At 44.9% G+C, this 57,671-nt stretch carries 42 protein-coding genes (2 of these 42 cut by a window edge); 30 read left to right on the top strand and 12 right to left on the bottom strand.

Annotated elements, in window-relative coordinates:
• Positions 1 to 917, top strand: partial view of a multidrug effflux MFS transporter gene (locus MHH93_RS02705; RefSeq protein WP_500052675.1) — the 3' portion only. It extends 313 nt beyond the left edge of the window; the window shows 917 of its 1,230 coding nt (coding positions 314-1,230); the start codon falls outside the window, past its left edge; the stop codon is at positions 915 to 917.
• A gap of 103 nt (positions 918 to 1,020) precedes the next feature.
• On the opposite strand, the gene MHH93_RS02700 is transcribed toward MHH93_RS02705, so the two are convergent.
• Complete coding sequence (locus MHH93_RS02700; RefSeq protein ID WP_500052674.1) at positions 1,021 to 1,995, bottom strand: helix-turn-helix transcriptional regulator; 975 nt, start codon at positions 1,993 to 1,995, stop codon at positions 1,021 to 1,023.
• A gap of 105 nt (positions 1,996 to 2,100) precedes the next feature.
• Between MHH93_RS02700 and MHH93_RS02695 the strand changes: the two genes are divergently transcribed.
• Complete coding sequence (locus tag MHH93_RS02695; RefSeq protein WP_500052673.1) at positions 2,101 to 2,580, top strand: GyrI-like domain-containing protein; 480 nt, start codon at positions 2,101 to 2,103, stop codon at positions 2,578 to 2,580.
• A 114-nt stretch (positions 2,581 to 2,694) separates the two neighbouring features.
• Here MHH93_RS02695 and MHH93_RS02690 read toward each other — a convergent pair whose 3' ends face one another.
• From MHH93_RS02690 to MHH93_RS02680, 3 genes are read right to left on the bottom strand one after another with little or no spacing between them, the layout of a single operon-like run.
• Entirely contained in the window at positions 2,695 to 3,816 is a 1,122-nt protein-coding gene (locus MHH93_RS02690) for a Ger(x)C family spore germination protein (protein ID WP_500052672.1), read from the bottom strand.
• The gene (locus MHH93_RS02685; RefSeq protein WP_500052671.1) at positions 3,813 to 4,901 is read right to left on the bottom strand and encodes a GerAB/ArcD/ProY family transporter; all 1,089 of its coding nucleotides are present in this window, start codon (positions 4,899 to 4,901) and stop codon (positions 3,813 to 3,815) included. The genes MHH93_RS02690 and MHH93_RS02685 overlap by 4 nt, the downstream gene beginning before the upstream one ends.
• Positions 4,894 to 6,357, bottom strand: a complete 1,464-nt coding sequence (locus MHH93_RS02680) for a spore germination protein (protein ID WP_500052670.1) — start codon at positions 6,355 to 6,357, stop codon at positions 4,894 to 4,896. The genes MHH93_RS02685 and MHH93_RS02680 overlap by 8 nt, the downstream gene beginning before the upstream one ends.
• A 235-nt stretch (positions 6,358 to 6,592) precedes the next feature.
• Here MHH93_RS02680 and MHH93_RS02675 point away from each other — a divergent pair, with 235 nt between their 5' ends.
• The 11 genes from MHH93_RS02675 to MHH93_RS02625 all read left to right on the top strand — a co-directional run bounded on the left by MHH93_RS02675 (position 6,593) and on the right by MHH93_RS02625 (position 27,157).
• Entirely contained in the window at positions 6,593 to 8,893 is a 2,301-nt protein-coding gene (locus MHH93_RS02675) for a copper amine oxidase N-terminal domain-containing protein (RefSeq protein ID WP_500052669.1), read from the top strand.
• A 250-nt stretch (positions 8,894 to 9,143) separates the two neighbouring features.
• On the top strand, positions 9,144 to 9,899 hold the full coding sequence (locus tag MHH93_RS02670; protein ID WP_500052668.1) for a class I SAM-dependent methyltransferase: 756 nt from the start codon (positions 9,144 to 9,146) through the stop codon (positions 9,897 to 9,899).
• 246 nt (positions 9,900 to 10,145) lie between these two features.
• Positions 10,146 to 11,093, top strand: coding sequence for an ABC transporter permease (locus MHH93_RS02665; protein ID WP_500052667.1), 948 nt, complete (start codon positions 10,146 to 10,148; stop codon positions 11,091 to 11,093).
• A gap of 13 nt (positions 11,094 to 11,106) precedes the next feature.
• A complete protein-coding gene (locus tag MHH93_RS02660; RefSeq protein ID WP_500052666.1) occupies positions 11,107 to 11,976 on the top strand; it encodes a carbohydrate ABC transporter permease in 870 nt (289 codons plus the stop codon).
• Between the two features lie 65 nt (positions 11,977 to 12,041).
• Positions 12,042 to 13,628, top strand: a complete 1,587-nt coding sequence (locus tag MHH93_RS02655) for an extracellular solute-binding protein (protein WP_500052665.1) — start codon at positions 12,042 to 12,044, stop codon at positions 13,626 to 13,628.
• 93 nt (positions 13,629 to 13,721) lie between these two features.
• Entirely contained in the window at positions 13,722 to 15,461 is a 1,740-nt protein-coding gene (locus tag MHH93_RS02650) for a sensor histidine kinase (protein WP_500052664.1), read from the top strand.
• A complete protein-coding gene (locus MHH93_RS02645; protein ID WP_500052663.1) occupies positions 15,461 to 17,071 on the top strand; it encodes a response regulator transcription factor in 1,611 nt (536 codons plus the stop codon). The genes MHH93_RS02650 and MHH93_RS02645 overlap by 1 nt, the downstream gene beginning before the upstream one ends.
• A gap of 111 nt (positions 17,072 to 17,182) precedes the next feature.
• Positions 17,183 to 19,399: an FAD-dependent oxidoreductase gene (locus MHH93_RS02640; protein ID WP_500052662.1), complete on the top strand. Its 2,217-nt coding sequence runs from the start codon at positions 17,183 to 17,185 to the stop codon at positions 19,397 to 19,399.
• Positions 19,400 to 19,416: 17 nt separating this feature from the next.
• On the top strand, positions 19,417 to 20,625 hold the full coding sequence (locus tag MHH93_RS02635) for an SGNH/GDSL hydrolase family protein (protein ID WP_500052661.1): 1,209 nt from the start codon (positions 19,417 to 19,419) through the stop codon (positions 20,623 to 20,625).
• Positions 20,626 to 20,868: 243 nt separating this feature from the next.
• Positions 20,869 to 25,941 (top strand): golvesin C-terminal-like domain-containing protein, encoded by a 5,073-nt coding sequence (locus tag MHH93_RS02630; protein ID WP_500052660.1) that lies wholly within the window; start codon positions 20,869 to 20,871, stop codon positions 25,939 to 25,941.
• 328 nt (positions 25,942 to 26,269) lie between these two features.
• Positions 26,270 to 27,157, top strand: a complete 888-nt coding sequence (locus MHH93_RS02625; protein ID WP_500052659.1) for a cation diffusion facilitator family transporter — start codon at positions 26,270 to 26,272, stop codon at positions 27,155 to 27,157.
• An 86-nt stretch (positions 27,158 to 27,243) separates the two neighbouring features.
• Here the strand turns inward: MHH93_RS02625 and MHH93_RS02620 are convergent, their stop codons facing one another.
• Both MHH93_RS02620 and MHH93_RS02615 read right to left on the bottom strand, forming a co-directional pair.
• Positions 27,244 to 27,714, bottom strand: a complete 471-nt coding sequence (locus tag MHH93_RS02620; RefSeq protein ID WP_500052658.1) for a ferritin family protein — start codon at positions 27,712 to 27,714, stop codon at positions 27,244 to 27,246.
• A gap of 107 nt (positions 27,715 to 27,821) precedes the next feature.
• Complete coding sequence (locus tag MHH93_RS02615; RefSeq protein WP_500052657.1) at positions 27,822 to 28,262, bottom strand: hypothetical protein; 441 nt, start codon at positions 28,260 to 28,262, stop codon at positions 27,822 to 27,824.
• A gap of 454 nt (positions 28,263 to 28,716) precedes the next feature.
• Here MHH93_RS02615 and MHH93_RS02610 point away from each other — a divergent pair, with 454 nt between their 5' ends.
• A complete protein-coding gene (locus tag MHH93_RS02610; protein ID WP_500052656.1) occupies positions 28,717 to 29,439 on the top strand; it encodes a DUF421 domain-containing protein in 723 nt (240 codons plus the stop codon).
• An 81-nt stretch (positions 29,440 to 29,520) separates the two neighbouring features.
• Here the strand turns inward: MHH93_RS02610 and MHH93_RS02605 are convergent, their stop codons facing one another.
• Entirely contained in the window at positions 29,521 to 30,813 is a 1,293-nt protein-coding gene (locus tag MHH93_RS02605; RefSeq protein ID WP_500053306.1) for an alkaline phosphatase, read from the bottom strand.
• A gap of 362 nt (positions 30,814 to 31,175) precedes the next feature.
• Between MHH93_RS02605 and MHH93_RS02600 the strand changes: the two genes are divergently transcribed.
• The 3 genes from MHH93_RS02600 to MHH93_RS02590 all read left to right on the top strand — a co-directional run bounded on the left by MHH93_RS02600 (position 31,176) and on the right by MHH93_RS02590 (position 36,002).
• Positions 31,176 to 32,990, top strand: a complete 1,815-nt coding sequence (locus tag MHH93_RS02600; protein WP_500052655.1) for a glycoside hydrolase family 43 protein — start codon at positions 31,176 to 31,178, stop codon at positions 32,988 to 32,990.
• A 232-nt stretch (positions 32,991 to 33,222) separates the two neighbouring features.
• Positions 33,223 to 33,537 (top strand): ArsR/SmtB family transcription factor, encoded by a 315-nt coding sequence (locus MHH93_RS02595; protein ID WP_500052654.1) that lies wholly within the window; start codon positions 33,223 to 33,225, stop codon positions 33,535 to 33,537.
• On the top strand, positions 33,534 to 36,002 hold the full coding sequence (locus tag MHH93_RS02590; protein ID WP_500052653.1) for an FAD-dependent oxidoreductase: 2,469 nt from the start codon (positions 33,534 to 33,536) through the stop codon (positions 36,000 to 36,002). The genes MHH93_RS02595 and MHH93_RS02590 overlap by 4 nt, the downstream gene beginning before the upstream one ends.
• Positions 36,003 to 36,164: 162 nt before the next feature.
• Here the strand turns inward: MHH93_RS02590 and MHH93_RS02585 are convergent, their stop codons facing one another.
• Positions 36,165 to 36,290 carry a hypothetical protein gene (locus tag MHH93_RS02585; protein WP_500052652.1) on the bottom strand — a complete coding sequence of 42 codons (126 nt, stop codon included), beginning with the start codon at positions 36,288 to 36,290 and terminating at the stop codon, positions 36,165 to 36,167.
• Between the two features lie 77 nt (positions 36,291 to 36,367).
• Between MHH93_RS02585 and MHH93_RS02580 the strand changes: the two genes are divergently transcribed.
• The 5 genes from MHH93_RS02580 (at position 36,368) to MHH93_RS02560 (ending at position 41,303) form a co-directional block, all read left to right on the top strand.
• On the top strand, positions 36,368 to 36,952 hold the full coding sequence (locus tag MHH93_RS02580) for a TetR/AcrR family transcriptional regulator (protein WP_500052651.1): 585 nt from the start codon (positions 36,368 to 36,370) through the stop codon (positions 36,950 to 36,952).
• A 157-nt stretch (positions 36,953 to 37,109) separates the two neighbouring features.
• On the top strand, positions 37,110 to 37,979 hold the full coding sequence (locus MHH93_RS02575; RefSeq protein WP_500052650.1) for an NAD(P)-dependent oxidoreductase: 870 nt from the start codon (positions 37,110 to 37,112) through the stop codon (positions 37,977 to 37,979).
• Positions 37,980 to 38,008: 29 nt separating this feature from the next.
• Positions 38,009 to 39,061: an LLM class flavin-dependent oxidoreductase gene (locus MHH93_RS02570; protein ID WP_500052649.1), complete on the top strand. Its 1,053-nt coding sequence runs from the start codon at positions 38,009 to 38,011 to the stop codon at positions 39,059 to 39,061.
• Positions 39,062 to 39,124: 63 nt separating this feature from the next.
• Positions 39,125 to 40,075 carry an alpha/beta hydrolase gene (locus MHH93_RS02565; RefSeq protein WP_500052648.1) on the top strand — a complete coding sequence of 317 codons (951 nt, stop codon included), beginning with the start codon at positions 39,125 to 39,127 and terminating at the stop codon, positions 40,073 to 40,075.
• Positions 40,076 to 40,334: 259 nt separating this feature from the next.
• Positions 40,335 to 41,303, top strand: a complete 969-nt coding sequence (locus tag MHH93_RS02560; RefSeq protein WP_500052647.1) for an ROK family protein — start codon at positions 40,335 to 40,337, stop codon at positions 41,301 to 41,303.
• Between the two features lie 174 nt (positions 41,304 to 41,477).
• Here MHH93_RS02560 and MHH93_RS02555 read toward each other — a convergent pair whose 3' ends face one another.
• Positions 41,478 to 42,272, bottom strand: coding sequence for a helix-turn-helix transcriptional regulator (locus MHH93_RS02555; protein ID WP_500052646.1), 795 nt, complete (start codon positions 42,270 to 42,272; stop codon positions 41,478 to 41,480).
• A 134-nt stretch (positions 42,273 to 42,406) separates the two neighbouring features.
• Here MHH93_RS02555 and MHH93_RS02550 point away from each other — a divergent pair, with 134 nt between their 5' ends.
• The gene (locus tag MHH93_RS02550) at positions 42,407 to 43,828 is read left to right on the top strand and encodes a family 43 glycosylhydrolase (protein ID WP_500052645.1); all 1,422 of its coding nucleotides are present in this window, start codon (positions 42,407 to 42,409) and stop codon (positions 43,826 to 43,828) included.
• A 133-nt stretch (positions 43,829 to 43,961) separates the two neighbouring features.
• On the opposite strand, the gene MHH93_RS02545 is transcribed toward MHH93_RS02550, so the two are convergent.
• Complete coding sequence (locus MHH93_RS02545) at positions 43,962 to 44,852, bottom strand: helix-turn-helix domain-containing protein (RefSeq protein ID WP_500052644.1); 891 nt, start codon at positions 44,850 to 44,852, stop codon at positions 43,962 to 43,964.
• Between the two features lie 175 nt (positions 44,853 to 45,027).
• On the opposite strand from MHH93_RS02545, the gene MHH93_RS02540 reads away from it, so the two are divergent.
• From MHH93_RS02540 to MHH93_RS02520, 5 genes are all read left to right on the top strand, one after another.
• Positions 45,028 to 45,903, top strand: coding sequence for a fumarylacetoacetate hydrolase family protein (locus MHH93_RS02540; protein ID WP_500052643.1), 876 nt, complete (start codon positions 45,028 to 45,030; stop codon positions 45,901 to 45,903).
• Between the two features lie 21 nt (positions 45,904 to 45,924).
• Positions 45,925 to 47,391, top strand: coding sequence for an alpha-ketoglutaric semialdehyde dehydrogenase GucD (gene gucD, locus MHH93_RS02535; protein WP_500052642.1), 1,467 nt, complete (start codon positions 45,925 to 45,927; stop codon positions 47,389 to 47,391).
• A 16-nt stretch (positions 47,392 to 47,407) separates the two neighbouring features.
• Positions 47,408 to 49,384, top strand: coding sequence for a YjhG/YagF family D-xylonate dehydratase (locus MHH93_RS02530; RefSeq protein WP_500052641.1), 1,977 nt, complete (start codon positions 47,408 to 47,410; stop codon positions 49,382 to 49,384).
• A 62-nt stretch (positions 49,385 to 49,446) separates the two neighbouring features.
• Positions 49,447 to 51,033, top strand: coding sequence for a glycoside hydrolase family 43 protein (locus MHH93_RS02525; protein WP_500052640.1), 1,587 nt, complete (start codon positions 49,447 to 49,449; stop codon positions 51,031 to 51,033).
• A gap of 143 nt (positions 51,034 to 51,176) precedes the next feature.
• A complete protein-coding gene (locus tag MHH93_RS02520) occupies positions 51,177 to 51,527 on the top strand; it encodes an SH3 domain-containing protein (RefSeq protein ID WP_500052639.1) in 351 nt (116 codons plus the stop codon).
• Positions 51,528 to 51,799: 272 nt separating this feature from the next.
• On the opposite strand, the gene MHH93_RS02515 is transcribed toward MHH93_RS02520, so the two are convergent.
• Positions 51,800 to 52,414: a TetR/AcrR family transcriptional regulator gene (locus tag MHH93_RS02515; protein ID WP_500052638.1), complete on the bottom strand. Its 615-nt coding sequence runs from the start codon at positions 52,412 to 52,414 to the stop codon at positions 51,800 to 51,802.
• A 177-nt stretch (positions 52,415 to 52,591) separates the two neighbouring features.
• On the opposite strand from MHH93_RS02515, the gene MHH93_RS02510 reads away from it, so the two are divergent.
• Positions 52,592 to 53,329: an SDR family NAD(P)-dependent oxidoreductase gene (locus tag MHH93_RS02510; RefSeq protein WP_500052637.1), complete on the top strand. Its 738-nt coding sequence runs from the start codon at positions 52,592 to 52,594 to the stop codon at positions 53,327 to 53,329.
• Positions 53,330 to 53,536: 207 nt separating this feature from the next.
• Here the strand turns inward: MHH93_RS02510 and MHH93_RS02505 are convergent, their stop codons facing one another.
• Positions 53,537 to 54,409 carry a helix-turn-helix transcriptional regulator gene (locus tag MHH93_RS02505; RefSeq protein ID WP_440389167.1) on the bottom strand — a complete coding sequence of 291 codons (873 nt, stop codon included), beginning with the start codon at positions 54,407 to 54,409 and terminating at the stop codon, positions 53,537 to 53,539.
• A gap of 208 nt (positions 54,410 to 54,617) precedes the next feature.
• Between MHH93_RS02505 and MHH93_RS02500 the strand changes: the two genes are divergently transcribed.
• Positions 54,618 to 57,671: the start of a rhamnogalacturonan lyase family protein gene (locus tag MHH93_RS02500; protein WP_500052636.1), read on the top strand. Its footprint extends 3,333 nt past the window's final position; 3,054 of the gene's 6,387 nt are visible here — the first part of the coding sequence; its start codon is at positions 54,618 to 54,620; the stop codon falls past the right edge of the window.

Below are 57,671 nucleotides of genomic sequence, written 5' to 3'. Positions count from 1 at the left end.
TTCGTTTCACGCAAGGATTTGCGGCATCAGCAGGAATTGTTATTTCCCGTGCGATAGCTAGAGATCTGTATAGTGGACATGAGCTCACTAAATTTTTCTCTTTGCTGTTGCTTGTAGGGAATTTGGGGCCTTTGGCAGCACCGATTGCGGGAAGTGGCATTCTTTCCTTCACAACTTGGATTGGCGTGTTTATCTCGCTCTCATTCCTGGGGATTTTCTTATTGATCATGACAAAGTGGAGCTTAAAAGAAACACATCCAGTCGAAAGACGTATCGTTCCCGACTTCAAACAGCAATTGGGCAATTACAGAATGCTTCTGCGTGACCGCACGTTTGTAGGCTACATGCTCGCACAGGGAATCATGACGGCAGGGGTGTTTGCTTATGTAGCAGGAACACCATTTATTTACCAAAATATATATGGCGTTACACCCACAGTATTTGCTATATTGTTTGCTTCGAACGGCATCAGCTTGATCATCGGATCTCAAATCGTGGGTCGTTTGGCCAAACGGATCCCTGAGCAGACGCTTCTATTATCGGGGCTATGGCTTGCTCTAATAGCAAGTGTTGCTGCCTTGGTGGTAACCCTTGTTCATGGTCCACTTTTCGCTTTGGTCATTCCATTGTTCTTCTTCGTTTGCTCAATCGGCATTACGTCCACTGCGGCATTCCCGCTGGCCATGGAGAGTCAAGCCAAGATGGCCGGAAGTGCAGCAGCACTGCTCGGCGTTGTTCCATTTCTTCTGGGTGCACTTGTTGCTCCTCTGGTCGGTATCGCAGGTGAGGACACTGCCGTCCCGTTAGGACTTACTTTATTAATGACCAGTGTCATTGCCATTGTTACTTATTTTCTACTTGTCAAAAAAATCTCGCAACCTACACCTAATCATGCTCAGTCTAATGCTGACTTTTAGTATAGAAGGAACACCCTGCCAAGCATTGGTGTGAGACAAAATAAATAGGATTCCATTATAAGTCGCTCAAATAGCGGCTTTTTTTGGTTTATTGTACTGATGCTCACTTCTTCATTTGGTATAAACTCAATCTCTCTTGAAGAGAAGTCAGCACTTCATCCGGAATTTGCTCAACCTTGATATCTTCACCCAGAAAAAGCAACCAATTGGTGATTTCGTTTACTTCATCTGAGTTATGGACATTCGTACATGCCTTTAGGAGGGCTGTCGTTTGGTACGGATTCGTATAGGCAATTGAAAATTTTATAGGATGGTACTTTTTGAATTGGGCAATTGCCTTTGGGCCAAGTTCCAGAACAAGGTTGATGACCTCTGCCTGCGTATTTCGTTTTAGTTGTTCTACAATCTTTTTCGTACTTGGTCTTTTTTTCGCCGGGTATGCTTCGACGTGGATGAGGTTGTCGACAGATATGATTCGTCTCTTTTCTTCCTCCAGGTCATAACCTTCAATGATCCAATGGCCCTTTTGATGGTGAAGGTGTAAGAGAACAATGGGATAGGACTTTGTTTTCGTCTCTTCCTGAACAGTAACTAACATATAACGTTCGATAAGAAGTATTTGGATGAGTTTTTCCAAGGTAGGGTGGGGCAGGTCTGACAGATCCAGCAAGTCCGGATTATGGGGATTGGTCCCCTCAAAAAGCAATATTTGATTCAGATGCACAAGGTCATCTTGCTGATTCTCTGAGATGAGGCCCAATAATTTTTCAGCCAAAGATTGACGACTCTTCAGATAAGGAAGTTGTTGATTTCTTGTCGCCATAAAGGCAATGAATAACGCTTTGAGTTCATTATCGGTAAAGCGGACCGTGGGCAGGAGGGAGTTGTTCATGACAAAATAACCGCCGTCCCGCCCCACTTCAGCGACAAGTGGCATTCCCATGGCTTCAATTTCTCTGATATCTCGAATGGCTGTCGAACGGGAAATGTTAAATTCTCGCATGATTTCAGAGATGGTAAAGTGGGCACGGTTATTGATATACCGCGTGATGACATTAATGCGTTCAACTTTTTTCATGAGGCCCCCTAAACAGTATCATATTCTGACATGATTTAAGGTTATTATAAACTCATCAAGTGAAAACACAAATTAATTGAAAATTGAAAGAGGATGGTGTACACAATGAGTAATTATCATTTTGAAGAAAAAGACAGCTTTATCGTATTAGGTATTGGAACGGAGCTTAAAAGCGACTACACAGACTATGCTGGCATCAGCAAGGAGAAGGCGGATTTTTGGTCCACTGTGAGGGAGGATGGAAGCCTGGACACATTAAAGTCTCTGGCTACTAATGACTATATTTTTGCAGTAAACGAAGCCGTGAATAACAAAATGATGCATTATGCTGGTGTCATGACAGAAGAAACTCTGCCAGAAGCAACGAGAGTGATCCAATTTCCCAAGGGAGAATACCTGATTGTGAAGGGCGAAGCAGAGACGGCAGATATGCTCAGTAATATGCTTACTGGCATTGCCTTTGGTCAAGCTCTCCCCGTGGAACAGGATTATGCCTACGTTGGCGGTCCGAATGCAACGGTTGAAATGGGACAGAAAAACGGTTTGGTATATGGTGAAATGTGGATTCCTGTTGTAAGGAAGTAATGAGAAGGTGATCAAAAGGTCCATACGATATCATTGTTGAGGAATGTATTCCGGTTGAGCGCTACTTCAAGTGCACCAATGAAGTTCCAGGAGGTGCACTTCAGAAGTAGGCCATTAGTTTAAAACACCTTTGCCGACTATTTTAACCTTTACTTCCGGATGAAACCGAACTTGGGCATACTGTTGATTCCAGTCTAGGCTTTTCCACAAGCTCGGGTAATGGGCTATTAAATGTCTGCCAATGCCAAAGGAATCACACCCGCTCTGCTGAAGTGTCTTGATAATATGTTCTGCGTCCTGAGTCATATCTTCGGATAACTTACGATTCAGAGAATCGATCGTGTCTTTTTCCTGAAGATGATTCATTGCATACTCCACAATGGTTACTGGAAGTTCGATACGCAGATTCACATCAATTTGGCTATCATTTGCCACCTTTACCGTGAGTTTGCGCTTAATTTGTTCAATATTCGCTTCGTAAGTGACATAGTTCCGGGGGTTGTTGGAAGGCCCGGGGTGAACCTTTTTGACAAAACGCGCAGCTTTATTCCATTTACCACTCATAATAATGTATAAGGGAGCCTGTTCGGTATTAAGACTTCCACTGAACCTTTGCCCATGAAACAGGGCGATTCCTCGAGCATCAATTTCCTTTCCATGCTTATATAGATAAGGCAACGTAAAATCCTGTCCCGGATCCAGCATGGGAGGGAGAAGTTTCTCTAATGTCATCTCAGGAAAGATACATAATTCCTCCAGACTCTTAATTTTTTTGGTAATAAACTCCCCAATCAGTATGCTGCCCACTTTTTCTTGGTGTAACAAATCTCCGGCATCGCCGTCTACAATTGCAATCTTGACATGTGAGGTCGGGTAATCAGGTTCCCGATATAAGACGTCCAGGTATGGGTAGATATCATTTTGTGCGAGTTTGTTTCCGTATAAGATCATCCCATATTTAAAGAATCTTATATCACCAGTCACTTTAGCGCGAATTCTATCCGTGCTTTGACGTACGGATCTTCCGTTGCCTGAATGGACTTCATTCACGCTGCTCCCTTGTTGACTTTCAAAATCATCGACAATTTCAAGCGTCTGTTTAATTTCACCTTCTGAGGTGATGTCGAAGGCCGAGGCATTAGCCAGTCTGGCATCTTTTAAACTATCCTGATCCCAGCACCCTGTCATTACCATGAGCAGGAACAGGAGGACAAGAATTTTTCCTTGTTTACTCATATCATCTTCTCTTTTCGTTTCATTATATAAGATAGAGCCAATAGCAATAGAGGCAAGATCATGAGAAAAAAGTAAGCTGATCTGTTGGCAATCGTACTAATCAATTCAAGTTTTTCTTGCTGTTGTGGCAGATAGGCAATTACGCAAGAAGCAAGAACAACATAAGGCACAGCTTTTTTATGGTGTTTTTGTTTGAAGAGGTAACTTATCCCATACGATGCTGTATAGTAGTAGCCACATATAGCCCCGAAAATTGAAATTAACCAGATGGGGAGGAACAGGAAATCGGCCCGGTCCATTGTCCCGAGTGGGATAGAACGGAGTAAATAAATGACGGGTTCAGGCATTAAGTCAAGTTGCTGGGGGCTGAAAGCCGTTGAACATATAAACACGGTAAATGCATATAACAGAACGACTACAGCACTTGCAGAGGCAACAGACTTGAGTTTGCCACCGCTGCTACCTTCAACCATGGGAAACACGACGAGAAAAAACTCAAATCCAAACATGGCCATTAATGTTTCGGTTGATCCACTGATGATATTCGGCCATCCTGCTTCGTACAAAGGCAAAAGATATAACAGATTGATTTCCTTGAGTCCGTAACTGATCAATACCATCATGGGCAAGACCAAAAAGGAGATGAGAACAAGTACCCGGGCGATGATTCGTAATTTTTGCCGGACCAAATAGATACTGCTGAACAAAAATAGGGCTAGTATAGCCCACCGAGGTGTATCCTGCAGCATCCAACGGTTAATCACACCGTAGGCGTTCACCAGAACAGAAGTACCCATTAATAGGAAATATCCAGCGTAGGCAATGATCAGCAATTTGCCAATCCATTTACCCATGATCAGCGTTACAATTTGATAAATGGACGAACTGGGGAATCTTCGCATCAAAAGCCAGCCCAACAGGATGACCAGTTGAATCAGGAATCCTCCAAGGAAAACAGAGATCCACCCTCCGCCCTTAGAGAGAAGGTGTATACGGTAAGGGAGGGACAAGATATCTACACCAATTTCAAATTTCATAATAAGTAAGAACAATTGTCCCTGAGTAATCGTAGTTTCCTTATTCACGTTTTTTCCAACTCCTAGAGAACTTCTGCTGATTCAGCCGCTGCGGACGAGCATCATGAGGACGCCCGCGAAGCGCCCAGATCGGAAATCGAATCCATACATCTTTCATGTCAGCTAATCGGAAAGGGGCCACTGGAGCAAAATAAGGCGATCCGAAGTTTTCCAGCTTACAGAGATGAATGGTTAGAATCACCAGACCAAATGCGATGCCGATATATCCAAAAAGTGCCGCTCCAATCATCATTGGAAAGCGAAGAATACGTACTGCCGAACTCATCTCATGCGAAGGTACCAAAAATGACGAGATAGCCGTTAGTGATACCACGATAATCATGGTGTAGGATACAAGCCCTGCACGAACGATAGCATCTCCGATAACCAAACCGCCAACAATGCCGATGGTCTGGCCCACTCGGCTCGGAAGTCGAACCCCGGCTTCTCTTAATACTTCAAAGATCAGTTCAAGCAACATTGCCTCAACAAGTGCAGGAAAGGGGATATTTTGCAATGATTTTTTGATTGTGTGTGCCAGTTCAATTGGTAAAATTGCGGAGTGAAAGGAGATGGTCGCAATATAAACAGCAGGTAATGTAAATGCAATGATAAAACTCATCATGCGAATCAATCTCAAAAAAGAACTCACAATCCACCGACCATGATAATCATCCGGACTTTGGTAAAATGCAAAAAAAGTCACAGGAGCGATAAGAGCTGAAGGACTGCCTTCGGCAAGTATCGCAACACGTCCTTCCATCAAGTTGGCAATAACCCGGTCTGGCCTTTCTGTACTGAGTTGCTGAGGGAAGAGAGAAAAGGGATTATCCTCGATAAACTCCTCTATAAATCCTGGAGCCAGCACCATATCTGAAGATATCGATGTGATCCGCTTTTTCACCTCTTCTACTAACTCGGGACTAGCCAAATCCTGAAGGTATACGACTGCAATCTTGGTGTGTGTCTTCTCACCAACGTTAAAATATCGAACGATTAAAGATGGACTAATAATTTGTCTACGAAGCAGATTCAAATTAACGGAAAGTTGCTCGATGAATCCATTGTGCGGCCCTCGAATAACACCTTCGTTTTCCGGTTCAGTTGTACTGCGGACATACATCTTCTCAGTAGAAAGAATGTAAAATTCCGAGTATCCATCAAGTATGTATAGACATTTACCTTGAATAATTGAATCTATTCCATGTTGCAGATCCGTATCTTTTCGACTTTCTAATGTGGTGAACGATGGGTAGATTTCCGAATGGGCTTGGTCATTTAGTGCTGTTAAGACATGTGTTTGAATGATCTCCTGATCTACAAGTGAATCGATATAGAGGAGCACGCTCTGTACACCATGGAGTAGAAGCAAATGTTGTTTCAAATCGTCGGTATTGTAAAGGGAATACTCTACATAAGAAATATTCATTTTTAATTCAGAGAATGCCTGATTGATTGGGGTCATATATCCACCTCTTTATGAAATGCGACATGGATTATTTTGTGCAAAATCAAGATGATTATTCAAAAGACGCTTTTTATTCAAAGAACTTATAACCAAACATTGAAAAAGAGTTGCACTATATTCCATAAGTTACAATTGAATTAGAAACTTTTTCCTAAATCTAGCGTCTAATACTATGAGTTTTTGAGGGGTTGTAAATAAATGACTAGAGAGTAGAAGGAGCCAAAGACAACGCATGAATATGAAGAAGAAATTATCCATTTTTACCGCTTTAGCCGTTTTTCAGGCATTTGCAGTTGGTTCTGTGAGTGCGCAATCAGCACCGCAAGGTGACACCGTGTCAGTAAACACGACCAATGTGGAATCAGTTGAGGTGTTAAAACAAGAGCAGCCGATTGCAGAGCGTGAAGTGAAGACGGAGAGCAATAACAAATCTATTAATACTCCGCCCACTGAAGCCAAGGACACTCAAACCTCGATCGGTACTGAGGCAACATCCAAAACAGATAGCGAGAAACCTGCAGTGGGTGGGGGAGACACCACTACTAACGAAACAGGCACGAAACCAGTGGTTCAAGAGGAATCCCCTGAGACGGTAGAAGCACCCGCTACGCCAGCTCAAATAGAGCAACCTTCCATTGATGGGATGTCTCCTGTAACAGCAGGTGGGAATCTGACGTTGTACATGAATAGCAACAAAATGGAGCAGGATGGTAAAACGTATCTTGCTGGCCAGCCCATGGCTGTCAAAAACGGTGTATCCTATGTTGCCATCCGTGCGCTGGTTGACCGTGTGGGATACGGCGTTAAATACGATAACAAAACCAAAGAAACGATCATCATTAGTGGTGAGGATGAACTTCGCTTCAAGACAAACAGCAAGGACTATACGGTAAATGGAGAAATAAGAACGATGAAAGGTCCTGCTTATCAGCAAAAAAGTACATTCATGGTGCCGTTAACTTCTATTACTCAAGCCCTGAACATCACCTATAAAGTGAATCAGTCAGCCAAGACGGTTGTGCTGAATCTGAATACGAAACCTGTTGCAAGCTTCACCATTACCCAAAAGGAGATCTTTGCGGGTGATCAAGTGGACTACGTGACTTCTAACAGTTCCCCCAATGGAATGGATATCGTTGACGAACGCTGGACAGGTCGCCAGGATTCATTTGATCAAGCAGGTACATATACGATTTCATATGAAGTACAGGATTCCAACGGCCAATGGAGCGATCCCTATTCAATCACCATTGAAGTATTGAGTCCTAATCTTCCTCCTGTAGCCATGTTCGCCACGGATAAAGAAGAATATAAAATGGGCGAAAAAATAACATACACAGACCAAAGCACAGATGATGAAAATAATATTGTCAAAGCCGTATGGGAGAACAATTCACTTGCTTTCTTTGAACCGGGTCCAAAAACGATAACACTTACAGTTACGGATAATCACGGCGCTACGAATACGTACTCCAAAGTCATTACCATAAACAATGAAACATTATATTCATTTACCGACTTCAATTTACTCTTCACGCCGGTAGGACAGAAGTTTACCTTTAACGGCGGCGAAGTGACTACGATGGAGAAAGTTCCTTATACGTACATGGATGAGCCAAGTTTGCTGATCCGTAGCAACAGTCCGGAAACCGTGAATACGGAAGGGATCGTGTATAAAGAATCATCTTCGGGACAGACCCGTTTCATGATTCACCACGTGAACAATACAGGCAAAAGAGTAAAAATGTATGTGATTGCAACCAATAACAACCCGAATCCGGCTGTATTCGAACAACAAAATATGGGCTTTGCTGGACCTACTCCGTATGCTACCGTAGCAGGGAAACTCTCTATTGATAAATGGTTCAAGTCCATTCAGACTGGAGCAAATCAAAAGAAAGAGTACCTACAACCTGGGGAAAGCAAATTGATTTTGACCGAACTTAATAAAACGCCGATGAAAGAAGGACAAGTCATCTCTCTCTATTCGGATGCATATAGTGATTATTCCTTAGACTATAACGTTATCCTGGTGGAAGAAAATAAAGATCCGTTCGAAGCGTTGCCATTGCTTCCCGTGCTTGATCGTGACGGAGTGCATAACCGGGGGACGTACCCGAACGCGACTCGCATCATAAAGTACGATGAGCACGTGGGACTCAAACCGGCCCGTCTGCCACTTGGTGACAATTCAAGCGATCCCAATCTGGTAGGAACAGATCCGATGGCTTACACAGATGCATCCAATGCCGGTAATTTTGGCGTATTGTACAAAATCACGCTGACCAATGTTGCACCGCGTACGCTAATCTCATTTAATCCTCGTGGAGGGAAGTACTCCGGAGTAGCGCTGGTGAACAACCAGTTGGTATCGATTGCCGAAGGTAACGTTGCGGTTGCCAATTCAAGTGAACAAAGCGTTCTTTACCGCACCGGATCAATTGGAGAAAGCGTAACGATTCTGTTCTCAGCCGCGCCAGGAAGCAACCTGCCGGTTAATCTGCTCTTTACACCGCTCCCATCGGAGAAGTAAGGTAGTTGTCTCTTATAATGAATGGTTTGAGCGGCGCGTTAATCATCGACAGAAAAGACTCCGTAAGGAGTCTTTTCTTTTCATAAGGCAATATGAGGATGTACGCTATGGTGCAATTAAAAAAGCCATATATGGCACCGCTATTTCTACTTAGGAGGAATCCATTCCGATGAATGTACTAGAACGTCAATACAGCCAAGATAAACGCAGCTCATGGACCAAAAAAATATTGATGGGAGCGTGACGATCGATGAACAGTGAAGAACGGTTTACGAGCCGGGTCGATTCGTATTTGAAATACCGCCCGAGCTATCCAATAGAGGCTATTGACCATTTGTACGACGTAGTCGGTTTAGATGTGAACAGTAATATAGCAGACATCGGTTCAGGTACTGGGATCATCTCAAAGCTACTACTGGAACGCGGAAGCTATGTAATAGCGGTCGAGCCAAATCAAGCTATGCGGGAAGCCGCCGAGGAAACGTTAAAAAGCAGTCCGCAATTCGTAAGTATAGCAGGTTCTGCAGAATCTACTGGGTTACCTGATCAGTCGGTTGATTTTATTGTCTGCGCTCAGGCATTTCACTGGTTCGATCGATCCGCAGCCCAAATCGAGTTTCGCAGAATTCTACGGCCAGGCGGGAGAGTAATACTCATCTGGAATTCACGTATTACACACGGTACTCCCTTTCGTGAAGAGTACAATCAACTGCTCCATACATATGGTACCGACTACCAAAAAGTTAATCATAAAAATATTTCTCAAACGATGCTGCTCTCTTTTTTCAAGGAAGGTTCAATGCATGAGATGCGATTCAGGATGAGTCAGGAGTTCGATTTTGAGGGATTGAAAGGCCGGTTGCTATCATCTTCCTACAGCCCTGCACCCGGGCATGCAAATTACGATCCTATGATGTCAGAACTGCGGAATTTATTTGATAAAAATAATCAAGAGGGGATTGTTGCATTCGACTATGAAACTGAGATTTTTTGGGGAGAAGTATAGATCACCAAAATAATATCCAGTTATATCAATAAGGGATAAGAATATAACCGCCAATGAAAGTCGCTATTTTAGCGGCTTTTTTTATATTTTATTAGAACAAGTTTTTGCCCAGCTTGCCTGGACTTACGTGTTGAAAGGATCCCTGGTACACATCCTTAAAATCTTATAAGAAATTCTAGAAATTTCAGAAATTTATCCGATAGGCGGGTGCTATTATACAAATACAAACAAAGACGAGGTGATGAAATGCAAGCGAAACTGGCAGCGGACGCCGTTCCCATCTCCACAAAGCGAAAGTCATGGATCAGGACAATACAAAAGCACAAAGTGATGTATGCACTCTTATTACCAGCCTTAATTTACTTTGCCGTATTCAAATACATTCCCATGGCGGGAATCATGATTGCTTTTAAAAACTACAACCTGGCTTTGGGACTATGGGATAGCCCCTGGGTGGGATTCAAAAATTTTACGGATTTTATGAACGGCGTTTATTTCTGGGACATCATGAAAAATACAATCATCATATCGCTGTATAAGCTATTGTTCGGATTCTCCGCGCCCATCGTACTTGCTTTACTCCTCAATGAAGTGTATAGCCAATGGTTTAAGAAAATCGTACAGACCATCACGTATTTACCTCATTTTCTGTCATGGGTCATTGTGTATGGAATTATTGTGGCTTTACTAGCCCCAGGCGATGGTCTCTTTAACATGATTATGAAGGATTTTGGTTTTGAACCCATCTCGTTTCTAACGGAACCTGACTGGGGCAGATTGCTGATCATCTTATCTGAAGTATGGAAGGACATTGGATGGGGAGCGATATTGTACCTTGCCGCCTTGGCTGGAATCGATCCAAGCTTATATGAAGCGGCGCGAATGGATGGTGCTTCAAAATGGAGACAGCTATGGCATATCACGTTACCCGGTATTCGAGGAGTCATTATTCTGATGCTGATTCTTAAATTAAGCCATATCCTGGATGCGGGTTTTGACCAAATTTTCATGTTTGCCAATACCTTTAACCAGGAGAAGATCGACATTATCGACACATGGGTATACCGTGAAGGGTTGGAGCGTCTCAAGATTGGCTTGGCTACTGCTGTAGGATTGTTTAAAGCTGTCATCGGATTTGCTTTGGTGTTGGCAGCGAATAAGCTCGCCAAAAAATTCGATGGGCAAATCTGGTGAGGTGGTCTTTAGAATGATCCATATGACAATTGGTGAAAAAGTCTGGCAAACCGTCGTTTATGTGATGCTTATTTTGTTATCCCTACTTTGTGTGCTGCCCTTCCTATATGTGGTTGCTGTCTCCGTAACGCCAGAGTCGGAAGTATTAAGAAGAGGGATTGTGATTATACCCGAATCCTTTACTTTACTGGCCTATAAAGAAGTATTCGTTTCTCAGGGGATCTGGCAGGCGTATAAAATTACGTTGTTTCGAACGATTGTAGGGACTGCGTTAAATGTATTTTTTACAGTAATCGCGGCATATCCGTTATCCAAAAAATATTTGCCCGGAAGAAGTCCGTTTTTACTCTTCATTGTATTTACCATGATGTTCAGCGGTGGGTTAATTCCGACCTATCTACTAATTCGTTCTCTCGGATTGTTAAATAGTCCGTGGGTATTGATTATTCCCAATCTCATTAGTGCATTTAATCTGGTGATCATTAAAGGATTTTTTGAGCAACTACCTGGTGAAATCGAGGAATCCGCGAGGGTAGACGGTGCCAGTGAGCTTCAGACGTTATGGCGGATCATTTTACCTCTGTCGTTACCCGTGCTTTCAACCATTTCCTTGTTTTACGCAGTCGGGCATTGGAACAGTTATTTCGATGCCATTGTATATATTAATGATTCCAACTACATGCCACTTCAAGTGATTTTGCGCAATATCCTGCTTAACGTGGCAACACAAAACGCTGATTCACTCGCCAATTCCGGCGCTGTCAGTACGTTCGCTGTGCAGATGGCTACAGTTGTTGTAACTACGGTCCCGATATTGATCGTTTATCCATTTTTGCAAAAGCATTTTACCAAAGGTGTGCTCCTGGGATCCGTTAAAGGATAAAAGGTGTTCCAACCTAACTTATTACGGGGAAACCGTGATAATATACAAGCAAAGGAGAGGTCAATATGCAGCGTAAAAAGATTTCATTTGCTATTCTGTCGGCAATCTTAGGACTTGGAACGCTATTGTCGGGTTGTGGGGGAAATGAAGAAGTTACATCGACAACCTCGAGTAATTCGCAAGGCCAGTCTGGCCAGTTTGCAACCAAAATGAAGATCTCCATGTTTAACCAAGGTACATTCAATGCTGCAGCTCCTGTACCTCCACGGGATGAAGATATTCAACGCCAAATGTTGGAACAAGAGATGAACATCGACTTGGATATGATGATTCCTCAAGCGGGTCAAGCAACAACCAAACTAAATACACTCATTGCAGGCGGAGATATTCCAGACTTGCTCTTCTTGAAGAGCCGTGCTGATCTTGCGCAATATTACGATCAAGGCGTGCTTGCGGATTTGACACCTTATCTGGATCAGTTTCCTGAATTACAGAAACGGTTTGGCAATGACTCCTGGGAGGCGATGTCCTATCAAGGGAAAACCATTGGAGTTCCAGGTTATGATAATGTAAACGGTATTAGTCGAAGCTTCTTCATCCGTAACGATTGGCTGAAAAAGCTGAATATGGAAGTACCAACGACACCTGATGAGTTGTTCGAAGTTATGAAAGCCTTTACAGAGAAAGATCCGGACGGTAATGGCAAAAACGATACGTACGGATTCATCGGCGGTATGAATAAAGAAGGCAATCTACAAACCTACGGCTTTGATAGCTTGATGTGGATGTTTGGCGTTAATCCTCCTTCGGCCGTTGAGATAAAAGATAATGAACCGGTATTTCTGTTTATCGATCCCAAAATGAAAGAGGCACTTGCTTACATTAATAAAATGATGGCAGCCAAGGTCGTTGACCCGGACTGGGTAACAATGAATTCGCCTGATCTGTTGGACCAAAAGATGTTTAAGGGTAAAGTTGGCTTCATGATCAGAGATGCTCGCAGGCTGGAGCCGGATTATCAACAGAAAATGAAAGAAATTAGCGGAGAGGTGCCTGAATGGATCGTTATTCCTCCGATGAAAGGTCCTTACGGGGATCAGATTGTAGAGAGAAAATCATTCCAGGGCAATTCATGGGCCGTATCCGCAAAAGCGGACGAGGAAAAAATCATTCGCATCTTATCCATGTTGAATTATCTCTTTACGGACGAAGAAGCCTACCCGAATTTTGCATACGGAATCAAAGGCATTCATTGGGATGTAGTAGATGGCAAGATCAAAAATAAAACCTCCGAGTTATCGAAGGAAATGAAAGAGAAGTACCTGTGGGTCGATCATTATAGAATGCCGCGCCGTGGTGATGATGCGGAGTACTTCAGCTTCCAGAATCCGAAGACGGCGGAAGCTTTCAAGAACAATCAGCAATATGTGGGGCCAACGTTGCCCGGTAATTTATTGACCCCAGACCCGAGCGACACCTTGGATGCTGACCGCCAACGGTTCATTAATGAAAGCTTGGTTAAATTTATGACGGGCAAAGAACCTCTTTCCAACTGGGACAATTTTCTCCAAACGTTGGATACCAAGTTTGATATGCAGAAGTATAAGGAAACAGCCACCCAGCAATTTAAAGATGCCGGCCTCATCAAGTAAAAATAAACAAAGAGAGAGTGGCTATTCGTAGCCCCTCTCTTTATTCGCATATGCTATTCTTAGTACAAAACGGAACTAAAAGGAAGATGATCCATGCGAAGAAGAATCAGCTTGCCTTTAAAATTATTTTTTATCGTGTTTGCATTTGTATTGGGTTGCATCCTCTTGATAAGCCAATTATCTTATCGCTATGTCCAAAAAGAGATACGAACCAATGATATTTATTACACCAATCAAATATTAGACAAGGTGGACCAGTACTTTACCGTTAATTTTTCCTCCTTCCAAACGATCCTCTTCTCGGTTGAAACTTCGGTGAAAGCCAACATTAACAATACTGAAGTGATAAAAGAGCAATTAAGAGAGCTTTATGAACTCAACAGTAATTATGTTAGTAATATTTATTTGATCAAAAGCGATTTATCCATTCTAGGCGGAAGTGCACCTACACGAATATTCGATGAACCTTTATCGGAAAGGGAGCCTTTGTATGATGCGGCTGACAAAAATAAAAGGACTACCTTTGTTAGTGAACCATACAAATCAAAGTACTCCGGCTGGACTGTTACAATGGTTCGATATCTGAACGGTGCTCCGTTTCCTATGGCCATTGCGGTTGATCTGGATCTAAATGCCATTGAAGAAACCTTGTTCAAGATTAATAAACAGGAACAAATGAATCTGGCTCTAATCACCGCGTCAGGGAAGATCATTGCCGGATTTTCTGAAAATAAAGGACCCCTTAGTATTCAAGATCATACGTTTTCAATCGGAGAGACGTCAGCGGAAGAAATTTTGGATACGTCAGAAACCACCCTTCAAGTGCATACGAAGGATGGCATTCCCGTCTCCCTTTTGAAGAAACCAACGGAGAAATTCAACTGGACCATCATCTCGATCAACGATGAATCACGTTTGAAAGCAGCGTTATCCAGATTGGAAACCTATTATATTGAGCTTCTGGCTGCAGGTCTTCTTTTAAGTTTGTTCATTTCTTTTATGGTTGCCAAATTTATAAGAAAACCACTCTATACACTCAAAACAAAAATGAAGCAGGTAGAGCAAGGCATCCTCACAACGACAATAACCATCAACCGAAACGATGAGTTCGGAGATCTCTCACGAGCATTCGATCGGATGTTACAGCAAATTGTTGAACTGATTCGCCGAGCCGAGCTTCATAATGAACTTGAGCGGAAGCTGGAAATCCAGGTGTTACAGTCTCAAATCAATCCACATTTTCTGTATAACACGCTTGGTTCGATCAGCAATGTGATACGTCTCGGACAAATAGAGAAAGTAGATGTAGTGATCGGGTCGCTTATTTCATTATTAGAATACGGGATAGACGATGCTTCTGAGAAGGTTTCCCTACGTCAAGAATTACGTAATGTAGCGGACTATATCGAGATCCAGAACATTCGGTATAACCGAAACTTCAATTTGATTGAAGATATTGAAGTAGGGTTACTTGATTTTCCAGTTTTCCGAATGCTGCTGCAGCCTCTTGTGGAGAATAGTATCTTCCATGGTTATAACGGTGGGGGAATTGAAGGTCCTATTACGATTCATGCGTACAGGGAAGACGGTATCGTGATCATAGAAGTTGTTGACCAAGGTGAGGGAATTGCAGCCGACAAATTAAAGCATATTTTAATCTCAGAACCGAGTGAAGAGGACGTGAAAAGAAAAAGAATCGGGTTGAATAATATTCATGGTCGAATAAGACTTCACTACGGAGATCAATTCGGACTGGATATCATTAGCATACCTAAGGAAATAACCCGCATACGCGCATTATTCCCGGCAGAATTGCAAAAAGGAGATGCATAATGGGGAAAGAGTATACCTGCTTCATTGTTGACGATGAAGACCTGATCATTCAACGATTGGAATTGTTTTTTAGTGAGCTATCTCATAGGGATAAGCGATTTGTTCTAGTGGGAAAAGCAAATAATGGGCTGAATGGGATCGAGGAGATCATCAAACTTAAGCCGGATATCGTCATATCCGATATCGTTATGCCGCGAATGGACGGAATCTCCATGATTGAGCAGCTCAAGGCGGAACTCCCCCATACCCAGTACATACTTTTGACCGCCTATTCATCCTTTGAATACGCCCAGCGAGCTATTCAAGCCAACGTATTGGAGTATATTGTAAAGGTTCCGCTAAGGGAAGCCGATCTGAATCGAGCATTGGATAAGGCAGCTGGAATTTTAAATGAGTTTGAGAAAAAAGAAGCGGAATTTCACTCGTTAAACGTATCCGTACTTGAAAATAAATATAGAGTCCGTAAGCAATTTTTTAACGAACTGATCCGGGGTGAAATTCCTTCTCATCGGGCATCGGATTTTGCCAATCGCATGCAGTTTCATTTCTTTCAAGCCAACTATTGCTGCTTCATCGTTGAGATGAATACGTATGAAAGTTTCCGAAACGAATACGCTGCCGCTGATCAAAACATCTTGAAATATGCGATTACGAATATCATCGAAGAAACGGTGATGAGTGGTGGCAGTGGTGTAGCTGCGGATCTGTCTGATAATCGGTTTATTGGCTTTTTATCCTGGGAAAATAACCGCAGTGATATGGAAACGGAATATGCTTGCCTATCCTTGGGAGGGCAGATCATCACTCATTTGCATCAATATTTGAATCAAAGGGTATCCGTCGCTTTTGGAGGTCCACACCGAGGCTGGGAATCGATCAAACAGGCATACACGGAAGCTAAAAATGTGAGTGAGGATTTCTATTATCATACCGAAAAAGTAGTCAAAACACCGATGCATCGGTTCCAATACCATAATGACAAAAAAGCAGACTTTCAGCAAAAGGTGAATGATTTTCTTATACGGCTGAAACGAAAGATTTCCAAGGAAGAGCTGGACAATGCACTTGCCGAACTGTTGCAATTTGTTTCGGACCATAGAATCCACAAATCCATCATGGCGCCCATGATTAGAGACTTGTACAGAGAGATTACCTTAAAGTTTAAATCGGGTAACAAGTTGACCACGGAAGTAGCAGAATTCCCTATGGAATATATGGCATTTCAAGAGCAGCTCGCCTACATTGGCGATTTCACATTCGAATATGTGCATGCAGGCCAACGATTACATCGTGCAGAAATCATGAGTGCTATTCATTTTATAGAGAAAAACCTGAAACAGCGTTTAACGCTGGAGGCCATTGCGGAGGAAGTGAATCTAGCGCCATCGTATTTTAGCAGCTTATTCAAAAAAACAATGAACGAAGGTGTGATTAGCTACATCAACCGTAAAAAAATCAACCTCGCTCTCGAGTTGTTAAATGTCCGGGATTATTCATTATTGGAATTGTGCGAGGAAGTAGGCATTGTCAATGAAGGTTACTTTTGCAAACTTTTTAAAGAATATACCGGTGATACACCTAAGCAATACCGGATCAAAATGACACGGTAGGAATTCCAATAAGGATGCAAAAAATGTATGATTTTTTCGTGAAATCCTGTAAAAAAACACGGGCCAAAACCATTACCATGATAGGAGCATCTAATCATGGAGGTTATCAAAATGGAGTCTATAAAAGCTGATGTAACCGTCGTAGGTGGAGGTATTGCAGGGATATGTGCTGCCATTGCAGCAGCACGCCAAGGTCTGCAAGTTTCACTTATTAATGATCGGCCGGTTCTAGGGGGAAATGCGAGCAGCGAGGTCAGAGTGCATATCAACGGGTCGGCTTATCTCGGAAACAGTCCATCCTACTATGCTCGAGAGGGCGGGTTGATAGAAGAACTGAAGCTGAAGATATTTCATTACAATCCGTTATACAACAAGAAGCTGATGCTTTCACTTTCCGATACAGTCTTACTCGACATGGTTTATGATGAGCCCAACATTTCTCTATTCCTGAACACATGCGTACATGAAACGGGTATAGAGAACGGCAGAATCCAATGGGTGGAGGGCCTTCAATTGGCTTCCGAGAGGAAATTTCGTTTTGAAAGCCCAACCTACATCGATTGCTCCGGGGATGGAATTGTTGGATACCAAGCAGGCGCTCACTTCCGATGGGGAAGAGAGGCGAAGCATGAATACCAAGAGGAGCTGGCTCCTGAAGTGGCGGATCATTACACCATGGGCGATACGATTCTGTTTCAAGCTCGTGACGTAGACTATGCCGTTCCTTACAAAAGGCCCGGCTTTGCGTATGATATTACGAAGCTGGAGTTTTTTGATAGTATCCGAAAAGGGTTAAACCATCGGTCTTTTCCAAGGAAAATCAACGGACTTGGCGGATTGTGGTGGCTGGAATACGGTGGACATATGGATATTATCAAGAATAATGAAGACATCGCATTGGAACTGCGAAAATTGGTGTACGGAATCTGGGATTATATCAAAAACAGCGGCGAGTTTGATGATGTAGACAATCTCATTCTGGATTATGTATGCCCGATTCCGGGAAAGCGGGAGTCGAGACGATTTATAGGTGAACACATGCTGTCTCAGAACGATCTTACAGCAAAAACACCTTTCGAAGATGCGGTATCTGTCGGCGGCTGGTATATGGATCTGCATGCGAATAAAGGCATCTACGATGAGGGACCAGCTACAGCATGGAATTTTGTGCCGGGATTATATAATATCCCGTTCCGTAGCTTATTTTCACGCAATATCCCTAATCTCATGTTCGCTGGCCGCAATATAAGCGCTACCCATGTGGCTTTTGGGTCTACAAGGGTCATGGCAACCTGTGGTTGTATGGGGCAGGCTGTAGGGACGGCTGCTGCGTTATGCGTAAAATATGAGACAGACCCCGCGACCCTCGTCAAAACCCATATGGGTGAGCTTCAGGCGCAGCTGCTTCGAGACGGGCAAACGATTGTAGGGCTTCAAGAGCCGTTGGATCGTTATTTCGCAGATGGATTAACGATTCGTGCCTCGTCTCAGCGAAGCTATGAACATCTTCATCCAACCGAAGAGATCTCCTTGGACAAAGCATTATGTTTGGTCTTGCCGATCCAGACATCTCTGGTTGAAAGTGTACAGATCAAAATTAAAAATAGATCCGAGCAATCGGAAACGTTGCAAGTGAAGCTGTACGGCGGGGAGCAGAAGGAAAACTATATTCCCACCAGCGAGCTGAAAGACTATCACTTGCTTATTTCAGCGGGTTACGATGACTGGATTACGCTGGACCTGGGCTGCGAGAAACCGGCTGATGACAAGGTCTACATCGTATTGGAAGGTTCAGAGAGCCTTGCGATACACACCAATGAAGAGAAAATGACTGGAGCGGTGAGCTTCCTTTATAGACCGGAAGAGCCATCCAGGCTGAAGAAACTTAATAAGAGCATTTGCTTCAAAGACCTGATACCATCTCAAAATATGTATAATCCCGCGAATGTTGTAAACGGTTTCTCCAGACCTTATGGCCTGCCGAATGGCTGGATTTCGGAACGTACCGAAGGACAGGAATGGTTGGAATTTGGTTTTGCAAGCCCCAGGAATCTGGATGAAATTCATCTTGTTTTCAATTCGGAGCTGAATTTGGAGCATTTCGACGATCCAATTGAGCCACTAATCCAGGATTATGATGTGACCTTAACGTTAGAGGACGGAAGTGAGAGTGAAATTAACGTCCGTGGGAATTATCTTTCGCTGAATAAACATCAAGTGAACGCAACAGGTGTAACCCGAATCCGGTTTGATTTCTACGCAACGTATGGTTTACCTTATTATGAAGTGTTTGCAGTTAAACTTTTCGCTCCTAAAAACGCTAAGTGAGGTTGGGTGAAGTCGAGATGAAGGAATTATTCCCACGAACAGGGTTACCTAATGTCATTCAGAAGTTGGAAAATGGAGAAACCGTGACCACCGTTTATTTTGGTGGCAGTAATACACGTTCGGAAGGATACAGGGTCATGACGACGGAGTGGCTGCGAGGGGAGTATCCCCATGCCGATATCCATGCTGTGAACGCAGGCATTGATGGGACAGGATCGGACCTCGGCTGCGCCCGTTTGCAGACGGATGTACTGCGTCATCAGCCTGATCTCGTGTTTGTTGAATTTGTTGGCAACGATGGCGGAGTTCCTGAATCGAAGGCGAGAATCGAAGGCATTGTGAGACAGATCCGCAAGCAGAGCTGTTTTATCGACATCCTGTTCGTATATACGATTAAGGAGCGGGATCTGAACTTATTTCAATCTGGGGAGTACCAGAAGGGCGCTCTTATGCAAGAGGAAGTCGCCGACTATTACGGCATTCCTTCGATTCATCTGGGTGTGGCGGTCAGTCAATTGGTTTCAGATGGCAAGCTGATTTTCACCTCAAGTGCAGATGTATCCATTCCCGGTGCCGTTATTTTTACGCATGATTCGATCCATCCAACGATTCCCGAAGGACACCAGATTTACACGGATACCATCACCCGGTCATTTAAGAAGATGAGCGAACTTCGAGATCACGTGGGAAAAGTGGAACATCATTTGCCGCAAGACACTCTGGTCCCGGCCAATCCTTGGGAGTATGCAACTATGCTGCCACTGGATCGTCTTACTCATTTTTCCGCAGGATGGTCTTACATGACTCCCGATGATTTTGCCTTAGTGCGCGAGTATGATTGGTTGTTCCCCGGTCTATGGCGAGCAGTTGATCCCGGAGAAGCGATCACAGTGGAGTTTGAGGGAACACACATCGGCTTATTCGATATCGGGGGGCCGGATTCTGGCAGATTGAAGGTATCGGTGGATGGAGAGGAATCCTTTGTTATCGATCGGTTCACACCCTATAACGATCATAATCGAAATCAGTATATTTTCTTGCCGGAACTACCGAATGGAAAACATACTGTTCGCTTCGAGATCGATCACGAGAAGACAGACAAAGCGGCTGTATTTAAGGCAAGTGGCAATGAACGAAGTATGGAACATGTTCGGCAGCATCCAGCTTGGTATGATCAAACGGTCATTCAGCTTGGAAAGTTGTTATTGGTGCAGCCGCCATTATAATAGATAAGTCCAACTTGGAAGATTAGGACATTTGGAACACATGAGAAACCTGCATTCTATCTGACTGCAATATGCGCTCAGGTAGATGTAGGTTTTTTTACTTGAAATCGTATAAGAAATTCTTAAAATGATAGAAATTTCACCGTGAAGTGACATGCTAAGATAAAAACAGCAGAACGGATTAGTCAGAAGGCAACACATTTTTGAAAGCGTTACCATTATTGAGGAGAGGCTGTGAATTGTATGGTCCAAAGGAAGCTGTTTTTTTTCATCGTTTTCATGTTGACGATCGTAGTTCCTTTCAGCCTGATCGGAATAAGGGCCGCTTATGCGGAGACCTTACCTTATCAGACGATTATCATCGATGACGGGAGTATCAAGATCAATGATGTTGTAACACCTGATGCGGGTAACGAGAACAATGGATATTCGGCTCCAAATTGGGCCACAAGCACAGGGGTGAAAGGGTATGATCTTTCAAGCTCCAAATATACGAGTACAGCAGGCCGAACGATCACATGGAATCCACGCTTGAAAGCAGGAACAGCGAAAATTTCGTTCTATAAGCTGGATTGGGCAGATAAAGCAGATAGCAATGTGAAAATTGAGATTGTTCATAATGGGACAACGGATGTAGTCTTTATGGATCTAAGACCCTCATCTGGCGAGCCAGCGGGTTGGGTTGATTTGGGAGAGTATTATTTTTCAGGGGTTGGTGAAGAATTCGTTCAATTAACCCGGTCTACCGGCACCACGAACACGATTCTTACGCGCGCGGATGCGGTCAAGTTCGAAGGAAATATTAAGCAAAAAGAGCCACATAAGACGATCATCATTGATGATGGAAGCCTCACCATTGATCATGTTGTCACTGTTGATTCAGGCAACGTCAATAACGGGTTCTCTGCTCCGTATTGGACGACAAGTGCAGGAGTAAAGGGCTACAACAATTCCAGTTCCAAATATACGGATGCCGTAGGTAGAACGATCACATGGAATCCGCGCTTGGAAGCAGGGACGGCGAGAATATCGTTCTATAAGCTGGATTGGGCGGATAAAGCAGATAGTAATGTAAAAATTGAGATTGTTCACAACGGGATTACGGATGTGAAGTTTATGGATCTAAGACCTTCGTCGGGTCCATCATCTGGATGGGTTGATTTGGGGGAGTATGAGTTTAGTGGGGATGATACCGAATTTGTCAGGCTGACTCGAACGCAACCTACGACGGGTACCATTATTACGCGGGCTGATGCAGTCAAATTCGAAGGAAATATCCGGCAGAAAGCCCCGCCGTTGCCCCCGCTGCGGAGCCGCACTTTAGCGAATCTCAGTTACACGGAAAAAGGCAGTATCGAGAATGATAACTATAAAGCAACTTTCTATGAAGCAGCGTGGGATGGGGGCAGCTCTATCGTTCGTGATATGTTCTACAAAAACACGGAGACGGGGAACTGGGTTCCAATCAATAATGAATCGGAAAGACTTGAAGAACAATGGGTTTTATTAGATGGGAATGCGGGCAGCCGAACCAATTACTACGATACGATGAACAAACGCTGGATTACATTTGACGGAATTACTTTTCCCGACAGCCACACGGCGGTATTAACCGATTCCTCGCATGGAAGTGATTACGATTTGCAAGTGAACTGGTCCATGGCAGGGGATAAACCAGATGTTTCCTTTGCCTTCACGCCTCGTCGCGACGGTAACTACGTGATTGGATACCAGTCCTTCACAACAGAGTCAGTCACGGGCATCAACGAAGTGTTAAATGGATTCCGGTCACATGCCAAAATGGTAGGTACCGTGGAATCAACAAGCTTGCGGGAGCTGAGCGCTCCGATGAGTCTGGTTGAGAAGAATGATGGTTCGGGGAATCCATTGACGTATGGGGTGTTTGTACCTTCGGAAGAACTACCGGTTGAATTTGAGCCGACGGGGGGTGTGACGAAACAACGGCTGGGCATGAGCCTGGTCAATAACGAAGGTAGTGTGCAGCCCATCCTGTATGCGCCTCAATTAGGGACGTATTCGCAAATGACCGCAGAAAGCACCTATCAATTTCATATGGGGTTAATCGCGCAAAAAAGTAATCTGTATGATTCCTACACGGATATTCTTCGCAATGAGTACGATTATTCGGCATATCGTGAAAATGTATCAAATAAGTCGCTTACTGACGCGATGTTTAATATGATCGATTTGCTCAAGATTGAGCCGCAAGGAGACGACTCTGTTAATTATGTCCCGTCACCCAGCGGGTGGTGGAGCCGTGCCAAGGGTTTTATTGATATTGAAAATGAGGATAGTGTTAGAACAAGTTCGAATGCGGTTCTTCTGGGGGCTTACTATTTGACCGGGGATGACCAGCTTTATGATACGAGAGCATTGCCGTCCGTTCAGTATGGCGTATCGCGAAATGGTATCGGTTGGTCGCCGACGCAGAAGAAAGTATACGGTGTACCTTCCTTATGGAAGATGGCTACTCTGCCGTTTGATGTTTCAAGCGTAGCCGCTGTCAATCAGATGATGGGCACTTCGGCAGGAATTGGGGCGCTGGCAGAGGAAGAGTACCTTATGCGTGATCCTGACCAGAAAGACCGCGGGCCTGTCATTCAGCCTCTAATGATGTATCGTATGACGGGAGAGGCACAGTACTTGCAGGCTGCGAAGGATGCGGCCGACAACTATATTACACAACATATCGATACACCTGCGTCTATCGATGTGAGTAAAAATGAGTTCATTTATTATTATAGTAAGCTGTGGATGGAAATTTTGGAGCTTTACGAAGAAACGCAGGACCCCAAATACTTGGATGCCGCTTACAAGGAAGCTAAACGGTATGCAACCATGTTTGTTGCTCGTCCAGTTCCTGAAGGGAATGTTACGATTCCTCAACCGGAGACATATAATTACGCGGAGTCATTCCATTGGCCGGAAAGCGGTAAATTTCAATATCCTCGGCTCAAACTTCCCGAAGATATTGCCGGAGGCGTTCAAGCCGAGCGTTGGCTTGTTTCACCAAGCGGATTGACGTTTGAAGCAGGAAGTACAACCGGCTATTATCGGATGAATGCTCAGGAAGCACCGTTCATGCTGCGATTGTCGCTCTATACAGGGGATAAACTGCTGCAGGATATTGCTCATAATGCAGTTATTGGTCGTTATTCCAGTTATCCCGGTTATTATTATAAAGGCTTTGCCGTTAGCCAACTTGAACCGGACTTCCCACTGGAAGGTCCAAGTGGTGCTACATCCATCTATTATCACCATATTCCGGGGCAGCTCGGGCAAACCATGGATTATTTGATCAGCGAACAATCCTTGAAATCGAACGGGAATATTACATTTCCATCCGTATTCGAAACGAATTTTCTATGGTTCAAATATCACCTCTATGGGAATAAACCAGGTCAATTTTATGGAAATTCCGACGTTTGGCTCTGGATGCCCAAGGGGATCATTAAGACCAATCATCCTCAATTGAACTGGATCACAGGTGAGAGTGGAGATAAATTCTACATTGGGTTAAGCAACGCATCATCAGAAGAAATTCAGACTCCGATCGAATTGAATGAACAGATCATTGGGTTTAACCCGGCACAAGATTATACTGTAACGATCATTCGCGACAATGGTACACCAGAGCAGACCGTCATGAATGGTGGAATCATTCAAGCCACGATATCAGGCAAAGGAATCACCGCGATCATTGTAGAGGGACTCAATATTGATGTACCGCTGCATCAGGTCAGAACGGCTGATACATCTGATGCCAGTTATTTCTTTGATACACACAGTCCAATCGATGCAGTTAAGGGCATGCTGCTCGTCAAGCCTGACGAGACGGTCTATGATGCCTATGTACAGGCCAAGATGACAAAACCAGCGACCATTCATTATTCCTTGGATGGCGGGGCTACGTATACAACCGTCCCGGATACGATCTACCCGATGGAATGGTCGATACGGGTGAATGATTTATCCCAAACCTTCACGTACTACGTGGAATCGGAGGGGAAACAGACCCGTAAGCGCACACTCTATCTGCCGGATCAGGTAACAGAAACGCCAGTCCAGCCCGATGATGGGCAGGATCATTCATCAATCATTGTGGATAATACGGAGGCGGAGACAGAAGGCGTCTGGATAAGGGATACGACAGCTAACGATTATTATTATGATAACTATGTGTATGCCAAATCTACAGCAGGCACAGCAACAAGCAAAATGAGATGGCGGCCTGATCTGCCGGAAAGTGTCACGTACAGTGTGTATTACAAGATTCCGCAAATCACTGCAACGAGTGAAAATTGGGCAACCAATGCCTCGTTTACCGTTTATTATAGCGGAGGCTCCGAGACGGTTACTGTTGATGAGACAACGGCGAATGGTACTTGGGTGCACCTGGGGGATTATCCTTTTGCTGCAGGTGATAGCGGGTACGTGGAACTAACCAATAAGGCCAACAAATCAAGAGTCGTAGCCGATGCAATCATGTGGGTGGACCCAAACAGGGTGCCGCAATTGGAGTCTGCAGTGATCCTGTCCGATCGGAACGATCTGCAGATGACTCAAACCGCACAACTGAGCGTAACCGGTTATTTGGATAACGGTTTGGTCGGTGATCTTACACAGGCCGATGTGCAATATTTCGTTGATCGGCCGGATCTTGCTGAAGTGGACAGCAGTGGGTTGTTGACCCTGCTCAATCTCGATGGGGACACGGATCACATTGAAGTCTGGGCCACGGTGACGATTGACGGGATGACCTTAACCACACCGCCTTTGACCATCACAATCAGGGACCTAACGGTTATCGTGGACAGTACAGATACAACAGGGTTATACACGACAGAAGGGTCGTGGAGCCAAAGCAATTTAGCCGGATACAAAATTGGGGTTAAATCCCGCTATTCAACAGTTCAAGGATCATCCGCGACGTGGAAAGGCCAGTTCCCAGAGGGGAAATATACGGTCTCGATCTACAAACTTGTCCATACGACGGCAAACGATAACAATGTCAAAGTGGAAGTGAAGCATAAGACGGGTACGGAGGTCACCTATATCGATGCAACAGTCGGCTCATCGGGTTGGGTTAATCTAGGAACGTTCGACTTTACGGGTGACAGTAGCGAGTATGTCCGGTTAACCAGAGTTACGCCTACAACGGTAGACCCACCAACGCTTCCTGCGGATATGATCTATACGAGGGTTGACGCAGTTATGTTCGAACGGCATTCTGATGATTCGCAGTTGCTTGCAAATGAGCCAGATGAACCGATACATTCTGAACAAGAGCAGTGAATTATGAATGGAAATGAAGCAACGGCAAGGGTGGGATACAAATTATTGTAAAATAACGCTAAGAGCCGAGTGGATCAAAACGATCCATTTGGCTCTTTTTGTTTAGGAGCAAGAAGGGTGGTCACAGAAAAGGAAGCCAGTAGGCCACCTTCCTCGTACCCATTAAACACCTAAGTTTGCCAAATCCAACTTTTTTGGATTCTCTAAAAAAAATTGCCGCTTTCAGATTATGTTTCGTCACACTCAAAACGTTTCTCTAGACCCACACAAATCTTCAATGATACCATCATACAGGTGCTCGAAATGAAGATTGCAGGAGGATTTCAATGTGGATCAACTCAAATACGATAATTTAAAGCTGGGGGAGCGCGGAGCGATCATCAGCATTATCGCATACATATGTTTGACCGTATTAAAACTGATCATTGGCAACATGGCCGGATCAGAAGCGCTTAAGGCAGATGGATTAAACAATGCCACCGATATTGTGGCCTCGATAGCTGTACTCATTGGTTTGAAGCTTGCCCAACGTCCAGCGGACAAAGATCATACCTATGGTCACTGGAGAGCAGAGACCGTTGCGTCACTTGTTGCTTCTTTCATAATGATGGCGGTAGGTTTACAAGTACTGTTTGAAGCCATTGGTTCTGTGTTCCAGGGTACACATGAATCTCCGGATATCATCGCCGCGTACACAGGCATATTCTGCGCCTTAATCATGTATCTGGTCTATCGCTATAACAAGAGACTTGCTACACGTATTAAAAGTCAGGCGGTCATGGCTGCAGCTCGTGATAATATCTCCGATGCCTGGGTAAGCACCGGTACGGTCATTGGGATCGTGGGTTCCCAGTTCGGTCTACCCTGGCTGGACCCTGTAACAGCTGTCATCGTAGGATTCCTGATCTGCAAGACCGCTTGGGACATTTTCAAAGAAGCTACACATCATCTGACCGATGGTTTTGATGTTGAATTGATACAAGAATACAAAAAGACAATTGCCGGAATAGACGGTGTAGAGAAGGTTAAAGACGTAAGAGCCCGCAATTATGGCAATAATGCTGTCGTGGATGTTGTTATCACCGTACATGCTGAGCTGGATCTTCAACAAGCACACGATATCTGTACGGACGTAGAGAACGAGTTAATGGAGGAGCATGATGTGTACACCGTTCATGTTCATGTGGAACCTGAAATGTTGAAAGAGTGCATTTGATATTAAGTTTTTTAAAAAAAATTCGGCACAGCAAAGAACCAGTGAGCTTTATTTATTCACTGGTTCTTTGCTTATTCCATACATGACTATCTCGGCAGATTGTAGGTAATCAGATTGTTATATTTATCTGCATGTTTCTGCTCGTCCAAGATGATTCCCCACACCGTGTCTTTATAGATTCCATAAGGAAGACCGAACCATATTTTTCTATACTTTTCGACGGCTGCCAATTCACCCTGAAATGCCTTTTGCAGTCCGACAAGATAAGAGTTGACCGTTTCAACCGGCTCACTGCTTACACCCGAAATCTCCTGACCTGTCAGATCCTTGTACATTTGTCGAAACATTTGGTTATGTCCGCGTTCATCATTGCGGATGCTCGTGATAATGGCAGCTTGGTTGGCATCAGGTGCCAATCGAATCAGTGAATCATAGAACATCTCATCGTTTCGTTCTCCCTGCACAGCCGTTTTGATTAATTCAAGTGCTTCGGCTGATGATGTTGCCCATACCGGAGTAAAAGTGTACCTGAAACCATACGGATATGTCACATACATTACGAATCCCTCCAAGACCAATATGAGTTAAGATATGCACGTATGCCTATCAACGTTAACCCATATCATCTGACCGGTCTTATTTAATCGAAAGCTTCAATGGAACTTTACTTGGTATATCTCAATATTTTACTGTAACCATAAGCAATAACAAATGGCAGGAGGTATGATAAAAAGGTCCAAAAAATGTTCCATCCATTAAAATAAATGACATGTCCCATCATTTTGGCAACCCACTCAATTAAGGTCAGCGACATTGATGCAACAAGGATCGCTAACCATGGATTGGCCCCTTTTACTAAAATCATATACATCATCAGACAACCAGCAATCGGGTAGATTCCAAGATCCATTGGAAGAGCCGCATAGGATTGGTTCCGTGTATTCGGGAGAATATTCCAGAAATAATTGAATCCCACACTGTTGATACAGGCCGAAACAGCTACGCCGAGTGCATAATATTGAATAAGGATTGTAAAGTTCCGACGCAGAATCCATACACCCAATATAAGGGGAATGACCATACCCAACAGAATGTTTCCTATCATGCATTTTTCCTCCAAAGCTTGTTCCTTCTATAGTTCAAAATAAGCCGCATCACTCCGTTGTCTTCTCTTCCAGAAGACGATCCACCTTATCTGTAAGTGCATCCAGTTTTTTGTCATAATGCTTATACGTAAAGAAACCAATGATTGCTTTGACTGCAAAAAAAAGCACCGCAGCAATGACAATGAGTAGATAATTGTGGCCAACCTGTCTTAACCAATCGTTGACTGCATTTATCGGATTTCTCTCCCTTCAATGCTAGTGGTGTTTTATAAGGTAACCAACTCCATGAGATATAATGCATATTAGCAAACTCGTAACAGCATGTGTGACTTGCAATCAATATCGTGAAGCTTCTCAAAACTTCTGACCTGGTCATCCTCACACAAGGCAACATATTTAAGGTTAATTCTGTGAATACTCAGAAAAGGTCCATAGTATTTAACGAGTGAAAGGGTGCTGGTAGTGTACGAACATCTTATCATCTTCATTCGAAGTATCTTTGCCTTCATGCTTCTATTGGGTATTGCACGTATATTGGGAAAACAAACGTTGTCTGATATGAATTTTCATGAATTTGTTACCGCAGTCATCATGGGAGCCATAGCTGCCAATCTAGCTTTTAACGAGAAAATAGAGGTCACACATCTGATTATTTCTCTAATTGTTTTTACCGGAACCTCTTATCTGTTATCGAAATTAAATCTGAAAAGCAGAAAAATTCGCTTATTGGCTGAAGGCTCACCTACCGTATTAATTGAAGGGGGTAAAATTCTTGAAAATAATCTCGCCAAAAATAAACTGACATTGGATTCCTTAAACCAAATGCTAAGACAGAAAGATATTTTTAACATGGAGGAAGTGGAATACGCTTTACTCGAAGTGAATGGACAAGTTTCAGTTATGAAAAAAGCTAAGTATAGAACGGCTACGGTTGAGGATGTCCATAAGAAGGTAGAATCCAATCCTGAACGCATGCCCGTGGAGTTGATTATGGATGGGGAGATGTTAAGCAAGAATCTTGAATTGAATGGCATATCTGATAAGAAATTAGTAGAACAGCTTGAATCGCAAAATAAGAACATAAGTGATGTATTCTATGCGGTAAAAGGAAGCGACGGCAGAATCTATATGGATTATTACGAAGATCGAATCAAACATCCCATTGATGTTGAGTGAAACCCTCAGGAATGAAAAAAATCCCTACTCTTCAGATGAAAGAAGAGTAGGATAATTGTAAGCTACTGAATTACTCTCGAATTATTGGTGCTTGCTGAGAATATCAAATATGATCTTGGCATTATCTGTGTTGTCAATCAGTCCCGCGAAGCGATGACTTGCCGGGCCGTAGGCATAGACCGGAACATCTTCACCTGTATGTCCACCAGTTGTCCAGCCCGTAAATGAACGGTTATCAATAATCGCTTCAATGGCATTATCAATCTTCGTTACATCCGCACTTTTGGCTGCTTCTTTCACCGACAGAATCTCTTCCGGCATAAGCTCCAGTTTCAGATAACTTTTCAGTGTTTCTTCAACCGAAGCACCCTTTGCAATTTGTGCTGCCATGAAGTCTGGCGTCCGCAGTGCAGCTTTGATCGGGTCTACGAAGAAGTTGTATTCCCCGTCTTTTCCAAGGGTAAGTCCGCCTGTGGAGTGGTCGGCAGTAGCTACGACAAGTGTTTCGCCGTCTTTTTTGGCAAAGTCAATAGCTGCCTGAAATGCTGCTGCGAAATCTTCCATTTCACTCATCGCGCCAACGATATCATTATCATGTCCTGCCCAGTCGATTTGGCTGCCTTCGACCATCAGGAAGAACCCTTTGTCGTTCGAACTAAGGCGATCAATCGCTGTATTGGTCATCTCAGCCAGTGATGGAGTTGCAGCACTACGATCAATCAACTTGTCCAGACCTCCGTCCGCAAACAGTCCAAGAACTTGTTGATTCTTATCCGCAAGGAGAGAGGTTCGGTCCGTCACATAGCTGAATCCGGCCTTTTGAAACTCTTTTGTCAGGTCACGACCCTCGCGTACAAAATTGGATTTCCCTCCACCCAGAAGTACATCCACCTTATGCTTGCCATTAATCAACTCATCATAATAATCGTCCGCAATCGCATCCATATTTTTTCGACTGATATCATGGGCACCGAATGCAGCAGGTGTGGCATGAGTAATTTCCGATGTCGCCACAAGTCCGGTAGCCTTGCCGTTTTCTTTTGCCTGCTCAAGTACGGTTTTGACTTCCTTCTGTTCAGGGTCAACCGCAATGGCCGCATTGTAGGTTTTCACACCTGCCGACATGGCTGTTGCTGCGGAAGCGGAATCCGTCACATTTTGTTTATCATCATCCGGATAGGTCATTTGTGCCCCAACCAGATAAGGGTCAAATACGGTTTTGTCCATGCCCTTTGTCGAAGGATCATCTTTCATATAACGGTAGGCGGAAGTGTAAGAGGTGCCCATGCCATCCCCGATGAGGAAGATGATGTTCTTAATTTGTTTTTTCTCCACACTTACAGCTTGAACGGCACTTGCTTGTCCCGCAGACAAGAGAGTAGAAGCCGATACAGCCAGAGTCAGCGCTACCGTTGGTAATACTTTTTTGGATAATTTCACAATAATTCCTCCTCGTCATATCTCAAAAACAAAAATGAATGCATGAATCTATATTCATTTGTTCATCATCCAAAAGGTTAGCATTTATTTGTAAATAAAAACCAAGAGTTTTGTATACCCGAGGTAAAATAAAGGCGATAGGTTAATTCATTGCACGAGGAGCAAGTCAAACATACGAGATACAAAAATATATTCATTCCGCTGTTTTTGAAGTATGATACATCATAAGTAGAACGCTTTCATTTTTAATTACTGTGAATATAAAGTCAATTTCATTCTCAGGAGGCTCTTTACCATTGACCAAAACAACTACAAATTATGACGGGTATCTCTTTGTACATTTTATAGGCGAACAACCAGACGGAGAGCAGGTTTATTTCTCCTATAGCGAGGATGGTCTTCACTGGAAGGATCTAAATGGCGGATTGCCTGTGCTGTTTTCCGATCTTGGAGAAAAGGGGGTAAGGGACCCGTTTCTGATTCGTTCCGCCAAGGAAAATAAATTTTATCTGATTGCTACGGATCTCCGCATCGCAAGCGGTAAAGGATGGACTCATGCCGTTAATGCCGGGAGCCGTGACGTAATCATATGGGAATCCAGCAATCTCGTGAACTGGTCTTCCCCATGGAACGTCACATTAGGTGTTGAGGGGGCTGGATGTGTCTGGGCACCGGAAGCTGTGTATGATGAAACAACAGATGAGTTTCTCGTATTTTGGGCTTCTGCAACGCAAGAACCTCAGGAGCAAGAACGAAAGCAAAAAATATATAGTGCTCGTACAAAAGACTTTCGTACGTTCTCGGCATCGGAAAAATACATTGAGCGGCACAATCATATTATTGATACAACGATTCTTCCAGCCGCGGGCTCTTACTATCGATACTCCAAGGATGAAACAACCAAAAACATACGAGTAGAAAAAGGAGACTCTCTCGACAAAGACGCATTCGTTACGCTGCAAGCGCCGGTACTAGAGGCATTGGCAGGAGTGGAGGGACCTCAAATCTTTAAATTCAATGATCGAGAAGAGTGGTGCCTGATTGTTGATCGATTTGCTGAAGGCAAGGGTTATCTTCCTCTGCTGACTACAGATCTGGGAAGCGGAGAATTCCGAATCGTACCTGATGGTGATTTCAATATGGGCACAACTCAAAAGCGGCATGGAAGTGTCCTGCCAATCACAGCTGCCGAGTGCAGCCGGCTTCTCGCGGCTTTTGGGGATGGTCATCAGGTGCTTCCCGGACAGTATGCTGATCCTGATGTCACACAGTTTGAGGATCGTTACTATATGTATCCGACAACAGATGGCTTCGAGGGGTGGTCGGGGAAACAGTTCAAGGTGTTTTCTTCTTCAGACCTGAAGCATTGGCAAGACGAAGGCGTAATCCTTGATCTAGGAACAGAGGATGTCCCCTGGGCAACCGGTAATGCCTGGGCACCGGCAATTGCCAGCCGGAACGGAAAGTTTTATTTTTATTTCTGTGGCAAAATGCTAAGCGGCGAGAGTGCCATTGGCGTTGCTGTAGCCGATAAACCGATGGGTCCTTTTTTGGCTGAGTCACAGCCTTTAATCACAATGGAGCAGTTGAAACGTCTGGGCATTACCATGGGCCAAGCTATTGATCCCTCCATCTATGTCGAGGATGACGGAAGACCGTATCTGTTATTTGGCAATGGACATGCTGCCATTGTGGAGCTTGGTGAAGACATGATAAGTGTAGTGGAGGACACCATGAGCAATCTGGCGGGCTTGCATGATTTTCGTGAGGCGGTAACTGTACTAAAGGAGGATGGACTATACCACTTTACGTGGTCCTGTGATGATACAGGCAGCGAAGATTATCATGTCAATTACGGTACGGCAGAGCAATTATACGGTCCTATTACCTATCGTTATCCGATTCTGAACAAAAATGTCGACAAGGACATGCTGGGCACAGGTCATCACTGTATATTTAATGATTCCAAAACGGGTCAATACTGGATTGCCTATCATCGTTTTGTCACGCCACTATCCAGATTTTGCTCTGGAAAAGGTTATCACCGTGAAACATGTATGGACCCGCTTCTGTTTGGTAAGGACGGACTAATTCAGCCTGTTATACTCTAATATAAGACGTCAGTTGAATCGCTATTTTATGAAGAACGCATACACTTTGAAACGCCTGTCAGAATTCGCTTTTAGCGGTTTTGGCAGGCATTTTTGTCATGCACCTAATACAAGCCAAACCGTAGGGTTGAGGAGGGGATGTAACTTATTGAACTCCTTCATTTGAGAATGAATTTGACATCCATATCAATAAAACGTATTATTACGATATAACGATTTAGGAGGAATACTTTTGAACACTCCCGCTTTTGACAGCAATAGTATTAAACAGTTCGATGAACCTGCTAATATGCTGAAAGCCTTGGCTCACCCCATTCGTTTATGTATAGTGCGGGGATTAATGCAGAAGAAGAAATGTAATGTTTCATATATGCAGGAATGTCTGGATCTTCCCCAATCTACCGTGTCACAACACCTCCAGAAGCTTCGTAGTGCAGGGATTGTTGCTACCGAACGGAATGGTCTTGAAGTGAATTATGTGCTGGCCGATCAACGGGTGGAACAGATTATCAAAACTTTATTTGAAAAGGATGATTGTGAATCATGAGCAAAAAAGTACTCATTGTTGGCGGTGTAGCTGGAGGTGCATCTGCAGCTGCACGTCTTCGCCGTCTGGATGAACATGCCGAGATTATTAATTTTGAGAAAGGACCCTATATCTCATTTGCCAATTGTGGCTTGCCTTATTATATAGGTGGCTCAATTGCGGATCGAGAGCGTCTGCTGGTGCAAACGCCAAAAGGGATGGCTGATCGTTTTCGTATCGATGTGCGTACAAGAAGTGAGGTTGTAGCTATTGATTCGCAGAAGCAAGTGGTTAAGATACAATCCCAGGAACGCGGTGAGTATGAAGAGAGCTATGACGAGTTGATATTGTCACCAGGTGCCAAACCGCTCATTCCCGATCTGCCGGGTAAGGACAATCCGCTAATTTATACTGTACGAAATATTCCAGATATTGATCGGATCAAAGACCAGGTAAATTCTTCTAACAACACGTCTTCGATCGTCATAGGCGGTGGATTTATAGGCGTGGAAATGGCTGAGAATTTAAAGGAAGCGGGTCTGGATGTAACGCTGATTGAGGGAAACGCACAAGTACTGACACCATATGATACCGAGTTAGCAGCCGCATTGGCACAGGAAATGGAGAATCATGGTGTGAACCTGCTATTTTCCAAGCGTGTTCAGGGATTCCATTCCTTAGAGCAGGGTATAGGGGTTGAACTTTCGGATGGTCAGACGCTAACAGCTGACATGGTTATTCTCGCGATAGGCGTCACGCCAGACACCTCTTTTTTGAAAGATAGCGGCATTTCGCTGGGTGCACGTGGACATATTATCGTAAATGAAGCTCTAGAAAGCAGTGTGCCACATATCTATGCTGTTGGGGATGCCATCGAAGTAACGGAAACCATTCATGGTACGAAGGCAACGATACCTCTTGCCGGACCTGCCAACAAACAAGGCCGTATCGTTGCCGACCGTATCGCCGGACTACATTCTACCTATAAAGGAACACAAGGCACGTCCATTATCAAAGTTTTTGGAATGACCGCAGCCACGACAGGCAGTAACGAGAAAACACTACAGCGTCTCGGCGTGGAATATCAAACCGTTATCGTACACCCTGCTTCTCATGCATCGTATTATCCGGGTTCGAGCGCAATTACTCTTAAGCTGCTGTTTACTCCAGAAGGTAAAATTTTAGGCGCACAAGCCGTCGGTTATGATGGCGTGGATAAACGAATTGATGACATTGCTGTAGCTATTCATTTTGGAGGACATGTCCGGGATCTGACAGAGCTTGAATTGAGTTACGCGCCGCCGTATTCTTCTGCCAAAGATCCGGTGAATATGGCTGGATATGCAGCAGAGAATATAATCACAGGACGTGTTCAGACGTTCACTTATCATCAACTGGCTGATCGTCAGCCGGAGCAGTCGATACTTCTGGATGTTCGCAGTGAAATCGAGCATCAAAATGGTCATATTCCGGGTTCACTCTCTATTCCAGTCGATGAGCTTCGTGAGCGGTTAGATGAATTAGACCCATCCAAAGAAATCTGGCTATACTGTCAAGTCGGCTTGCGTGGTTATACAGCTTCGCAAATTCTGCGTCAGCATGGCTTTAGCGTGAAAAACTTGAGTGGTGGTTATAAAACGTACCGTCAAGCCCAGTTTAAGCCCGCTCCATTTACTGCTGCAAAACAAGATCATTATGAAACTGCGCTTGACGTTAAGGAACAGGAGTCCATTCCCACTGACTCGACACAGCCGCAACGCATTGATCATGACTTGAACGTATGCGGATTGAGTTGTCCTGGTCCGCTAATACAAGTGAAACAGAAAATGGATCAACTCTCGAACGGTGAAACCCTTCGGGTGAAGGCTTCCGATCCAGGCTTTTATGAAGATGTCAAAGCATGGGCCTCGATGTCGGGTTCCACAATCCTGCAGTTGGAAAGAACGAAGGGCGGAACCATTGAGTCTGTCATGGTTAAAAATACAGCACAACCCGTATCGGATGCCCCCGTCAGCGATCCTGCCAGCACGATGGTTGTGTTCAGTGGCGATCTGGATAAAGCGATTGCCTCACTGATTATTGCAAATGGGGCAGCAGCCAGTGGACGGAAAGTAACACTATTTTTCACATTTTGGGGATTGAGTATTATTCGTAAATCACAACCGCAGAAGTTATCCAAAACGATGATTGGTCGTATGTTTGATATGATGTTACCTCGCGGCAGCCAGAAGCTTGGCATGTCCAAAATGAATATGCTTGGAGCAGGCCCGAAGATGATCCGTGGTTTGATGAAAAAACATCAGGTACCTTCGTTGGAAGAATTGTTAGAGAGCGCAATTGCTCAAGGAGTAGAGATCGTTGCCTGCCAAATGTCCATGGATTTAATGGGAATCCAACGTGAAGAATTAATCGAAGAGGTTAAGATCGGTGGGGTCGGTTATTATCTTGGACAAGCCTCACAAGCCAATCATAACCTGTTTATATAAAAAATGATCAAGTTGATTCATGTATAATATGAAAAGAGATCTTCCGCAATGAATGCCGAAGATCTCTTTTGATTGGTTTATAACAAAGTTATTATGCGAATGACATTTCATATTCATGATAGATTAGAGCAACAATCCATTTACAAATTATTGATATGTTATCTACTGTCCACCTGTATTCGAAGCCCAGACAGGATACCAGCCCAAAGCAGGATTTTCATTGTTGCACAGCACCAGATTGCCGTCAGTTTGCATGATGAGCACATTACCTCTTAAAATGGCTGGCACATTGTCTTCTCCGTACTATCTACAAAATTCTTTTCTGGACTGATCAGTTCAGATATGTTATATTTCTGAAACGGGAGGTGTTACTTATCGCCAGGACAAAAGAATTTGACAAAAATCAAGCGTTACACCAAGCGATGCTGTTGTTTTGGAAAAAAGGCTACGAGGCTGCCAGCATACCGGATTTATTAGCTATGATGGGCATTAGTCGATCCAGCCTTTATGATACGTTTTCCGACAAGCAAACATTGTACAGAGATGCCCTGGAGCATTATAAAAATGGGAGTTTCAATAAACAGACCATTCTTGAACAAGCATCAAACGTTAGAAATGGAATTCTTCAATTTTTTGAGTATCATATTGCTTCAGCATACGATACAAGCCTGCCGGGCGGATGTTTTGTAACGAATACAGCTACAACATTGGAGTCACCAGATGAACAGATCAATGTCTTGATCCAGACTAGTTTTTCGGATTTGGAACAAGCTTTTTGTAAGCTACTGGAGAAGGGCCAACAATCGGGAGAGATAGATAAAACAACCGATATCCAAACATTGTCTTATTTATTGCTGAATCTACATCAAAGCATCAATATTATGGCAAAAACGGGTCAGAATCCAGAACGTGCCAGAAAAATGATTAGCTTTTTAATGGCAGGTATATAATTTTTTTTGACAATTCCGGAATGATTGTTCCGATATAATATTCGTCATATTTTGAAGTTTCATTTGAAGAGTCTATGTAAGACTATAATTTTTTTGATCATTCTGGAACATTCATTCCGTTATCAAAAAATCCATCACAAATAAGGAGATGCATCCAATGAAAGTATCGTTTATTGGACTTGGAAACATGGGACTTCCAATGGCACAAAACCTGTTGAACGCAGGGCATGAATTAGTCATCTTTAATCGAACCGCTGAAAAAGTTGAAACCTTACTAAAACAAGGAGCACGGTATGCCAAAACACCACTTGAAGCAGCGAAAGAAAGCAATCTTGTCATTACCATGTTATCTGATGATGCTGCTTTGAAGGAGATTGTTGAAGGACCCAATGGCGTACTGAACGGATTATCTGAAAATGGAATTCACGTATCTGCCAGTACGATCAGCGTGGATCTGGCTCGGAAATTATCCGCTATGCATGCGGAGAGACAGCAACACTTTGTGTCTGCCACCGTAATGGGGCGCCCGGATGCTGCTAAAGCAGCTACATTGCGTATTATTTTAGCTGGTCCGGAACATGCAAGACAACAAGTACTTCCCATGTTAACAGCACTAAGTCAAGAGGTATTTGAGATTGGGGATCATGGCGAAGAAGGTAACATTGTCAAAATAGGAGTTAACTTTCTAATTGCTTCAATGCTGGAGGCTTTGTCGGAAGCTCAGCTCATGGTTGAAAAGCACGGTATTAAGCCGTCCCGATATATGGATGTTGTGAATGCTCTTTTTCAATCTCCGGTATATCAGAACTATGGATCGATCATGACCGAAAAGCGCTTTGAACCAGCCGGTTTTAAAATGAAGCTCGGCTTAAAGGATGTTGCATTGGCTATCGAAACCGCCAAGTCCGTTCAAGCTCCTCTACCTTTAGGTCAGCTTATCCATCAACACCTGACTGAAGGAATTACCCGTGGATATGGTGAGTTTGATTGGACCGCTTTAATTCGTTGTCTTGAGCATTCCTCTTAAGGAGAGAAAAATATAAGGAGAGATTATTTATGGAAATAGGAGTTACTTCATTCGTAGAAACAAAGCCCGATACTGAGACTGGTGTTGTCATGAGTCACGCACAGCGATTGCGAGAAGTCGTCGAAGAGATCGTTCTTGCAGATCAGATGGGACTTGATGTGTTCGGCGTAGGTGAGCATCACCGTGAAGATTATGCGGCTTCTTCACCGGCAATGGTGTTGTCCGCTGCGGCGCCCCTCACAAAACGAATTCGATTGACAAGTGCTGTGACGGTGCTTTCTTCGGCAGATCCTGTCCGTGTGTTTCAGGATTTTGCCACGCTTGACGGTCTCTCCAATGGACGTGCCGAGATTATAGCTGGCCGGGGTTCCTTCATTGAATCCTTTCCGCTATTTGGTTATGACCTGAATGATTACGAGGATTTATTTAATGAGAACATTGAACTGCTTCTAAAGTTGCGGGATTCCAAGAAAGTAACATGGAGTGGAGGCCATCGACCAGCGATACATAATCTGGGGGTGTACCCGCGCCCTGTCCAGAATTCTTTACCTGTCTGGATCGGAAGCGGAGGCACTCAGGAGTCTGCCATACGTGCTGGAATTCTAGGTCTACCCCTAGTTCTGGCAATTATCGGTGGAAATCCATCGAAATTTGCGCCGCTTGTACAAATGTATAAAAAAGCGGCAGCTCATGCGGGTCATGATGTATCACAGCTTCGAGTAGGCTCACATTCTATCGGATTTGTTGCAGAAGATACGGAAAAGGCCGCAGAACTCTTTTTCCCGTCCACTCAGTACGGCATGAATAAACTCGGCAAAGAGCGAGGGTGGGCATATTATGATCGTTCCAGCTATGATGCTGCCCGCCGTTCTGATGGTGCGTTGTATGTAGGTAATCCGGAGACAGTTGCTCAAAAAATTATTCATCTGCGCAAACATGTAGGAATTACACGTTTCATGATGTATGTCCCTTTAAGCACGATGCCACATGAGTTGGTAATGCGGGCTATTGAATTGCTCGGTACAGAGGTTGCACCGCGAGTACGAGAGGAAATTTCCAAATGGGAAGCTGAAATGAGATAAGAATGAACTGAAATAACCTACATGATCAAATTCATTATCATTATTATATTTGGAGGAATTATCATGATTGAGACACGGATATTACCAGAATTAAGAGAGGTATATTCACAATTTCCAGGCTTTAAATTGGAGGAGAATTTAGAGTGGAGCAGAAGTTTAGTAGCGGCTACCTCTGTGAAGAGCTCAGAGCAAGTTACCACAACATGTCGGAAAATTCCGAGAGAAGGAGGCGAGATGCTGGTCAAAATATATGAGCCGGCCAACCGAACGAATGATTTACTACCAGCCATGTTATGGATTCACGGGGGCGGATACGTATTAGGACATCCAGATATGGACGACAAATTGTGCGAACGTTTTGTTCAGACAGCAGGATGTATTGTCGTATCAGTCGATTATAGGCTCGCTCCCGAGCATCCTTATCCTGCAGCGATTGAAGATTGTTATGCTGGATTGGTATGGATGACGGTGGAGGCAGCAACGCTTGGCATTGATGTGAATCGGGTTGCCATTGCCGGTGCTAGCGGTGGTGGCGGGCTGACAGCAGCACTAGCGCTGATGGCACGTGATAAAGGAGGTCCGACGATTATCTTTCAAATGCCATTGTACCCGATGTTAGATAATCGTAACATCACGCCATCTAGTCATGAGATTATAGAAGAGGGTTCAATCTGGAACCGAACGGACAACGTGGCTGCCTGGAATATGTACCTTGGTGAGAGGAACGATGGCAGTGGGAGTTCTTCTTACGCAGTACCTTCGAGAACAGAGAACTTGGCCGGATTGCCGCCAGCCTATACTTGTGTAGGTCAGCTCGATCTATTTCGGGACGAGACGATGGACTATGTGGCACGATTAGCACAAGCAGGTGTGGATGTTGAATTTCACCTCTATCCAGGTTGCTTCCACCTATTCGAAATTCTGGCTCCGGAAACAGAAGTGAGTCAGCGTGCTGTTAAGGGTTATATGGATGCAATGGCTCGTGCACTTCATCCCAGTAGCATCCTTGAATAAGGATTAATGCGACAGAACCTTTGTACTTAAAGAAAATTGATAATAGTAAACTATACTCCTAAGAAGTCACTAATGTAGTGACTTCTTTTGTTTGGAGAACGCTTGTTCAATTTCAAGGTCTGAACCTATACTATAGTGAGTCACTCTGACAGGACGATTGAGTTATGGAGCAGGTTGAGCATATGTAGTGTTGGATGATCCATCGAATCAAGTAGGGTAACGTTTCTTAATATCAAATTAAATGAGAGCGGAGATTATTATGCAAAAATACATAATCGGAATTGACTTGGGTGGAACCAATATAAAGTCCTCCATTTTCACCCTGGAGTTTCAGAAAATTCATGAAAGAAGCGACGCCACGGAGGCGGAAAAAGGACCCTTTCATGTATTAAACCGAATAGTAGACATTATTCAAGAGATGCTGTCTTCTGAGGGAATCCAGCCCGCTTCAATTCTGTGCATGGGTATGGGCATTCCTGGATTATTAGATCCCGAGCATGGACTATCCATATTTTCACCTAATTTTCCAGACTGGGAAAACATTCATGTCGTGAACTATATGAAAAATCATTTTGAATTTCCCGTTTACATCGACAATGATGTTAGGGTAAATCTGTATGGTGAATGGCAGTTTGGCGCAGGCACCGACTACAAAAACTTGATATTGATAACGTTAGGAACTGGTCTGGGGTCTGGTATTGTCAATGAGGGAAAAGTCCTCTACGGTACTACATCAAGTGCAGGCGAGATCGGACATATGAATATGTACCGGGAGGGTCGGCCTTGTCGTTGTGGGAGTTCAGGCTGTCTGGGGAGATACGTGTCTGCGATAGGAATCGTCAAAACCTTTACAGACAAACTGGAGGAGGGCCGTTCAAGTATGATTCTGGATTGGGTAGGAGAGGATTGGACGATAATCACTGCACGTATGATCTCTGACGCATATGATCTTGGAGATTCACTTGCTGTTGAGGTCATGCATGAGACCGGAAAAATTCTCGGATTTGGTCTTTCCAATGTAATCAATCTGTTCAATCCGGAAGTAATTATTGTTGGTGGAGGAATGTCGGCAGCGGGTGATCGATTACTGAATACCGTACGTGACACTGTTGAGCAACATGCCTTAAAGCTTTCATCTCGTGCATGTAAAATAGTACAAGCGAAATTGGGTGGGCAAGCAGGAATGATCGGCGCGGCTGCATATGCCAAAAACAAGATGTCATTATAAAGTATCACAATATGATAATTGATCAATTATGCTTGATAATATGTCATTGCATCATACAGTCTAAAACCTTAACTTAAAATGACAGCAGAGAACGCTAATAAGCCGGATGACTTTATACCAATTGCATGGCTAAGTTATGTGTAAACGTCATTGGACAGAGTGGGAGAGTGGGATTTATCTCTCAATTCTGTTCTGGCGGCCGGGCTCTTCAGGTCGTTTATGAAACTGTTTAGGCGAGGAACCGGTCATTTGTTTGAATTGCCTGCAAAAATGCTCGACATTACGGTAACCGCATCGATCCGCAATCTCTGAAACCGTATACAGATGATGTCTGAGATATTCTTTGGCCAGACGTATTCGGCTATGAATAACATCCTCCATACACGAAAGACCAAATGATTTCTTGTACATCAATTGCAGGTATCCCGGACTGACGTTTATGGTCTTCGCCATTTCTGTTATTGTCCAAGGATGGCTGGGATGGTTATGAATTGCCGTTCGAAGCTTTAACAAAGGATAGTGCTGAGGACTAATATCCACTTGGACACAAGACTCAAGCAATTTATTGAACAAGGTTCGCAACAGGCAATTGATGGACGACTCCCTGTGATCGTTCTGAAAAGAATGCTCTGCAACAAGCAATTGGAACAGCTTATGACAAAATTCAGGATCATCTAATGGAAATGGTTCGCCCTTCGGTAGGGAAGATTCGGTTACATACATCTCATCACTTTCAAAACGAATCCAATCATTCACATATTGCTCCGTGCAAGAGCGGTAATATATTTTCTGATGAGGTGGATATAGAACGGCACAATGAGGCGGATAATCTATCAGTTTCCCGCCCACCCAGAACTGTGCCGGAGTCTGCGTAACAACTAACAACCAGCAATCATGACCTTCTGGAATATCAAACACAAACGGATGGTTATGGGCAGCATCATATTCAACGTAAAAAATAGTATTCATTGTTCTTCACCTTTACCATGCAGGTTATGGAATAAATAGAGACACTTTTGGAACATTGTAGTTATTTCTTATTATACGAAAGTTATCATCAGTGTAGTAGACTGTCTATCACTTTAACAAGGAGTGTACATTGAATGAAAAAACAAGGTTTGAACCCATACCTGCCATCCTGGGAATATGTCCCTGACGGCGAGCCTTACGTATTTAATGACAGAGTGTATGTATATGGTTCGCATGACCGGTTTAACGGACATGTTTTTTGCCTAAATGACTATGTATGCTGGTCTGCTCCAGTGAATGACCTTGGGAATTGGAGAAATGAGGGTGTGATCTATCAAAAGACAGATGATCCGCTGAATCCAAATGGGCATATGTGCCTGTATGCGCCAGATATTACGCTAGGTCCCGATGGACGGTATTATCTGTATTATGTGCTGGACAAAGTACCCGTAGTTTCGGTAGCTGTATGCGACACACCTGCTGGCAAATATGAATTCTATGGGTATGTACAATATGCCGACGGCACTCGTCTGGGCGAAAGAGATGGGGATGAGCCGCAGTTCGATCCCGGCGTGATGACTGAAGGACAGTATACCTATCTGTATACCGGATTTTGTGCACCTGGAGACCAATCCAGGCATGGCGCCATGGCTACGATGCTCAGTTCAGACATGCTGACGATTATGGAAGAACCCGTATTTGTAGTACCGAGTCAATCTTACAGCGAAGGTAGCGGTTATGAGGGCCATGCATTTTTTGAGGCACCTTCCATCCGTAAGAGAGGTGATACCTACTACCTGGTGTATTCCTCCATTGTTATGCATGAATTATGTTATGCCACCAGCCTGTATCCAAACAAGGGATTTCAATATCAGGGCGTCATTGTAAGCAACTGTGATCTCCATATCGAATCTTACAAACCTGCCGACAAGCCCATGTATTATGGGGGCAACAACCATGGCAGCATAGTCGAGATCAATGGAGACTGGTATATCTTTTATCACCGTCATACCAATGGGGATGCATTCAATCGGCAGGGCTGTATCGAGAAGATATCTTTTCAGGAGGACGGAAGAATTCCTCAGGTGGAAATGACCTCCTGCGGCCCAAACGGCAGACCGTTGGAAGGAAGAGGTGAGTACCCTGCGTATCTTGCATGCAATCTTTTTACCCAGGATGATCAGAGGTATACTGGAGGTTTCGGGGCAGGAGCCTGGCTGGATAGCCGCTTTCCGAAGATAACCCAAGATGGCAGAGACGGTGATGAAGAGACCGGATATATTGCCAATATGGTTGAATCCGCAACGGCGGGATTTAAGTATTTTGATTGCAAAGGGATTCGCCAGGTCTCGATCAAGGTGCGCGGATATTGTAACGGGGTATTCGAGGTCAAAACAGTATGGGACGGTCCAGCAATGGGTACAATCCCGGTACATTTTACAAATAATTGGAAATCCTATACAGCCGAGATTATTATTCCTGATGGTATACAGTCGTTGTATTTTACATATCAGGGTTCGGGAAGTGCGAGCCTCTCTGCATTTATTTTAGCGTAAATGTAATACCCGAACATCGTCCGCCCGAGAAAGAAAGAGCAGCTTCTGGACATCCAGCAGCTGCTCTTTGTGGTTAACTCCTGGGGCTCATAGAATGCTGCATCTCATGGTCGTAACGCTCTTACTGGAATGGTCAGCTCTGCTGCGAATGACTGCGAAATTCACTTGGCGCGATGCCGGTCCACCGCTTGAACTGACGGCTGAAATGCGCATTGGTCTTATACCCCAGCATCATCGCAATATGGTCTATGTTCAGATCCGTTTGTTTTAACAAGCGCTGCGCTTCATTCAGAAGGGTCTCGGATAGAAACTTCCGCGGAGCAATGCCGTATACCTCCCGAAATATACGATTAACCTGTGACGGACTAATGTTCAGCGATTTGGCAATGTCCTGAATCCAGGTACGCTCACTCTCCTGAATTTCCCCGTGAAGATGGATATATCTTACCGAATCCTCAATGTGCTCAGCAATCTGATGGGCAATGATTTCTTTTCTCGACAACGTAACGGATGCTTGCTGAGATAATTGTCCAACCAGGGAACCAAGCAGTTCAAACACGGCGGCATGTACCTTCATCTGCTTGGAAGAGGACAGCGAACTCGATAAATGCTCTGTGGCCAGATTGTACAAGGTCGATAGGGAAGAGGACAGCCCCTGAGCCAAATTCGAATTGGCCGGATAATAGATGTCTTTGCAACGGTTAAGTTCTCTGCAAAAGGACGTGTCGTGTATGCTGAAATGCACAGAAAAATAAGTGAATCCCTCTGGTCCGGCACCGGTGCAAGAATGAGTCATACCAGGCCGGATAAACAGGAGGTCCCCCACCGACTGATGATAAGACTCTCCATTAATGACCATGTTCATCTGGCCGTCCATCATCCAGTGCACTTCATACATTGAATGTTCATGGGAAGGATACGTCCAGTTGGAATCTACTTTCCTGGCATGCAGCCCCAATAATTGAAAAGACATGCGAACATCGGGCAGACGACCTAAATACACAGCATCCGAAAGCTTGGTCACACCAAACCAACCCCTTTGTACTATTCTGTATTCCAACGCATATAACTTCATCTTAACAGAAAAATAATGCGTGAAAAGGGTAAATCGTTGGAGTGATTAGAACATCGTCACGGAACCATAGCGGATGCTATGGTAGTACTATCAACCCGATGGGGAAGAATGGGGGCAAGCTAGAATGAGAATTATTCGATTTCTGGATGGACAACAGAAGTGGCTGGCAGCCGTTACGGATGATGAACAAGCGTATCGTTTGCCACAAGCCGATTTTATGACTTTGATCGATCAAGCAAGACAGCAAGGGATCACTCCCGTCGAACTTGTTGAAAGCGCTTTTAAACCATCAAACAAGTTGACTGACGATTGGACTTCCCTGCATCTAGTCACGCCACTGGAAGCTCCGGAAGTATGGGCGGCGGGTGTGACTTATCAGCGCAGCCGGGAAGCGCGAAATTATGAAGCGACGGAAGGCAAGCTGGATGCGAAGACCTTTTACGATAAAGTTTATGATGCCGAAAGACCGGAGATCTTTTTTAAATCCACGGCAACACGGACGGTAGGTCCGAATGATCCAGTCACGCTTCGCAGCGATTCCAATTGGCAGATCCCGGAGCCAGAGCTGGGGTTGGTGCTTGCCGCAGATGGTAGCATTGTAGGATACATCGTTGGCAATGACATGAGCTGCCGTGATATTGAAGGGGAAAACCCGCTGTATCTGCCACAAGCAAAAATGTGGCGCAATTCCTGCTCCATAGGTCCGGCCATTCGTCTGGCGGAAACGGTACAAAATCCATACGCGTTCAGCATCGTCTGCGAGATATATCGCGAAGGTGAAATCGTTGTCAAAAGTGAGGCAAGTACGAGTGAGTTAAACCGAAAACTAGATGAGCTGATTTCCTTTCTGGCCAGAGATAACGATCTGTTTGACGGAACGGTGTTATTGACAGGTACGAGCATCGTGCCACCGAATGATTTTACACTTGCACCCGGGGACCGCATTGAGATATCCATTAGCGATATCGGAACACTTATTAATCCAGTCATTTCAAACTAATGTATAAGGAGAATGAATGCGATGACCACATTTCAGGTAGAGCAGACATATAGCAATTACATTAACGGAGAATGGGTGAAGGCCACATCCGGTGAGACCGAACCGAGCATCAATCCGGCGAACCGGAAGGAGGTCGTCGGCTACGTACCCACTTCAGGCGTAGAGGATTTGAACCGAGCTGTCGCAGCAGCAAAGGAAGCAGCCAAAAAATGGCGGAGATTATCGGGCGCAGAACGTGGCAACTATCTATTTCAGGCTGCAAATGTGTTGGAACGCCGGGCCGATGAGGTTGCAGAGGCGATGACCAGGGAAATGGGCAAAACACTCCCTGAAGCCAAGGGTGAAACGATGCGTGGTGTCGCGATCTTAAGGTATTACGCCGGAGAAGGCATGCGAAAAACCGGCGATGTCATTCCATCAACGGATAGCGAAGCGCTGATGTTTACGACCCGCGTACCGCTTGGCGTTGTGGGGGTTATTGCTCCTTGGAATTTCCCTGTAGCCATTCCGATATGGAAAACGGCTCCTGCCTTGATCTACGGCAATACGGTTGTGTTGAAGCCGGCTCAGGAAACTGCGGTCACTGCCGCTAAAGTTATGGAGTGTTTTGAAGAGGCAGGCATCCCGGCAGGCGTTCTTAATCTGGTATGCGGCAGAGGCTCAGTGATCGGATCTGCACTGGCTGAGCATCCGGATGTTGGCGGGATTACCTTTACAGGCTCCAACGAAGTGGGGAAACGGGTCGGCGGCGCAGCACTGGCACGTGGGGCCAAGTATCAACTTGAAATGGGTGGGAAAAACCCGATTATTATCGCGGCTGACGCTGACCTGGATTTGGCTGTGGAAGCCACCATCAGCGGTGGACTGAAATCGACCGGGCAAAAATGTACCGCAACCAGCAAAGTCATTATTGAACGGAAAGTATACGATGCCTTCAAAGAAAAGCTGCTCTCGCAAATTCAGGAAATCCGGCTGGGTGACGGCATGTCTGCCGGAAGCTGGATGGGTCCATGTGCAAGCGAAGGACAGCTCAATACCGTGCTGAGTTATATCCAAAAAGGTCAGGATGAAGGTGCTGTTCTAATCACTGGCGGAAAAAGAGCAGACGGTCCTGGACTGGAAGAGGGATTCTATGTGCAACCGACCGTATTTGAAGGGGTCGAATCCCATATGTCCATTGCACGCGAAGAAATCTTTGGCCCGGTTCTGGCCTTGATTGCAGTAGATTCGCTGGAGGAAGCGATCGAAGCGGCTAATGACAGCGACTACGGCTTAAGTGCCTCCATCTATACTCAGAATGTCGGAGCCATTTTGTCTTTCATCCGGGACATGGATGCGGGACTCGTCAGAATTAATGCAGAAACGGCCGGCGTAGAGCTTCAGGCTCCGTTCGGCGGAATGAAGATGTCGAGTTCACACTCCAGAGAACAGGGGCAAGCGGCTATTGAGTTTTTCACGGCCATCAAAACGGTCTTCGTGAAGTCATAAACTGTGGGAGGCTATCATGTACGAACAGATTACGTCGATTATGGGGGAGAAGCCTTCCAACGACTTCGATATCATAGCACATGCACCAGGGGCTGCCGGACGTCTGCCTTTAACGGATGATTTGCTGCGGAATGCGCCAAGCGGCGACTTGTTCGGCATGTCCCAGAATGTTGGAATGGGCTGGAAGCCTGGGGAATTGAACGGTAAGCAGTATCTAATCTTAAGTACACAAGGTGGCATACGCAATGAGGACGGCAGCCCGACAGCACTCGGTTACCATACGGGACACTGGGAGGTCGGCCTGTTAATGAAGGCTGCTGCTGATGAGCTGTCAGGTCGGGGCGGAATTCCGTTTGCCGGATATGTTAGTGATCCATGTGACGGCAGATCACAGGGGACGACCGGCATGTTCGACTCGCTTCCGTACCGGAACGATGCCGCTATGGTATTTCGCAGACTAATTCGCTCGCTGCCGACGCGTAAAGGCGTACTTGGTGTCGCCACTTGTGACAAAGGTCTTCCCGCCATGATGCTCGCGCTTGCTGGCATGCCGCAATTGCCCGGCGTAATCGTTCCCGGTGGCGTCACACTTCCTCCTACCGAAGGAGAGGATGCCGGTAAAATTCAGACAATCGGTGCTCGGTACGTCAACGGGGAAATTTCTCTTGAAATGGCGTCGGATTTAGGATGCCGGGCTTGTGCTACACCGGGAGGAGGCTGTCAGTTTCTGGGTACCGCGGCTACAGCCCAGGTCGTAGCAGAGGCAATGGGCATGACAGTCCCGCATGCCGCACTTGCACCTTCCGGACAGCCCGTCTGGATTGAAATGGCTCGCCAATCGTCTCGTGCACTCATCCATATGGAGTCTCAGGGGATGCGGATGGCAGACATTATCACAGATGCATCCATTCGTAATGCGATGACCGTGCATGCTGCGTTTGGCGGATCGACCAATCTGCTTCTTCACATACCCGCGATTGCCCATGCAGCTGGTTTAACCGTGCCCACGGTACAGGACTGGATACAGGTCAATAAGAATGTTCCAAGGCTGGTTAGTGCCCTGCCAAACGGACCGATCTTTTATCCGACCATTCGAGTCTTTCAGGCCGGAGGGGTACCAGAGGTCATGCTTCACCTCAGACAGCTTGGTCTGTTGGATGAGTCTGTACCAACGGTTACAGGTACGACATTGGGGCAGGTGCTTGATTGGTGGGAATCGTCCGAACGCCGTCATCTGATGCGGAAGCAGTTGAAAGAACAGGATGGAATCGATCCGGACAGTGTCATCATGAGTGTAGAACACGCCCAGCAGCTTGGAATCTCATCGACCGTAACATTTCCAACCGGGAATATTGCTCCCGAAGGTTCTGTCATCAAATCCACCTCGATTGATCCTGATGTGCTGGATGAGCATGGCGTATACCGTCATCGTGGCAGAGCAAAGGTGTTTACCACTGAACGTGAGGCTATTCATGCGATTAAGACCGGAGGTATTCTGGCTGGTGACGTTGTTGTGCTTCTCGGGAGAGGTCCATCGGGAACCGGAATGGAGGAGACGTACCAGCTTACATCTGCGCTTAAGCATTTGCCTTTCGGTAAATACGTCTCACTAATTACGGATGCACGGTTCTCCGGTGTTTCCACCGGAGCATGTATTGGTCATGTTGGCCCCGAAGCGCTGGCAGGTGGACCCATTGGGAAGTTGCGGAACGGAGACCTGATTGACATCGAGGTCGATCGTAACACGCTGGAGGGCAGTATTAACTTCATCGGAGAAGGAGAGATCGAGGTTTCTCCGGAAGAAGGTGCTGTCATTCTGGCACAAAGGTCATTTCATCCGGATATGAAGCCTGATGAAGCTTTGCCGGATGATACAAAGCTCTGGGCTGCATTGCAATCGGTCAGCGGTGGGACATGGAGAGGGAATGTGTACGATGTAGAACGGATTATAACCGCTCTGGAAGCAGGCAAAAAAGCGCTGGGCTGGTCCTAATATCTACCTTTCTTGTATCTGCTGTTGTACAGATCATCACTTTCATACCGGAGGTTTCTTCCATGAATAAGATTAAGAATATGATCACCAATCCCATCCTTCCCGGTTTCCATCCCGATCCTTCCATATGCCGAGCGGGGGAGGATTATTATATTGCCACGTCCACCTTTGAATGGTTCCCTGGTGTACGGATTCATCATTCCCGGGATCTGGTTCATTGGCGGCCCATCGCTTCTCCGCTGACTCGTATAACGCAGTTGAACATGGAGGGCAACATTAATTCCGGAGGTGTATGGGCACCCTGTCTCAGTTACGACAACGGCGTGTTTTACCTGATCTACACCGATGTCAAAAGTCGAGTAGGCGCTTTTAAAGATACCCACAATTACCTTGTGACCGCAACGGATATCGAAGGCCCTTGGTCGGAACCCGTGTATCTGAACAGCAGCGGTTTTGATCCTTCCCTGTTTCATGATGAGGACGGGCGCAAATGGCTGGTCAATATGATCTGGGATCACCGGAAGGGCAACAACCGGTTTGCAGGCATCGTTCTTCAGGAATATTCCGTCCCGGAACAGAAGCTGCTAGGTCCTGCAGTGAACATATTCAAGGGAACAGAATTAGGATTGACCGAAGCGCCACATCTGTATAAACACAAAGACTATTATTATCTCATTACGGCTGAAGGGGGAACGGGGTATGAGCATGCGGTTACAGTAGCACGTTCCCGTACCTTACAAGGTCCTTACGAGGTCGATCCTGCCAATCCGATCCTTACTTCTTACGGAAGGCCAGATTTAGCTCTGCAGAAGGCAGGCCACGGTAGTCTGGTCGAAACGCATACCGGTGAATGGTACATGGCGCATCTGGTCGGACGCCCGGTTCATCAAAAGTTTTGCACTCTTGGACGTGAGACCGCGCTTCAGCAGTGTATTTGGGGTGAAGAGGGCTGGCTGAGATTGGCAAGCGGTGACCGCTACCCGGAGGTTCAGGTGCCTGCACCGATGATCCCGCCACACCCGTTTGATCCGATTGCTGAAATGGATCATTTTGATCACTTCGAGCTTCGGCAGGATTGGAATACACTTCGTATTCCACCCGATTCGACTTGGCTCAGCTTGACAGAACGTCCAGGATACTTGCGCTTGCACGGCATGGAGTCAATGAGTTCAACGCACAGGCAAAGCATGATCGCACGCAGGCTTCAGGCCATGAAGTGTGAAGCCGAGACATGTTTGGAATTCGCGCCAGACCATCCACAGCAGATGGCCGGATTGATTTTGTACTACGATACCAAAGACTATCTCTATCTGCGGGTAACTTATCATGAAGAGAAAGGGCTGTGCCTGGGAATTATTCAGTCCAAATATGGGGTATACGACGAACTGCTGGAGGATATTTCGCTAGAGTCGGTAAATACGCTCCGCTTAAAGGCTGTGGTGGATCATGATCGCGCCCGTTTCTACTACTCGTTAAATGGGGATTCATCCTGGAATCCTGCAGGCGAGTGGGTTGACATCACACATCTGTCCGATGAGTCTCCGGAATATATCCGGTTTACCGGAACCTATATCGGTCTTTGTGTGCAGGATCTTGGTGGAACCCGGAAACATGCCGATTTTGATTGTTTTATGTACAAGGAAACATAGAAGACTGTGAGTTTATTGAGATAAGCCAGAGCCTCTTGTGATGAGGCTCTGGCTTATTCTAATAGGGATGAATAACTACATAATAATATGATATTATGTTTGTCGGTAACAGGTAGAATATAATCGTTGGAGGCATATTATGAATGAATTTGTATAAAGTTATTGAACCCCATAATTCAAACTATCCTGATCCCATTGTTTTAGCTAAAGGAGATTCGATCCTGTATGGGAGAGAAGATACTGAATTTCCAAACTGGATCTTCTGTGAATCTGTCCGTACCCAAAAAAGCGGCTGGGTACCGAAACAAATATTAAGCACCCCCAATGAAGAACATATCGCGACTGCATTATCAGACTATTCTGCACACGAATTAACCGTAAAACCCGGTATCATCGTTACAAAAGAGTTTGAACTAAATGAATGGAGTTTTGTTCATACCGCAGAGGGTGAGAAGGGCTGGTTGCCAAACAAGGTATTGACCCCATTGGAATAATAATAGAAGGCATAGAGAAACTTGCTCTACATCATAATTGGGTATGTTTCGCAGTTGTAATGGTCTTGTTCGTAATTAGGCATGCATTTACCTTGAGGATTTTATTCCTCTCGTGTAAATGCATGCCTTTTTTAAAATTTGTGCTGTAAACCCCTTGTGATTTTACGTCCCGTTGGTCTGATTAATCAGGAGCATCTGCTTCATCTGCAACTGGCCTGTTATCTTCGGCAGACCTATCGTTCGATGCTCAGATGACTCGCTTGTTCACAAGATCATGTATCAAACGTCTCACCCACATAATGAAAAGAGTGAATATGCGTTTTGGTCAGTTCGATCACGTTCTCGATAAAAGTATCACGTGATTCACGATATCCACTTAAAATCCAGTTGTTCAATAGTCCAAAAAAACCGTAGGCGGTATAGTACTTGAAATAGTCCATGTTCACCGGGGAGTTGTTGATCGTCTCAAAGACAAATTGCTCCTGATAGATTTTGAGTATGGTTTGTGGAAAGCCTGTATGTAAACCAGGTAACGTATCATCGTATTGAATCAGTTCGAAGAAGTCACGGTGTTCGTAGATATAATCCACGATTTGAAAAGATTCGGCATCAAGCTTGTTTGTTGAAACCTTTTGACCGTGCCAATAAGGTTTACCTACCGCGCCCCTTAACCCTTGAAGTGTCACACTCAACAATTCTTCGGCGAGCATATATTTATCCTGGTAGTGTAAATAAAACGTGCTGCGATTGTAACCGGCCTGATCAACGATATCTTTGACAGACACACCATGGAACCCTTTTTTCTTGATGAGCTGAATCAGAGCACTTTTTAGGTGCTCCTTGGTTCGATTACGATGTTGAGATGTCACAATAAGTTCATTATTCATTCAAAAAAAACTCCTATAAATATAGACATATTTTTATGAAGTGTCTACGAGGTAGACACTTGGTCATATCTTAATGATTGGAATGTTACAATTTTAAGCATAGAATTAGTTTTGTAAACATCATATAGCACTATTTATATAGGCGCTATTCAAAATATTATACTGGGGGATTTATTCATGGGCAAACTACAAGATAAAGTAGCAGTCATTACAGGAGGAGCATCCGGAATCGGCGCAGCGACAGCTCGTCTGTTCGTTTCTGAGGGAGCCAAAGTGGTTTTGGTGGATCTGAATGAAGAAAAAGGTAAGGCGTTTGAGCAGGAGCTGAAAGCGCTTAAAGCGGAAGCTCTCTTTATCAAAGCAAACATCACGAGTGAAGAAGAGGTTTCTGAGATTTTCAAAAAAACCGTAGAAGTGTTCGGTCAAGTGGATATCGTATTCAACAATGCAGGAATCGGACGAGTTCATCCGACGCATGAGCTTGACTATGCCGAATGGCGTAATACGGTTAATGTTGATCTGGACGGCGTTTTCTTGGTCGCTCGTGAATCGATCCGCGAAATGATGAAAATTGGCGGAGGCACAATCGTCAACACGGCATCCATGTACGGATGGGTTGGTTCGCCTGGTTCAGCAGCCTACAATGCTGCTAAAGGTGGCGTTGTGAACCTGACTCGCTCGCTGGCGCTGGAGTATGCTGAGCAGAATATTCGGGTGAACTCCCTTTGCCCAGGCTTCATCGACACACCAATTATCCCGGAAGAGAGCAAGCAAGCACTCTCTGCATTAACACCGATGAAACGTCTGGGTCAGGCAGAAGAAATGGCGAAAGCTGTTCTGTTCTTGGCTAGCGATGATTCTTCATACATGACAGGAAATAGCCTGATCATAGATGGTGGGTACACTGCTCAATAAGTGCATTAATTTAATTGTCATGAGACAAAAAGATCCGTTTCCATTAAAAGTCGCTTTTATAGCGGCTTTTTTATTTTATCTCTAAACATGTGTACAAGTTCAAAGACAAGCAAAAGGACAAGCTCTACATGCCAAATACCTGCTTCTGAGTGAAGTCAAAGATTGAAGTTTGAAGAGTTAGACGGGTGACCAGCACACAGCAGTTGGCTATTCATAATAGATGGCTTCATAAGGAAATTCCAACTTATTCAAACGATATTCTTTGGGCGACATGGACATATATTGCCGAAACACCTTGCCGAAATAACTGGGACTCTCAAAGCCGCATTGTTGACCAATTTGTGAGATCGGAAGTTCTGTTGTACGGAGTAGCCGAACTGCAACCTCAATTCGTCTGTCTTTGAGATAGGCTAGCGGTGAGGTTTTCTCCGATTTCTGAAATAGCCTGCACAAGTAGTGTTTATTGATATCGCAATGGCTGGCCAGCAGATCCAGTGTTAATGGAGATGCATAGTTCTCCCGAATGAACTTTTTACATTTCTCAATTGTTGTTATGGATAGGGCACCGATATCCTTCTCCGCATCCCGACTCGTCTGCACGAGGATAAGCAGCCACCGATAGACTTGCATGGACAAGCGATACTTGTCCGTGACTTTATCTTGATGGATCAAATGGATAATTTGCCATAACTCTTGAATTAAAGGAGAATCCGCGTTTCGTTGAATGACATGTCCCTCATTATCATGAATCATATCCCATATTCGGTTAGCTTCATCTCCGCGAATGTTAATCCATATAAATTCCCATGGTTCGTTATTCTCTTGCTTATAGTAATAGCAATGTTCTCCATAGATTTTAACAAGTAAGGCATGTCCCTTTGGTAAAGGAATCGTTTGATTATCAATATCCAAATACCCCTGACCATTAAGTGTGTATTGAAAAACAACATGCCCCGGGTCCGGTCTATCATCACTTGGACAACGATATTCCTCGCTTGAAACGATCTGCCATCCAATAGAGTCTAGTGTCATGATTGATGTATCGTCATTACGAAAAGCGTAAGATACCGTATGAACCATGCGTGAATCTCCTTCCTGAAAAAGTCAATTATTTTATATAATACGTCACATTTTTTAGATTGTCTGTCTTTTTTTAGACCTGTAAGATAAATGTAAGCGGTAACATAAAGAGGAGGTGGCTGTAAATTGAGTTTATATGACAATAAGCTGGGGCAGATCGAACTGATGATTCTAAAAATGAATTTTTAGATAAGGAGGCGTTAATCGAATGATCCGAAGAACTGTTTCCATCCAGAAGTCGATGTTTGTAACTTTTTTATCATTCCTTATGGTTATTTCACTGGCTGTTCCTCCAGCGCCAATGCGTGCAGAGTCATCACCCAACACCATGCAGGGTCGTCAGGCAGAATACCTGAACCGGGGGTTGGTTGCGGTTCTTGTAGACAATGGCGTTTTCTTAAGTTGGAGGTATTTAAACAACGACCCAGATGACATCGCTTTCAACATATATAAAAATGGAACCAAAGTAAATGCATCGCCTATAAGTGACGTGACAAACTATGTGGACACCACTGGTTTTGACAGCTCGCAATATCAGCTCTCTACCGTTATTGCAGGCAAAGAGCAGATGCTGCCGGAAGTTGTATCGGTCTGGCATAACGATTATTTGCCTATCCCGCTCGATAAACCAGCTGATGGACGAACGAAGGATGGAGGAACCTATTCCTATTATGCAGGTGACGCTTCCGTAGCTGACTTGGACGGAGATGGTGAATATGAGATCGTCTTCCTGTGGAGTCCGAGTAACTCCAAAGACAATTCGCAGGCCGGTTACACCGGCAATGTCTATATCGATGCCATCAAACTGGACGGCACGAAGCTGTGGAGGATTGACCTGGGCGTTAACATCCGTGCCGGAGCGCACTATACACAGTTAATGGTGTATGACCTGGATGGAAACGGAAAAGCCGAGGTTGTTGTCAAAACGGCAGACGGCACGAAGGACGGCCAAGGCACAGTCATTGGTGACGGGACGAAAGATTATCGCAACGAGGGCGGATACATACTGTCAGGGCCGGAATATCTCACGCTGTTTGACGGTGAGACTGGGGCGGCCGTATCGACCGTTAATTATGATCCCCCAAGAGGAAACGTCAGTGATTGGGGGGACGGCTATGGTAACCGTGTAGACCGTTTCCTTGGGGCGATTGCTTATCTGGACGGCACAAAACCGAGTGTCGTGATGAGCCGGGGTTATTATACCCGCACTGTGCTCGTTGCTTATGATTATGTAGGCGGGGAACTCGTCAAGCGTTGGACGTTCGATACCAACGAAGCAGGATCACAATATCAAGCACAGGGCAACCATAATCTAAGTGTGCTGGATGCCGACAATGACGGCAAGGACGAGATCATGTTTGGCGCCCTGGCCATAGATGATGACGGCAGCTTGATGTACAGTACCGGACTTGGACACGGTGATGCCATGCACGCCGGTCAGCTTGACCCGAACCGGAATGGTTACCAGGTCGTGAGCGTGCATGAGCATTCCGATGCGGCTTACGGATTGGAGATGCGCGATGCGGCAACTGGTGAAATTCTCTGGGGTGAGAAAACAGGTTTTGACACCGGTCGCGGGATGTCGGCGGACATTGATCCGAACTATCCGGGCTACGAGTCATGGGCAACGACCGTTACCAACGGTCAAAGTGTACCTGTGACCAATACCTATTCGGCTGCAGGAGAAGCGATCTATACTGTGGACGAAGGACCCACAACTGCCAACTTCGCCATCTGGTGGGATGGAGATCTTCAGCGAGAGCTGTTTGACCATCAGTGGGATAACAGTACCGCCAAAGGAGTTCCCCTCATTTACAAATGGGATTACGAAAATAAAAAGCTGAATGAAATCTTCCGTGCAACTGGTACGCTAACGAACAATCATACTAAAGGCAATCCGGCGCTTCAGGCGGATATTCTGGGCGACTGGCGTGAAGAAATTCTGCTGCGGAGCGAAGATAGCTCGGAATATCGTCTCTATACGACGACCATCCCTTCAGATTATCGCATCCCTACGTTGATGCAGGACCCTGTGTATCGACTTGGCGTAGCCTGGCAAAATGTAGCCTACAATCAGCCGCCTCATACCGGCTTTTATCTCGGAGCGGAAGCTACAGCATTCCCGAAAGCCGATCTGTCGCTGACCCGCGAAGCAGAAATGCCGGAGCAGGTTTACCGTTTTGATTTTGGTACAGAGACAGCTTCAGGAAATACGGCTATACAAGACACGTTATACACACAAGAGACGGGATATGGGTTCAAGGATACAAGTGGTGTTACCGTAGGTGAAAATGAGATTTCGGTCGCGACAGGTACGACATTTGCTGTTGACCTGCCAAATGCCAACTACAAAGTGACACTGCGATTGGGGAATGAAGCACATGACTCCAACGCGGGGGTCAAATCCGAATTCGTTCAGAAGCTCGCCGTAACAAATGTGACCGCTGGAACACCACTGGAGTATTCCTATGATGTTGCATTGGTCGATGGACAGCTTGATCTGCTCTTCACCGGTACAGCCATAGACATCCAGGATGTCATCATCGAAAAATATCCGGAGAAAGCAGCGGGTGCGGCAACAACGATCTATATGGCGGGTGATTCAACCATGCAATCGTATAGTGAATTGCAGGCTCCTCAAGAAGGATGGGGTCAGCAGTTCGGACGTTATTTCTCGAATGGCGCAGTGATTGTGAACGATGCGATTGGCGGCCGAAGCAGCAAATCATTTATGGTCGATGGTCGTCTGGATACGATCTTGCAACGAATCAAACCCGGGGATTTCTTCTTCATTTCCTTTGGTCATAATGACGCCAGTGCAGGGATACCGGATCGGTATGCTTCACCGGAGGATTATAAGGTCTACCTGGCTCGTTATATAAACGGTGCTACACAGCGTGGTGCTACACCGGTACTGCTCACTCCGGTAGGTCGCAGAGATTTCAATACGGTGACTCAGGAATTCAACGTCAGCTTCCCTGCATATGTGCAGGCTGCAAAAGAAGTGGCAGAAGAGCAGAACGTGCCGTTGATTGATCTGAGCAAGTTAAGTATTGCGTACTACGACAAAATTGGTAATACCGCTACGGAAAAGGTATTCCTGTATGCTAATCCAGGTGAATATCCAAAGTACCCGAATGGAATCAACGATAATACCCATTTCAGCAGCTATGGTGCACAGAAAATTGCCGGACTTGTTGCTGGTGCGGTCAAAGACATGGAGCTGAGTATCTCATCACTGGTCATTGACCCGGATATTACC

The sequence above is a fragment of the Priestia sp. FSL H7-0729 genome (assembly GCF_038005685.1).
GTDB lineage: Bacteria > Bacillota > Bacilli > Paenibacillales > Paenibacillaceae > Paenibacillus.
The sequence above is the reverse complement of the archived record's forward strand: the minus strand, read 5'-3'. Positions and strand labels throughout refer to the sequence as shown.

Bases quoted from the DNA above. Each gene is read 5' to 3' on its own strand.
- MHH93_RS02700 (WP_500052674.1), bottom strand. From the start codon at position 1,995: ATGAAAAAAGTTGAACGCATTAATGTCATCACGCGGTATATCAATAAC.
- MHH93_RS02695 (WP_500052673.1), top strand. From the start codon at position 2,101: ATGAGTAATTATCATTTTGAAGAAAAAGACAGCTTTATCGTATTAGGT.
- MHH93_RS02690 (WP_500052672.1), bottom strand. From the start codon at position 3,816: ATGAGTAAACAAGGAAAAATTCTTGTCCTCCTGTTCCTGCTCATGGTA.
- MHH93_RS02680 (WP_500052670.1), bottom strand. From the start codon at position 6,357: ATGACCCCAATCAATCAGGCATTCTCTGAATTAAAAATGAATATTTCT.
- MHH93_RS02675 (WP_500052669.1), top strand. From the start codon at position 6,593: ATGAATATGAAGAAGAAATTATCCATTTTTACCGCTTTAGCCGTTTTT.
- MHH93_RS02670 (WP_500052668.1), top strand. From the start codon at position 9,144: ATGAACAGTGAAGAACGGTTTACGAGCCGGGTCGATTCGTATTTGAAA.
- MHH93_RS02665 (WP_500052667.1), top strand. From the start codon at position 10,146: ATGCAAGCGAAACTGGCAGCGGACGCCGTTCCCATCTCCACAAAGCGA.
- MHH93_RS02660 (WP_500052666.1), top strand. From the start codon at position 11,107: ATGATCCATATGACAATTGGTGAAAAAGTCTGGCAAACCGTCGTTTAT.
- MHH93_RS02655 (WP_500052665.1), top strand. From the start codon at position 12,042: ATGCAGCGTAAAAAGATTTCATTTGCTATTCTGTCGGCAATCTTAGGA.
- MHH93_RS02650 (WP_500052664.1), top strand. From the start codon at position 13,722: ATGCGAAGAAGAATCAGCTTGCCTTTAAAATTATTTTTTATCGTGTTT.
- MHH93_RS02645 (WP_500052663.1), top strand. From the start codon at position 15,461: ATGGGGAAAGAGTATACCTGCTTCATTGTTGACGATGAAGACCTGATC.
- MHH93_RS02640 (WP_500052662.1), top strand. From the start codon at position 17,183: ATGGAGTCTATAAAAGCTGATGTAACCGTCGTAGGTGGAGGTATTGCA.
- MHH93_RS02635 (WP_500052661.1), top strand. From the start codon at position 19,417: ATGAAGGAATTATTCCCACGAACAGGGTTACCTAATGTCATTCAGAAG.
- MHH93_RS02630 (WP_500052660.1), top strand. From the start codon at position 20,869: ATGGTCCAAAGGAAGCTGTTTTTTTTCATCGTTTTCATGTTGACGATC.
- MHH93_RS02620 (WP_500052658.1), bottom strand. From the start codon at position 27,714: ATGTATGTGACATATCCGTATGGTTTCAGGTACACTTTTACTCCGGTA.
- MHH93_RS02615 (WP_500052657.1), bottom strand. From the start codon at position 28,262: ATGATAGGAAACATTCTGTTGGGTATGGTCATTCCCCTTATATTGGGT.
- MHH93_RS02590 (WP_500052653.1), top strand. From the start codon at position 33,534: ATGAGCAAAAAAGTACTCATTGTTGGCGGTGTAGCTGGAGGTGCATCT.
- MHH93_RS02575 (WP_500052650.1), top strand. From the start codon at position 37,110: ATGAAAGTATCGTTTATTGGACTTGGAAACATGGGACTTCCAATGGCA.
- MHH93_RS02570 (WP_500052649.1), top strand. From the start codon at position 38,009: ATGGAAATAGGAGTTACTTCATTCGTAGAAACAAAGCCCGATACTGAG.
- MHH93_RS02565 (WP_500052648.1), top strand. From the start codon at position 39,125: ATGATTGAGACACGGATATTACCAGAATTAAGAGAGGTATATTCACAA.
- MHH93_RS02560 (WP_500052647.1), top strand. From the start codon at position 40,335: ATGCAAAAATACATAATCGGAATTGACTTGGGTGGAACCAATATAAAG.
- MHH93_RS02555 (WP_500052646.1), bottom strand. From the start codon at position 42,272: ATGAATACTATTTTTTACGTTGAATATGATGCTGCCCATAACCATCCG.
- MHH93_RS02550 (WP_500052645.1), top strand. From the start codon at position 42,407: ATGAAAAAACAAGGTTTGAACCCATACCTGCCATCCTGGGAATATGTC.
- MHH93_RS02540 (WP_500052643.1), top strand. From the start codon at position 45,028: ATGAGAATTATTCGATTTCTGGATGGACAACAGAAGTGGCTGGCAGCC.
- gucD (WP_500052642.1), top strand. From the start codon at position 45,925: ATGACCACATTTCAGGTAGAGCAGACATATAGCAATTACATTAACGGA.
- MHH93_RS02530 (WP_500052641.1), top strand. From the start codon at position 47,408: ATGTACGAACAGATTACGTCGATTATGGGGGAGAAGCCTTCCAACGAC.
- MHH93_RS02525 (WP_500052640.1), top strand. From the start codon at position 49,447: ATGAATAAGATTAAGAATATGATCACCAATCCCATCCTTCCCGGTTTC.
- MHH93_RS02520 (WP_500052639.1), top strand. From the start codon at position 51,177: ATGAATTTGTATAAAGTTATTGAACCCCATAATTCAAACTATCCTGAT.
- MHH93_RS02515 (WP_500052638.1), bottom strand. From the start codon at position 52,414: ATGAATAATGAACTTATTGTGACATCTCAACATCGTAATCGAACCAAG.
- MHH93_RS02510 (WP_500052637.1), top strand. From the start codon at position 52,592: ATGGGCAAACTACAAGATAAAGTAGCAGTCATTACAGGAGGAGCATCC.
- MHH93_RS02505 (WP_440389167.1), bottom strand. From the start codon at position 54,409: ATGGTTCATACGGTATCTTACGCTTTTCGTAATGACGATACATCAATC.